The sequence below is a fragment of the Paenibacillus lentus genome, from assembly GCF_042714055.1.
Taxonomy (GTDB): domain Bacteria; phylum Bacillota; class Bacilli; order Paenibacillales; family Paenibacillaceae; genus Fontibacillus; species Fontibacillus lentus_A.
The window spans coordinates 57,672-115,342 of record NZ_JBHGVC010000011.1; the positions used below are offsets into that span (position 1 = coordinate 57,672).

Annotated in this window: 47 protein-coding genes, 2 pseudogenes and 1 riboswitch (2 of these 50 cut by a window edge); of the genes and pseudogenes, 13 read left to right on the forward strand and 36 right to left on the reverse strand. The window is 48.5% G+C overall.

Features of this window, described 5'->3' with window-relative positions:
- The 16 genes from purD to ACE3MQ_RS21230 form a co-directional block, all read right to left on the reverse strand.
- Positions 1-850 carry the 5' portion of a phosphoribosylamine--glycine ligase gene (purD, locus tag ACE3MQ_RS21155; protein WP_379396397.1) on the reverse strand. The gene continues 416 nt to the left of window position 1, outside the view, so only the first 850 of its 1,266 coding nucleotides appear in the window; it begins with the start codon at positions 848-850; the stop codon falls past the left edge of the window.
- A gap of 387 nt (positions 851-1,237) precedes the next feature.
- Positions 1,238-2,785, reverse strand: a complete 1,548-nt coding sequence (purH, locus tag ACE3MQ_RS21160; RefSeq protein ID WP_379396399.1) for a bifunctional phosphoribosylaminoimidazolecarboxamide formyltransferase/IMP cyclohydrolase — start codon at positions 2,783-2,785, stop codon at positions 1,238-1,240.
- A 288-nt stretch (positions 2,786-3,073) separates the two neighbouring features.
- On the reverse strand, positions 3,074-3,706 hold the full coding sequence (purN, locus tag ACE3MQ_RS21165) for a phosphoribosylglycinamide formyltransferase (RefSeq protein ID WP_379396401.1): 633 nt from the start codon (positions 3,704-3,706) through the stop codon (positions 3,074-3,076).
- On the reverse strand, positions 3,706-4,749 hold the full coding sequence (gene purM / locus ACE3MQ_RS21170; RefSeq protein WP_379396403.1) for a phosphoribosylformylglycinamidine cyclo-ligase: 1,044 nt from the start codon (positions 4,747-4,749) through the stop codon (positions 3,706-3,708). The genes purN and purM overlap by 1 nt, the downstream gene beginning before the upstream one ends.
- A 306-nt stretch (positions 4,750-5,055) precedes the next feature.
- Entirely contained in the window at positions 5,056-6,534 is a 1,479-nt protein-coding gene (gene purF / locus ACE3MQ_RS21175) for an amidophosphoribosyltransferase (protein ID WP_379396405.1), read from the reverse strand.
- Positions 6,519-8,762 (reverse strand): phosphoribosylformylglycinamidine synthase subunit PurL, encoded by a 2,244-nt coding sequence (gene purL, locus ACE3MQ_RS21180; protein WP_379396407.1) that lies wholly within the window; start codon positions 8,760-8,762, stop codon positions 6,519-6,521. Before purL ends, purF begins: the two co-directional genes overlap by 16 nt.
- Entirely contained in the window at positions 8,740-9,429 is a 690-nt protein-coding gene (purQ, locus tag ACE3MQ_RS21185; RefSeq protein WP_379396409.1) for a phosphoribosylformylglycinamidine synthase subunit PurQ, read from the reverse strand. The genes purL and purQ overlap by 23 nt, the downstream gene beginning before the upstream one ends.
- Positions 9,430-9,432: 3 nt before the next feature.
- A complete protein-coding gene (purS, locus tag ACE3MQ_RS21190; protein ID WP_055109705.1) occupies positions 9,433-9,678 on the reverse strand; it encodes a phosphoribosylformylglycinamidine synthase subunit PurS in 246 nt (81 codons plus the stop codon).
- 188 nt (positions 9,679-9,866) lie between these two features.
- Positions 9,867-10,766, reverse strand: coding sequence for a phosphoribosylaminoimidazolesuccinocarboxamide synthase (locus tag ACE3MQ_RS21195; protein WP_379396411.1), 900 nt, complete (start codon positions 10,764-10,766; stop codon positions 9,867-9,869).
- A 27-nt stretch (positions 10,767-10,793) separates the two neighbouring features.
- Positions 10,794-12,092: an adenylosuccinate lyase gene (purB, locus tag ACE3MQ_RS21200; protein WP_379396413.1), complete on the reverse strand. Its 1,299-nt coding sequence runs from the start codon at positions 12,090-12,092 to the stop codon at positions 10,794-10,796.
- A complete protein-coding gene (purK, locus tag ACE3MQ_RS21205; RefSeq protein WP_379396415.1) occupies positions 12,089-13,351 on the reverse strand; it encodes a 5-(carboxyamino)imidazole ribonucleotide synthase in 1,263 nt (420 codons plus the stop codon). The genes purB and purK overlap by 4 nt, the downstream gene beginning before the upstream one ends.
- Positions 13,351-13,854 carry a 5-(carboxyamino)imidazole ribonucleotide mutase gene (gene purE / locus ACE3MQ_RS21210; protein WP_379396417.1) on the reverse strand — a complete coding sequence of 168 codons (504 nt, stop codon included), beginning with the start codon at positions 13,852-13,854 and terminating at the stop codon, positions 13,351-13,353. The genes purK and purE overlap by 1 nt, the downstream gene beginning before the upstream one ends.
- A 244-nt stretch (positions 13,855-14,098) precedes the next feature.
- Positions 14,099-14,200: riboswitch (purine riboswitch) on the reverse strand.
- A 151-nt stretch (positions 14,201-14,351) separates the two neighbouring features.
- Positions 14,352-14,786, reverse strand: coding sequence for a universal stress protein (locus ACE3MQ_RS21215; protein WP_379396419.1), 435 nt, complete (start codon positions 14,784-14,786; stop codon positions 14,352-14,354).
- 80 nt (positions 14,787-14,866) lie between these two features.
- A complete protein-coding gene (locus tag ACE3MQ_RS21220; RefSeq protein ID WP_379396421.1) occupies positions 14,867-15,130 on the reverse strand; it encodes a DUF1294 domain-containing protein in 264 nt (87 codons plus the stop codon).
- Between the two features lie 111 nt (positions 15,131-15,241).
- Positions 15,242-15,373: a hypothetical protein gene (locus tag ACE3MQ_RS21225; protein WP_379396423.1), complete on the reverse strand. Its 132-nt coding sequence runs from the start codon at positions 15,371-15,373 to the stop codon at positions 15,242-15,244.
- Positions 15,374-15,448: 75 nt separating this feature from the next.
- Positions 15,449-17,581: a DNA topoisomerase III gene (locus ACE3MQ_RS21230; protein WP_379396425.1), complete on the reverse strand. Its 2,133-nt coding sequence runs from the start codon at positions 17,579-17,581 to the stop codon at positions 15,449-15,451.
- 290 nt (positions 17,582-17,871) lie between these two features.
- Between ACE3MQ_RS21230 and ACE3MQ_RS21235 the strand changes: the two genes are divergently transcribed.
- Positions 17,872-18,864: a ketoacyl-ACP synthase III gene (locus ACE3MQ_RS21235; protein WP_379396580.1), complete on the forward strand. Its 993-nt coding sequence runs from the start codon at positions 17,872-17,874 to the stop codon at positions 18,862-18,864.
- A 35-nt stretch (positions 18,865-18,899) separates the two neighbouring features.
- Entirely contained in the window at positions 18,900-19,469 is a 570-nt protein-coding gene (locus ACE3MQ_RS21240; protein WP_379396427.1) for a thymidine kinase, read from the forward strand.
- Positions 19,470-19,546: 77 nt separating this feature from the next.
- On the opposite strand, the gene ACE3MQ_RS21245 is transcribed toward ACE3MQ_RS21240, so the two are convergent.
- Complete coding sequence (locus ACE3MQ_RS21245) at positions 19,547-20,191, reverse strand: hypothetical protein (RefSeq protein WP_379396429.1); 645 nt, start codon at positions 20,189-20,191, stop codon at positions 19,547-19,549.
- A gap of 171 nt (positions 20,192-20,362) precedes the next feature.
- Here ACE3MQ_RS21245 and ACE3MQ_RS21250 point away from each other — a divergent pair, with 171 nt between their 5' ends.
- From ACE3MQ_RS21250 to ACE3MQ_RS21260, 3 genes are all read left to right on the forward strand, one after another.
- Positions 20,363-20,575 (forward strand): hypothetical protein, encoded by a 213-nt coding sequence (locus ACE3MQ_RS21250; protein ID WP_379396431.1) that lies wholly within the window; start codon positions 20,363-20,365, stop codon positions 20,573-20,575.
- 23 nt (positions 20,576-20,598) lie between these two features.
- A complete protein-coding gene (locus ACE3MQ_RS21255) occupies positions 20,599-21,450 on the forward strand; it encodes a sulfurtransferase (protein ID WP_379396433.1) in 852 nt (283 codons plus the stop codon).
- Between the two features lie 320 nt (positions 21,451-21,770).
- On the forward strand, positions 21,771-22,508 hold the full coding sequence (locus tag ACE3MQ_RS21260) for an MBL fold metallo-hydrolase (RefSeq protein WP_379396435.1): 738 nt from the start codon (positions 21,771-21,773) through the stop codon (positions 22,506-22,508).
- Positions 22,509-22,733: 225 nt separating this feature from the next.
- Here ACE3MQ_RS21260 and ACE3MQ_RS21265 read toward each other — a convergent pair whose 3' ends face one another.
- From ACE3MQ_RS21265 to ACE3MQ_RS21305, 9 genes are all read right to left on the reverse strand, one after another.
- Entirely contained in the window at positions 22,734-24,143 is a 1,410-nt protein-coding gene (locus ACE3MQ_RS21265; RefSeq protein ID WP_379396437.1) for a deoxyguanosinetriphosphate triphosphohydrolase family protein, read from the reverse strand.
- Between the two features lie 193 nt (positions 24,144-24,336).
- Positions 24,337-24,777, reverse strand: coding sequence for a GtrA family protein (locus ACE3MQ_RS21270; protein WP_379396439.1), 441 nt, complete (start codon positions 24,775-24,777; stop codon positions 24,337-24,339).
- 14 nt (positions 24,778-24,791) lie between these two features.
- Positions 24,792-25,646, reverse strand: coding sequence for a GGDEF domain-containing protein (locus ACE3MQ_RS21275; RefSeq protein ID WP_379396441.1), 855 nt, complete (start codon positions 25,644-25,646; stop codon positions 24,792-24,794).
- A complete protein-coding gene (locus ACE3MQ_RS21280; protein WP_379396444.1) occupies positions 25,646-27,733 on the reverse strand; it encodes a cellulose biosynthesis cyclic di-GMP-binding regulatory protein BcsB in 2,088 nt (695 codons plus the stop codon). Before ACE3MQ_RS21280 ends, ACE3MQ_RS21275 begins: the two co-directional genes overlap by 1 nt.
- Positions 27,734-27,749: 16 nt before the next feature.
- Positions 27,750-29,000, reverse strand: coding sequence for a glycosyltransferase family 2 protein (locus ACE3MQ_RS21285; RefSeq protein WP_379396446.1), 1,251 nt, complete (start codon positions 28,998-29,000; stop codon positions 27,750-27,752).
- A gap of 10 nt (positions 29,001-29,010) precedes the next feature.
- On the reverse strand, positions 29,011-30,549 hold the full coding sequence (locus tag ACE3MQ_RS21290; RefSeq protein WP_379396448.1) for a hypothetical protein: 1,539 nt from the start codon (positions 30,547-30,549) through the stop codon (positions 29,011-29,013).
- A gap of 38 nt (positions 30,550-30,587) precedes the next feature.
- Entirely contained in the window at positions 30,588-32,087 is a 1,500-nt protein-coding gene (gene wsfD / locus ACE3MQ_RS21295) for a glycan biosynthesis hexose transferase WsfD (protein WP_379396450.1), read from the reverse strand.
- Positions 32,066-32,251 carry a hypothetical protein gene (locus tag ACE3MQ_RS21300; RefSeq protein ID WP_379396452.1) on the reverse strand — a complete coding sequence of 62 codons (186 nt, stop codon included), beginning with the start codon at positions 32,249-32,251 and terminating at the stop codon, positions 32,066-32,068. Before ACE3MQ_RS21300 ends, wsfD begins: the two co-directional genes overlap by 22 nt.
- A complete protein-coding gene (locus ACE3MQ_RS21305) occupies positions 32,248-33,249 on the reverse strand; it encodes a glycosyltransferase (RefSeq protein ID WP_379396454.1) in 1,002 nt (333 codons plus the stop codon). Before ACE3MQ_RS21305 ends, ACE3MQ_RS21300 begins: the two co-directional genes overlap by 4 nt.
- Positions 33,250-34,087: 838 nt before the next feature.
- On the opposite strand from ACE3MQ_RS21305, the gene ACE3MQ_RS21310 reads away from it, so the two are divergent.
- The 7 genes from ACE3MQ_RS21310 to ACE3MQ_RS21340 all read left to right on the forward strand — a co-directional run bounded on the left by ACE3MQ_RS21310 (position 34,088) and on the right by ACE3MQ_RS21340 (position 40,968).
- On the forward strand, positions 34,088-35,227 hold the full coding sequence (locus ACE3MQ_RS21310) for an amidohydrolase family protein (protein WP_379396456.1): 1,140 nt from the start codon (positions 34,088-34,090) through the stop codon (positions 35,225-35,227).
- Positions 35,211-36,251: a LacI family DNA-binding transcriptional regulator gene (locus ACE3MQ_RS21315; RefSeq protein WP_379396458.1), complete on the forward strand. Its 1,041-nt coding sequence runs from the start codon at positions 35,211-35,213 to the stop codon at positions 36,249-36,251. The genes ACE3MQ_RS21310 and ACE3MQ_RS21315 overlap by 17 nt, the downstream gene beginning before the upstream one ends.
- A gap of 448 nt (positions 36,252-36,699) precedes the next feature.
- Positions 36,700-37,359 carry a type A chloramphenicol O-acetyltransferase gene (gene catA / locus ACE3MQ_RS21320; RefSeq protein ID WP_379396460.1) on the forward strand — a complete coding sequence of 220 codons (660 nt, stop codon included), beginning with the start codon at positions 36,700-36,702 and terminating at the stop codon, positions 37,357-37,359.
- Positions 37,360-37,543: 184 nt separating this feature from the next.
- Positions 37,544-38,134 carry a TetR/AcrR family transcriptional regulator gene (locus ACE3MQ_RS21325; protein WP_379396462.1) on the forward strand — a complete coding sequence of 197 codons (591 nt, stop codon included), beginning with the start codon at positions 37,544-37,546 and terminating at the stop codon, positions 38,132-38,134.
- Positions 38,134-39,231 carry an alpha/beta fold hydrolase gene (locus ACE3MQ_RS21330; protein ID WP_379396464.1) on the forward strand — a complete coding sequence of 366 codons (1,098 nt, stop codon included), beginning with the start codon at positions 38,134-38,136 and terminating at the stop codon, positions 39,229-39,231. The genes ACE3MQ_RS21325 and ACE3MQ_RS21330 overlap by 1 nt, the downstream gene beginning before the upstream one ends.
- A gap of 108 nt (positions 39,232-39,339) precedes the next feature.
- A complete protein-coding gene (locus tag ACE3MQ_RS21335; protein WP_379396466.1) occupies positions 39,340-39,789 on the forward strand; it encodes an acetyltransferase in 450 nt (149 codons plus the stop codon).
- Between the two features lie 201 nt (positions 39,790-39,990).
- Positions 39,991-40,968, forward strand: a complete 978-nt coding sequence (locus ACE3MQ_RS21340) for a phosphotransferase enzyme family protein (protein WP_379396468.1) — start codon at positions 39,991-39,993, stop codon at positions 40,966-40,968.
- Positions 40,969-41,115: 147 nt separating this feature from the next.
- On the opposite strand, the pseudogene ACE3MQ_RS21345 reads toward ACE3MQ_RS21340, so the two are convergent.
- The 5 genes and pseudogenes from ACE3MQ_RS21345 to ACE3MQ_RS21365 all read right to left on the reverse strand — a co-directional run.
- Positions 41,116-41,493, reverse strand: a pseudogene (locus ACE3MQ_RS21345) (helix-turn-helix domain-containing protein); the annotation flags it as partial.
- A gap of 210 nt (positions 41,494-41,703) precedes the next feature.
- On the reverse strand, positions 41,704-43,965 hold the full coding sequence (locus ACE3MQ_RS21350) for a beta-glucosidase family protein (protein ID WP_379396470.1): 2,262 nt from the start codon (positions 43,963-43,965) through the stop codon (positions 41,704-41,706).
- A gap of 25 nt (positions 43,966-43,990) precedes the next feature.
- Positions 43,991-45,226, reverse strand: coding sequence for a PTS sugar transporter subunit IIC (locus ACE3MQ_RS21355; protein WP_379396472.1), 1,236 nt, complete (start codon positions 45,224-45,226; stop codon positions 43,991-43,993).
- Between the two features lie 213 nt (positions 45,227-45,439).
- Positions 45,440-47,935, reverse strand: a complete 2,496-nt coding sequence (locus ACE3MQ_RS21360; protein WP_379396474.1) for a GH39 family glycosyl hydrolase — start codon at positions 47,933-47,935, stop codon at positions 45,440-45,442.
- Between the two features lie 601 nt (positions 47,936-48,536).
- Positions 48,537-49,724 (reverse strand): multidrug effflux MFS transporter, encoded by a 1,188-nt coding sequence (locus ACE3MQ_RS21365; RefSeq protein ID WP_379396476.1) that lies wholly within the window; start codon positions 49,722-49,724, stop codon positions 48,537-48,539.
- A gap of 325 nt (positions 49,725-50,049) precedes the next feature.
- Between ACE3MQ_RS21365 and ACE3MQ_RS21370 the strand changes: the two are divergent.
- A pseudogene (locus ACE3MQ_RS21370) lies at positions 50,050-50,168 on the forward strand (sulfurtransferase); the annotation flags it as partial.
- Positions 50,169-50,317: 149 nt separating this feature from the next.
- On the opposite strand, the gene ACE3MQ_RS21375 reads toward ACE3MQ_RS21370, so the two are convergent.
- From ACE3MQ_RS21375 to ACE3MQ_RS21395, 5 genes are all read right to left on the reverse strand, one after another.
- Entirely contained in the window at positions 50,318-51,952 is a 1,635-nt protein-coding gene (locus tag ACE3MQ_RS21375) for a beta-N-acetylhexosaminidase (RefSeq protein WP_379396478.1), read from the reverse strand.
- Positions 51,942-53,312 (reverse strand): FAD-dependent oxidoreductase, encoded by a 1,371-nt coding sequence (locus tag ACE3MQ_RS21380; RefSeq protein ID WP_379396480.1) that lies wholly within the window; start codon positions 53,310-53,312, stop codon positions 51,942-51,944. Before ACE3MQ_RS21380 ends, ACE3MQ_RS21375 begins: the two co-directional genes overlap by 11 nt.
- A 30-nt stretch (positions 53,313-53,342) precedes the next feature.
- Positions 53,343-54,542, reverse strand: coding sequence for a GNAT family N-acetyltransferase (locus tag ACE3MQ_RS21385; RefSeq protein WP_379396481.1), 1,200 nt, complete (start codon positions 54,540-54,542; stop codon positions 53,343-53,345).
- 20 nt (positions 54,543-54,562) lie between these two features.
- Positions 54,563-55,501: a zinc-dependent alcohol dehydrogenase gene (locus tag ACE3MQ_RS21390; protein WP_379396483.1), complete on the reverse strand. Its 939-nt coding sequence runs from the start codon at positions 55,499-55,501 to the stop codon at positions 54,563-54,565.
- A gap of 79 nt (positions 55,502-55,580) precedes the next feature.
- A protein-coding gene (locus ACE3MQ_RS21395) for a helix-turn-helix transcriptional regulator (protein WP_379396485.1) crosses the window boundary here: on the reverse strand, positions 55,581-57,671 show its 3' portion. It continues 156 nt past the right edge of the window; only the last 2,091 of its 2,247 coding nucleotides appear in the window; the start codon falls outside the window, past its right edge; it ends in the stop codon at positions 55,581-55,583.

The window sequence follows — 57,671 nt, forward strand, 5'->3', positions numbered from 1 at the left end:
CAATCGTCTTCGGCTTGCCGTCCGGCGAAATCATCAGCCCGGCAAACAGCACGCCGCGGAATGGACGTCCCTCCGCCACCATCGCTTTGGCCGTCGGCTTAATAATCGTCTCCACCGCTTCCTCAATAATGGAATCCGCGATATGAGGCAGCGGCGAATACGTCCCCATGCCACCCGTGTTTGGCCCTTTGTCGTTATCATAGACCTGCTTGTGATCCTGGGCTGCCGACATCGGACGAACGACCTCGCCGTCCACAAAAGCAAGGATCGACATCTCCTGCCCTTCCAGAAACTCCTCGATAACCACCTGGCTGCCTGCCTCGCCGAACACCTTGCCAACCATAATATCCTTCAAGGCTGCTTCGGCTTCCTCACGCGTAAATGCAACCGTTACCCCTTTGCCAGCAGCAAGCCCGTCTGCCTTAATGACAATCGGCAGCTTCTGCTGATCGAGGTACGTCTTAGCCTCTCCGTAGTTGTCGAACTTCTCATAGGCAGCCGTCGGAATGTCATATTTCTTCAGCAAATCCTTCATGAACGTCTTGCTGCCTTCAATATGAGCCGCATTCTTGCGCGGCCCAAATACCGGAATATTCTTCGCTTCAAAGGCATCTACGATGCCGTCTGCTAGCGGATCATCCGGTCCGACAACCACCAAGCCCACCTGCTTCTCCTGGGCAAAAACCGTCAGCTTATCGAATTCGTTTACCGCAATCGGAACAATCTCTGCCACTTGACCAATCCCGGCATTGCCCGGTGCGCAATATATTGTGCCTGCCTTCGGGCTCTTGGCCAGCGCCCAGCAAATCGCATGCTCCCGGCCGCCGCCGCCAATCACTAAAATGTCCATACCGCTCCCCCTTATATCCAAACAGCAAACGGCAGGCCGCCTCCGCGGTCCACCGTCCCTGTCCACCCTGAAAGATTTATTTAACCTGCTTCGTGATCAAAAGATGACTTTTTGAACTACCTCTTACAATAAAGATTTTAAAAATCAGGTTTTCAGCACCGAGAAGCTTGGATGAAGCCAGGGGTTGAGGAGCGGAGCTCCACGTTTTCAAAGAAAACGACTACGGAAGCATACGCTTGGTAAAACCTACGTCAGCACCTCAAATGTTTCCGAAGGAAACATACTTCGAAAGCATTAGCTTAGCCCCGGCTGAATTCAAGATTCGACGCCGAATCTACCCCTTTGAAATTACTTCGTGATCAAAAGTTGATTTTTAAAACTACCTCTCTAGTGCTTGAAGTGGCGTATGCCGGTGAACACCATGGCAACCCCATACTTATTCGCCATTTGGATCGATTCCTCGTCCTTGACGGAGCCGCCAGGCTGGATAATAGCCGTTACGCCAGCTTTAGCAGCCGCCTCTACCGTATCGCCCATTGGAAAAAACGCATCCGAAGACAGCACGCTGCCATTCACTTTGTCGCCGGCCTGCTCGATAGCGATCTTCGCCGAGCCGACACGGTTCATTTGTCCAGCACCTACGCCGATCGTCATATCATCCTTCGCCAGCACGATCGCGTTAGACTTCACATGCTTAACTACTTTCCAAGCGAACAGAAGCTGCTTCAATTCTTCTTCGGATGGAGCACGATCCGTGACCACCTTCAGATCCGATTCCTGCAAAGAGTGAACATCGCTGTCCTGAACGATCATGCCGCCGTCAATCGAAGTAACGACAAGCTGGCTCTTGCGATTTACACCCAGCTCCAGTCCGTTCACCTTCAACAATCGGATATTTTTCTTCTGCGTCAGAACGGCAATGGCTTCATCCGTAAATCCGGGAGCAAGGATAATTTCCAGGAAAATTTCCTTGAGCAGCAGGGCAGTTGCTTCGTCAATGATTCGGTTAGCCGCTACAATGCCGCCAAAAATCGATACCGGGTCTGCCTCATGCGCCTTGCGGAATGCCTCGTAAATGCTGGCTCCGATTCCCACGCCGCAAGGATTCATATGCTTAACGACCACGACCGCCGGCTCTTCGAATTCCTTCACGATTTGCAGAGCAGCGTTTGCGTCATTAATGTTGTTATAGGAAAGCTCTTTGCCGTGCAGCTGCTCCGCTGAGGTCAGCGTATCTGCCGCTGCCAGCGGTTTGCGGTAAAACGCCGCCTTCTGGTGCGGATTCTCGCCATAACGAAGATCCTGAATCTTCTCATACGTGACCGTAAAGCGTTCAGGAAGCGGATCACCGTTCACATTCGACAAATAATCGGAAATCAGGGCATCGTAAGCCGCCGTATGGCGGAAAACTTTGGCCGCAAGCTGTTTGCGCGTATCCAGGGTCGTATCCCCTTCGGCTGCAATTTCATCCAGTACCTTGCTGTAATCATTGGAATCCACGACTACACTGACAAAGGCATGGTTTTTTGCAGCAGAACGAAGCATGGTCGGCCCGCCGATGTCGATATTTTCAATCGCATCCTCATAAGTTACATCCGGCTTGGCAATCGTTTCTTGGAACGGATATAAATTGACGACCACCAGATCGATATAATCCAGACCAAGCTCCTTCATTTGCGCTTGATGCTCGGCGCTGTCCCGTACTGCCAGCAGACCGCTGTGCACGGCAGGATGCAGCGTCTTAACCCGGCCATCGAGTACTTCTGGGAAGCCCGTTACATCGGAAATCCCAATCACAGGTATACCTTCCTTCGACAAAAGGCTTTTCGTGCCCCCCGTTGAAATAATTTCTACTCCTAATTGCGACAGCCCGCGGCAAAAATCCACGATACCCGTTTTATCCGAAACGCTAACCAGCGCTCTTTTGATACTCACGATTGGCTTCCTCCTCTATTTATGGCAAGAATAACGCCACGGCTTTGTGCCGGACTGGCTAATAGCTGACGTTCCCTATATTTCATTCGCTAGACGAATGACCCGATATTTCTCGGGAAATATCGAAAATGCCACATTAACCGCTGCAAGCAAAACGTCAATCGACATACACTATAAGAACAAAGACGCGATTTACGCAGTTTTCGCAAAACGATAACACTGTTTCGTGACTCCATCATCATTTGAATCTATCCTAAGCTTGTTCGCACCTTTATACGATATGCAGCACTATGAGATCGTGATGCTCCGCCCCTCAATCCGGACTTTGCCATCGGCAAACCAGTTTACCACCTGCGGATATAGATCGCGCTCAGCGGAATGGATCTTCTCCTCCAAAGTCTCGATCGTATCCTCTGGATCAATTTCCACGGCCTTCTGGGCAATCACCGGGCCTGTATCCATGCCCCCGTCAACCAGATGCACCGTAACCCCGGTAAGCTTGACGCCATACTCCCAAGCTTGTCCAATGGCATCCTTTCCCGGAAAAGACGGAAGCAAGGACGGATGAATATTAATCATGCGCCCTTGATACGCCTCTACGAGCACCGGGGTGAGAAGCAGCATATACCCTGCAAGCACAATCAGGTCAACGCCTCTGCGCGCCAACTCCTCAGCGATCTCCGCTTCATAGTCCTCTCGGCGGGAATAGGATTTCCGCTCGAACACAAAGCAATCCACCCCGGCGCGACGCGCCCTTTCGACAACGGGAGCTTCCGGCTTGTTGCAGACAAGCAGTACGATCTCCGCCCCAAGTGTCCCCTCACGGGAAGAGTCTATAAGCGTTTGAAAATTGCTGCCCTGACCGGAAGCAAACACCGCGATCCGAAAAGGTCTCGCGCTTCCAAGAGATTGTTCCGTCATTATACTTCCGCTCCCGTAAACTTCACTTCCCTGTTGCCTTCGGTTACGCGTCCGATTACATAAGGCGTCTCTCCTGCAGCCCGTAAAGCCTCAAGCGTCTTATCCGTATCCTCTTGATTCACCACGATAACAAGTCCGATTCCCATATTGAAGGTCGTAAACATATCACGGCTGCTCACATCGCCTTTCTTCTGAAGCAAGTCAAAGATCGGCAAAATCGGCCATGCGCCGTAATCGATCTCCGCACTAACGTTGTCAGGCAGCACGCGCGGAATATTCTCAATGAATCCGCCGCCCGTAATATGCGCCATCCCCTTGACCTGCACCTGCTCAAGCAAAGCCAGAACCGGCTTCACATACAGCTTCGTCGGCGTCAGAAGCACATCGCCCAGCAGAGCGCCGTCAAGCTCAGGCAAAGAATCGTGCAGGCCATAGCCGCACTGCTCAAGCAAGAGCTTGCGTACAAGAGAAAAGCCGTTGCTGTGCACGCCGCTGGAGGCCAGACCGATAATCGCATCGCCTGCGTCTATCGTGCTTCCGTTGATAATCTTGCTTTTATCGACTACGCCTACCGTAAACCCGGCGATATCATACTCGCCCTCGGCATACATCCCCGGCATTTCTGCGGTTTCTCCGCCGATCAGCGCGCAGCCGGACTGACTGCAGCCATCGGCAATTCCGGATACGATCGCTTCGATCTTAGCCGGAATGACTTTGTCGCATGCGAGATAATCCAGGAAAAAGAGCGGCTCCGCGCCTTGAACGACAACGTCGTTGACGCACATCGCTACCGCATCGATCCCGATCGTATCATGCTTATCCATCGCAAAGGCGATTTTCAGCTTCGTGCCGACCCCATCCGTTCCTGACACAAGGACAGGCTCCTCATACTTATCTTTGTTCAAGCCGAACAAAGCGCCAAAGCCACCCAAATCCGTTAACACTTCAGGACGGAACGTCCGCTTGACGTGGCTCTTCATCCGCTCTACCGCTTCATTGCCCGCTGCGATATCTACACCGGCATTTTTATAGGCTTCAGACACGAAAGGACACTCTCCTTCAAATTATTTTAGATGTTGTTCAAAAAGTCATTCTTTGATCACGAAGTAACACAAGAAGTTCATTCGACATCGAATCTTGAATTCAGCCGAGACTAAGCTAATGCTTTCGAAGTATGTTTCCTTCGGAAACATTTGAGGTGCTGACGTAGGTTTTACCAAGCGTATGCTTCCGTAGTCGTTTTCTTTGAAAACGTGGAGCTCCGCTCCTCATTCTCTAGCTTCATTCAACCTTCTCGGTGCTGAAAGACCTACTTTTTGAACTTCGATTAAATCGTTAATCACATTAACTTAACAGCTGCAGCCAAACTTCTCCTCGCCCGCAAAATCCGTGCGCGTCGGATAGTCATTATCAAAGCAGGCCATGCAGAGGCCGCCTTTATAGTCCTTGGCGTTATCCCCCTTCACCGCGCTGATCAAGCCTTCGGCGCTTAAAAATTCCAAGGAGTCCGCATTGATTTCCTTACGGATTTCTTCGATGGACTTCGAGGAAGCGATCAGCTCCGCCCGGCTGGGTGTATCGATGCCGTAGAAGCATGGATTTTTAAACGGCGGCGAAGTAATCCGCACATGCACCTCCGTCGCCCCGGCCTCGCGAAGCAGATTGACGATGCGGCGCGATGTCGTTCCGCGGACGATCGAATCGTCGATCATGACGACGCGCTTGCCTTCGACGACCCGGCGGACAGCACTCAGCTTCATCTTCACACCCTGCTCGCGCAGCTCCTGGCTCGGTTGAATGAAGGTTCGCCCCGTATATTTATTTTTGATCAGGCCCAGCTCGTAAGGGATTCCCGTCTGCTCGGCATAACCGATCGCGGCGGAAATACTGGAATCGGGCACGCCGGTGACGACGTCCGCATCGACGAACGATTCCTGCGCCATGACCTGTCCCATCCGCTTGCGGGCAGCATGCATATTCGAGCCGTTCATATCGCTGTCTGGACGAGAGAAATAGATATACTCCATAGCGCATAACGCCTTGCGCTGAGGTTCAGCATATCGATCCTCATGCAAGCCCTCCGCATCCAGCACCAGCATTTCACCCGGCAAAATATCGCGGACGGTCTCCGCGCCAATCACCTCGAACGCACACGTCTCGGAAGAGAACAGATAGGCGTCACCTAGACGGCCCATCGTCAACGGACGAAGCCCGTGCGGATCGCTGGCGACGATCATTCTGTCATTCGTCAGCAGCAGGAACGCAAAGCCCCCGACCAATTGGCCAAGCGCATCCCTGGCTGCTGCGACGAAATCCTTCGAGGAGCGGGCGATCAAATGAGCAATGACCTCTGTATCGCTCGTCGTCTGAAAGATGGAGCCGCTCTGCTCTAGCTGATGACGGATTTGCGGGGCATTGACAATATTGCCGTTCGTAGCTACCGCGAGATCCCCGTCCCGATATTTAAAAATCAGCGGCTGGGCATTCATCAGACTGCTGTCGCCGTTTGTGGAATAGCGAACGTGCCCGATGGAACGATCGCCATGCAGAGAGGCCAGTCTGTCCCGATCGAACACTTCCTTCACAAGCCCCATGCCGCGGTGATAATTGAACTCGTCACCGTTCGTTACGCACAATCCTGCGCTTTCCTCCCCCCGGTGCTGCAGCGCGTGCAGCCCGTAGTAGGACAAAGAGGCGGCTTCGGGGTGACCGAACACCCCGAATACACCGCATTCCTCTTTTAACGTATCGAATATATCACTCTTGCCTGTTCCTTGATTATAGTAGTCTCCTGTCCAAAGCCCTTGCGGAATTATTGCATCAGACATGGAATTACATCCTCCCAGTCCTGCTTCAGCTCGCTTACCGGTCTGTTCAGCACGGAGCGGGCACCCACAGAAATCTCTAGCTTGTCGCCCGTTACCTGACCGATCTTCTGAACCGGAACGCCGTAGGAGGCGATCAATTGCTCCAGCTCCGCCGCCTTGTCCGGGGTGGCCGATAACAGGATGCGGGATTGCGATTCACTGAATAGAGCAAGGTCAGGACGAAGCTCTGTCGCAAAGTCCACTTTAGCGCCTAGGCTGCCGCTGATGCAGGACTCTGCCAAGGCTACGGCCAAGCCGCCCTCCGACAAATCATGCGCGGATTGCACAAGGTCCTTTTGAATCGCGGCCAGCACGCTGTCCAGCAATTTTTTCTCGACGTTCAGGTCAAGCGCCGGCGGACGGCCTTCCGTTACTCCATGAACAACGGCCTGGAACTCGCTGCCGCCAAGCTCTGCAAAGGTTTCGCCAAGCAGGAATACAACGTCTCCCTCTGCTTTGAAGCCTTGCGTCGTAATGTGGTCGGTGTCGTGTACAAGACCGACCATGCCGACAACCGGCGTCGGATAGATCGCGCCCTTGGCGTTCTCGTTATACAAGCTGACGTTACCGCCGATAACCGGAGCATCCAGCACGCGGCAGGCTTCTGCCATACCATCGACCGCTTTTTCCATTTGCCAGAAAATATCCGGCTTCTCCGGGCTTCCGAAGTTCAGGTTATCCGTAATCGCCAGCGGCTCCGCGCCGGAGCAGACAACGTTGCGTGCTGCTTCGCTCACCGCGATGCGTCCGCCAACCTCTGGATCCAGATATACGAAACGTCCGTTGCAGTCCGTGGTCATCGCTAGTCCTTTGCGCGTTCCGCGAATCGTAACGACGGCCGCATCCGAGCCCGGTTGAACCGCCGTGCTGGTACGAACCATGTAATCATATTGGTTATATACCCACGCTTTGCTCGCTACGGAAGGAGAGGACAACACTTTATTCAGCGCCCCGTTCAAATCCGTAACTTCTTCATAGCGCAGTGTATCTACATTCGCATTTTCCTCATAGTAAGCTGGTACAGCCGATGGCTTGTTATAAATCGGGCACTCGTCGACAAGCGCCGTCACCGGCATATCGCCAACGACTTGTCCTTGGTGGATCAGTCTCAGACGTCCGTCGTCCGTCACTTTACCCACCTTGGCGCAAATTACGCCCCAGCGTTCGAAAATCTCCAACGCCTGCGCTTCATCCTTCGGCTCGACGACGAACAGCATCCGCTCTTGAGACTCGGAGAGCATCATTTCATACGGCGTCATGCCTTCTTCGCGCTGTGGAACCTCATCCAAATACAGCTCCAGGCCGTTTCCGGCTTTACTTGCCATCTCTGCGCTGGAGCAGGTCAAGCCTGCTGCGCCCATATCCTGAATACCCAGGACGATACCGGAATTAATTAGCTCCAGGCATGCTTCCATAACGAGCTTCTCCATAAATGGATCGCCTACTTGTACGGCTGTCCGCTTTGATTCGGACTCTTCCGTCAGCTCTTCGGAAGCAAACGTTGCCCCGTGAATACCATCACGGCCTGTAGGAGGGCCAACATAGAATACGGGATTGCCTACGCCCTTCGCAACGCCGCGCTGGATTTTATCATGATCGATCAGACCCACGCACATGGCGTTAACCAGCGGATTGCCGTCGTACGCGTCATCGAAAACGACTTCGCCGCCAACCGTCGGAATGCCGATACAGTTGCCATAGCCGGCAATACCGGATACGACATGCTCGAACAAGTATTTCACGCGGTCGCTCTCCAGCTTGCCGAAGCGCAGGGAGTTCAGCAGGGCAACCGGTCTAGCGCCCATGGAGAAAATATCGCGGATAATCCCGCCCACGCCCGTCGCCGCCCCTTGATACGGCTCAACCGCAGAGGGATGATTATGGCTTTCTATTTTGAACACAACCGCTTGGTTGTCGCCGATATCTACGATTCCGGCACCTTCGCCCGGTCCCATCAGGACGCGCGGGCCTTCGGTCGGGAAACGACGAAGCAGCGGTTTGGAATTTTTGTATGCACAGTGCTCAGACCACATGACGCTGAATACGCCGATTTCCGTGTAGTTCGGTTTGCGCCCCAGAAATCCGCAAATCAGCTCATACTCACTGTCCGAAACGCCCATTTGTTTATAAATTTGCTGTTCTGCGATTTGCTCTGCATTCGGTTCCTTAGCGGACACTTGCTGACTCATGCCGATCCCTCCAAGCCTTTAATATCGATGTAAACATACGTTTGCCGTCCTCTGATCCAAGTAGGCTGTCCACCGCACGCTCAGGATGCGGCATCATGCCGACGACGTTGCCGCGTTCATTGGAAATTCCCGCAATATCGTCTACGGAACCATTTGGATTATTCACATAACGGAAAATAATTTGCTTGTTCGCCTTCAACTGCGCGAGCGTCTCTTCATCACAATAATAGTTCCCCTCGCCGTGAGCGATTGGAATATTGATTTCTTCGCCTGGCAGGTACTGCGTCGTGAACGGATTGTCATTGTTCTCTACCCGAAGCATCGTTTCGTGGCAGCGGAATTTTAGTGAAGTGTTGCGGCGAAGCGTGCCAGGCAGCAGTCCAGCTTCAGTCAGAATTTGAAATCCGTTGCAAATCCCCAGGATATATTTGCCTTGCTCGGCGGCTTTGGCTACCTCGGCCATTACCGGAGCGAATCTTGCAATCGCCCCGCAGCGCAAATAGTCGCCATAAGAGAATCCGCCGGGAACAAGAATACAATCATAAGCGGAAAGATCCGTGGCCGTGTGCCACACATAATCGACTGGCTCGCCTAATGTGTCTTCAACGGCTTTATAGCAGTCGATATCACAGTTGGAACCGGGAAATACGAGTACTGCGAATTTCATGGATTAGCCCTCCAATTCAAAGCGGTAATCTTCGACGACCGTGTTGGCCAACAGCTTCTCACACATCTCTTTTACGCGGGCTTCCGCCTCGTTGCGATCATTGGTATCCAGCTGCAGCTCCAAATACTTACCGATACGGACACTTTCAACCTCTGCAAATCCCATAGAATGCAGGGCACCTTGTACGGCAACTCCTTGCGGATCAAGTACGCTTTGCTTAATGGTGACATAAACGGACGCTTTAATCATTCCTCGTATTCCTCCTAATGAATGTTATAAATGAATAATGTACTGAATTATTGCTGATGGCTATTTGCTGATTTACTACTGTTAATGTTGCTGTATATAGTGAAGCCTTAGTGCCTATCCGCATGATCATAAGGATTACGATTCCTACCGCGGTGGTCACTACTGCCTTACTCCTGTGATAAAACGATTCAATATAACCGCTTGCCCGTCAGACGATAGAATATTTCCCGATATCGCCGAGCCGTCTCTTCAACAACGAACGGGGGCAGAGGGGCTGGCTGACTGTTCTTGTCCCAATCGGAGCCGGAAAGATAGGTGCGAACCGGCTCTTTGTCCATGCTGTCGATTTCAATGTCGAGGGCATAATTTTCCTTGGCCCAAAAACGCGCGGCATCCGGAGTGAAGATCTCGTCGATCAATATCAGTTCTCCGTCGACGGAGCCGAATTCCAGCTTGCAGTCCGCGAGAATAATGTCTCGTTGATCGCAATACTGACGAGCAAACTCGTACAGCTCCAGGCTGCGTGTGCGCAGTTGATCGGCAAGCTCCGCGCCGACCATTTCCGTCATTTGATCATAGGATATATCCTCATCATGGCCGACGTCATTTTTCGCCGAAGGCGTAAAGATCGGTTCAGGCAGCTTATCATTCTTCCGAAGACCTGCCGGCAGCTTCGTGCCATTGATCTCTCCGGTTTCCTCATACTGCCTCCAGCCGCCTCCCGTGACATAACCGCGAACGACACATTCGATCGGAATGCGTTCCGCTCTGCGGGTAACCATGATCCGATCCTTTAGCAGCTCTTTGCTCTCGGCTTTGATTGCAAAGCCGAGGCGCTCCACATCGGCATGGATGACATGATTGTCGATCAGATCGCCGGTCAGTGAGAACCAGTGAGCGCTTAGGCGGTTGAGCACATTGCCCTTATCGGGCACAGCCGGCTCCAGCACGTAATCGAAAGCGGAAATGCGATCCGTCACCACGATCAGGTAGTGCTCTCCCAAATCGTACAGCTCCCGGACTTTACCTTTATATAACAGCGGTGCGTTTACCAGCTCCACTGCTGTGGAAATCGCCTTTGTTACCATTAACCCTGCCCCCTGCATTTCGTAGTGTTAATCAGACAATCCGAGCTTGCGGAAAATCGTATCTACATGCTTCAAATGCCAGGACGGGTTGAACGCATCCTCAATCTCCTCCGGACTTAGAACAGCCGTAATTTCCGGCGTCTCCTCGACCAAATCTCTGAACTGGCGCTGCGTCTCCCAAGCCTGCATCGCCCGGGGCTGAACCGTATCATAAGCTTGCTCGCGGCTGAAGCCTTTGTCGATCAGCTTCGTCATGACGCGACCGGAGAAGGGAACCCCGAACGTACGGCTCATGTTGCGCTTCATGTTCTCCGGGAACACCGTCAGATTCTTCACGATGCTGCCGAAGCGGTTCAGCATGTAATTCAGCAGCATCGTCGCATCCGGCAGGATAACGCGCTCTACCGAAGAATGCGAGATATCGCGTTCATGCCACAGCGTCACGTTCTCGTAAGCGGACACCATATGCCCGCGGATGACGCGGGACAAGCCGGAGATATTCTCGCTGCCGATCGGGTTGCGCTTATGCGGCATGGCGGAGGAGCCTTTTTGACCCTTGGCGAAGGCTTCCTCCACCTCGCGGAACTCGCTCTTCTGCAGAGCGCGAATTTCGGTAGCGAACTTATCGAGCGAGGTTGCGATCAGCGCCAGCGTCGCCATATATTCGGCATGGCGGTCACGCTGCAGCGTCTGGGTCGAGATCGGAGCCGGCTTCGTGCCCAGCTTCTTGCAGACGAACTCCTCGACGAACGGATCGATATTGGCATAGGTGCCGACGGCACCGGATATTTTACCAAACTGCACCCCGTCAGCCGCCCGGCGGAACCGCTCCAGATTGCGTTTCATTTCCTCATGCCATAAAGCCATCTTGAGACCAAAGGTCGTCGGCTCCGCATGAACGCCGTGGGTACGGCCCATCATAGGTGTATCCTTGTAGGCCATAGCTTTGTCGCGCAGGATTTGAATGAAGCTCGTCATGTCTTTTTCCAGAATTTCATTCGCCTGCTTCAGCAGATAACCTAAAGCTGTATCGACGACGTCCGTGGAGGTTAGGCCGTAATGCACCCATTTGCGTTCCGCTCCCAAACTTTCTGAGACAGCACGGGTAAACGCAATGACATCGTGGCGGGTCTCCTGCTCGATTTCGTAAATGCGATCCATATCAAAGGATGCATTCTGGCGAAGCAGGGCAACATCCTCTTTCGGAATAACGCCAAGCTCAGCCCAGGCCTCGCAGGCGCAAATTTCTACTTCCAGCCATGCTTTGAACTTGTTCTCTTCCGTCCAGATCGCTCTCATCTCAGGTCTGCTGTAACGTTCAATCATATGAGCTGGTTCCTCCAAATTGTAGTTTGCTGTATAAAATCAATGCCTTCCTGCACATCGCTGCACAGGATGTTGACATGTCCCATTTTTCGTTTGGCGGCCGATCCGGCCTTACCGTATAAATGCACCTTCGGTACAACGCTAGCTGATGCTGCGCCTTCTGGCCCTAACGAGCCCCAGTTCCCCGAGGACACAGCCTCCGTTACGGCCTCGATATGCTCACCAAGCACGTTTACCATAACGACCGGCGTCAGCAGCCTGGCCTCGCCGAGCGGTAAATTGCAAATAGCCCGGACGTGCTGCTCGAATTGCGATGTTGTGCAGGCTTCCATCGTATAATGCCCTGAATTATGCGGGCGCGGTGCCAGCTCGTTCACATAAATCCGTCCGTCCTCAGTCAGGAACATTTCCACGGCGAGGAGGCCAACGGCTCCCATCGACTCCGCAATCCGCGAAGCGAGCCGTTCCGCTTCACGCTGCACTTCCTGGTCGATTCTCGCGGGAACGATTGAAGCGTGCAAAATGTTATCCACATGAATGTTCTCGGCAACCGGGAACGTTCGGATTTCACCGCGCGGGCTGCGGGCCGCAATGACGGACAATTCCTTCACGAAAGGGATAAATTGCTCCAAAACAAGCTCGGTACCCGCTTGGCTTAACTCGGCATAGGCTGGGCCGATCTCCGCTTCCGATCGAATCACCCATTGCCCTTTGCCGTCGTAGCCGCCTGTCGCGGTCTTCAGCACGCTTGGAATGCCAAGCCGTGCCACCGCTTCGCGCAACTGCTGCTCACTGCCGATTTCCGCATAAGGAGCTACCGCAGCTCCCGCCGCTTCAACGGCCCGCTTCTCGCGAAGACGATGCTGCGTCGTATAGAGAAGCTGGCTTCCTTGCGGAACATAGGACAGTTCTTCGAGCAGCGCTGCAACCTTAGCGTCCACGTTCTCAAATTCATACGTGATGACGTCCGACCGCTCAGCCAGCCCTCTCGCCGCCTCCTGATCGTCATATCCGGCGACGATTTGCTCTGCCACTTGACCGCATGGAGATGACGGCGTCGGATCGAGCGTGACAAAACGGTAACCGAGGTTGGTTCCCGCCAGCGTCATCATCCGCCCCAGCTGCCCGCCCCCAAGGACGCCAATCGTCGAGCCAGGCGGGATAACCGAACCGCCCCATTCGCTGTGCCGCTGTTCAGCGCTTGGGCTCCCAGCAACTCCGCTTTTAGCCCGGTGCACTGCATTAGAGGATTCGTTCATTATTTGATCTCCCCCAGGTCGGCCGAACTGTCCAGCACTTCGTCACGGATGCGATCACGGCGCCCTTGTACGCGAGACGCCACCTCCGGATCAAAGGCCCCGATCATTTGCGCTGCCAGCAAACCGGCGTTAATTGCGCCAGCCTTGCCGATAGCAACCGTAGCCACCGGGATTCCGCCCGGCATTTGCACGATAGACAGCAGGGAGTCAAGACCGTTCAAGGCCGCCGATTTCACCGGAACGCCGATCACGGGAAGAACCGTTTTCGATGCGACCATTCCTGGCAAATGAGCCGCTCCTCCGGCACCTGCGATAATGACCTTCAAACCGCGTTCAGCCGCTTGCTCCGCGAACTCAAACATCAAATCCGGCGTACGATGCGCAGATACAACCTGCTTCTCATAAGGAATTTGAAGCTCCTCCAAAACGGCGCAAGCATGGGACATCGTATCCCAATCCGATGTGCTGCCCATGATCACTGCAACCTGTGCCTGTGCTGACATGCCTCAACCCACTCCTTCAATAAAAGTATTTGGCTATTCTTTTTGTTTATTCCTCCTGCTCCAGCCTAGCCTAGACATTAAAAAAGTCCGGAGCATTCTGGAAAATAACAAGTATTTTCAGATTCCCGAACCAAAGAGAGAATACACTGCGGCTATTTAGCAGCAGCTTGTCTATGATGACAGAATCGTTGCATTTCGTTCCGCGATCAAGCAGAGAAAGGTCGCATCCTGAACAAATGCCTTCTCCATAGACGTATTCGCTCGTAGTCCGAAAATTTACGGTTTTCAGGTAGAGACTTCCGGGCCATATCCCCGGATTTATACGAGACAATTCATGATGGCGGTCGCCCGCCGTCCTCTATCAGTTTAACAATCCCGCCTAGCTCATGTCAACTCAAACACGAACATTATTAATTCCAATAATCAGAATGTTCGTTTTTTGGTGCCTAGCAAATAAAAAAGAGAATGTCCTGTAGGACACTCTCTCGAATCTTCACTTATTTAACGACCAGCACAGGCACCTGGGCGTGCTGAACGACGTTATGGCTGACGCTGCCAAGCACGAACTCGCGAATTCCGCCGAGACCGCGGCTGCCGATGACGATAAGATCGTTATTGTTCTTTTTCACATAGTCCAGAATCACTTCTGCCGGCGCTCCCTGATACAGCTCTGCCTTACCCTTCACACCTGCGGCCTGCAATCGGTTCTTCGCTTCCTCTACCGTCTTCTCCGCCAGGTCATAGAAATCCTGATTCACGAAAGCCGGTACGGGGGCGTATCCCTCCGCGACGTAGAAACGGGGAAAATCAAAGACATGCACTACTTCAAGGGTAGCTTCCGGCGATAATTTCACCAGTTCAATCGCTTTCTCAAGCGCTTTGGTACCCGCCTTGGAACCATCGTACGCTGCAACAATTTTGGAAAATAACATAAGTCAGCACCTCTCCTTGTCTAGTTTATGAATACAAGCGAAGCGAGATCGTGCAATTACTCTACCTATTAAATAAACCATTAGATCAAAAAATAACCCAATAACACCGCATTCAGCAAAAGAAGCAGCGGGATACCTACCCTGAAGCTGGCATGCTTCGTTTTGTGCCGCTTCACGTTCATGGCCATCAGCACACCGAGCGAACCCCCGATGGCTGCCAAGAGAAACAATGTCCGTTCAGGAATCCGATCACGCCTCTGCCGGGCCCGGCGTTTATCGTCGGCCATGACCAAATATGAAATTACATTAATAATCAGAAACCAGAGCAGCAGCCCGGTTCTCATGCTTACCGCCCCCATCTTCATCCGTCTTCGGCAACTTCGTTTCCCTTGATTCTATTATAACGCTAACTGCCCAAATACAAAAGGCTCCCTCACGGGGAGCCTGGGCCAGCATCACATCTTCGGAACTTCATTTAAATTGGGCGGTCTCTTTGCCTGCTTCTTCAGCTTAGGCTCTATCGCTTCTTCCATAATGCTGGATTTATTCTGCTGATCCTTGATCTTGGTTGATTTGTGATGGGGCATACTCATCACCTCCCAAGCATAGGGTTCCGAGCATGCCTCCGTTTTATGCGAAGACAATAGAAGCTTCGGAAGCTTCTATTTATTTTTGTTCTCCATAGCGGCCTTCAGCAATTCCCCCAAATTAGAGCCGATGGTTTCCTGTTTCTTCGTATATTGACTGACCAGCTTTTGCTGCTCGCGCTTGCTCATATGTTTGGAGTCTTTATTATTCATCATTTCCGTAATTCCGCACGGCAGACATTGAACATACCGCCCCGCCTTGCCTTCCTTCATTTCCATTTTCTTATGGCACTGCGGACAACGGCGGTTGGACAGGCGCTTCTCGCCGGAACGGCGGTAGCCGCAATCCTCGCTTGGGCAGACAAGCATCAGCCCTCGCCCTGTCTTCTTCTCCAGCAGTCTCGTTCCGCAATCCGGACAATGGCTGTTGGATACGTTATGCGGCTTATAGGTCGCATCGCTATTCTTCACGCCAGCCACGAGTCCTTGCGCCATGCCCCTTATTCCTTCCAGGAACGGGCCTGGCTTGCCTTGACCGCGAGCGATCCGCTCCAGCTCGGCCTCCCATTTCGCGGTCAGATCCGGCGAGCGCAAATCGCTCGGAGCCAGCTCGATCAGCTGCTTGCCCTTTCCTGTCGGATGGAGCACGTTCCCCTGCCGCTCAATCGTATCGGAGCTGACCAGCTTCTCAATAATATCAGCCCGAGTAGCTGGCGTACCCAACCCGTGCTTCTCCATCTGCGTCAGCAGGGCCGCTTCGCTGTACCTCTTCGGCGGCAGCGTACGACCGCTCTGAATGCGGCAGCGGTTCACGGTCACGCTATCGCCCTCATGCAGCTCTGGCAATGAAGCGCTGCCCGTTTCGGAGGCATCCTCGTCCTCTTCGTCTTCCTCCATGGCCTGTCCGTCGTACACGGCACGCCAGCCGCTGTCCTTCATCGTCGTGCCTTTGGCATGAAGGGTTTCCCCAGCCACATCTAAAGTGACGGCGACATTATCAAAGCGAGCGGCCGGATAGAACAGGCTGATGAACCTTCTTACGATCAGATCGTATAGTTTGCGTTCCTCCGTGCTAAGCGCATTCAGCAGCACCGTCTGCTCGGTCGGAATAATCGCATGATGGTCAGTGACCTTGCTGTCATCGATGATCCGCTTGCTCAAAGAGAGCGGCTTGCGCAGCAGCGGCCTTGCCAGCGGTGCGTACGGGCCGATGGCGACGCTGCTCAGTCTCTCCTTCAGCGTATCCTTCATATCGGACGTCAAATAACGCGAGTCTGTCCGCGGATAAGTCACGAGCTTATGCTGCTCGTACAGCCTTTGCAATACATTTGATGTCTGCTTGGCGGAAAACCCGAGCAGGCGGTTCGCATCACGCTGCAGCTCCGTGAGATCATAGGCCAAAGGATGCGGCACGTTCTTCTCGCTCTTCTTCAGCTTCACAATTTTACCGGAGCGGCCATCCAGCTTTCCTTGAAGCTGCTTCACCTTCTCCGGGTCGAAAATCCGGGAATCATTATTCGCGCCTCGCCAAACCGCTTCGAAAGTTCCCAGATCAACGCGCAGCGTGCTGTATTCCTCCGAGCGGAATGAGACGATTTCGTTCTCCCGCTGCATAATCATACCCAGCGTCGGCGTCTGCACTCGCCCGGCGGATAGCGGTGATCCGAACTTGCACGTAAGCGCCCGCGTCACATTCAGACCGATCATCCAGTCCGCTTCCGCCCGGCATCTTGCCGATTGGTACAGTCTATCGTACTGGTTTCCCGGCTTTAATGAAGCAAAGCCCTCCTTGATCGCTTTATCCGTCTGCGAGGAGATCCACAGCCGCTGAAAGGGCTTGTTCCATTTCGCCATATCCATAATCCATCTGGCGAGCAGCTCGCCCTCACGGGCAGCATCCGTTGCAATAATAAGGGAGTTGATATCCTGTCTTCTCATCAGCTGCTGCACGGCCTTGAACTGATGGCTGCTCTCCCGCAGCACTTTCAGCTTCATTTTTCCGGGTAGAATAGGCAGATCCTCCAACGCCCAGGAACGAAACTTCGCATCATAGTCCTCCGGCTCAGCGAGTCCAACCAAATGGCCCAGCGCCCAGGTCACGACATATTTAGGTCCTTCCATATAACACTTATGCTTATCGCGGCAGCCCATCACTCGGGCTATTTCCCGCGCTACAGAAGGCTTCTCCGCTAGTACTAATGTTTTCATGGGTTCACAGATGCACTCCTTTCAGAGTTCATTATAACATCCGAGGGAACGGGTAACTAATCTATATCCATATTCGCAAGCTGAATTCAGTATGAAGTTCTTGAAATAATTATACAATACTGTTAAAATCCAAGTATTAGAACCAGGTACTAATATCAGACGATGATATCTGATAAAATATCTGAGGATCACACCATGAGCTGATACAAAAAGTTAGCTATCTGTTTTATCGAATAAAGCATATTTTTCCCGTTATATCCAAACAAACTGAAGGAGTGATTGAGTTGACGATTGCATCCAAATCCCGGATTACCGCCATCGGCACCTATGTTCCAGAGAAAATTTTGACGAATGGGGATCTGGAAAAGCTGGTCGAGACGAATGACGAATGGATCGTCCAGCGAACAGGAATTCAAGAGCGGCACATCACGTCAGACCATGAATTCACCTCCCACTTATGCATCCGGGCCATCGAGAAGCTGCGCGATACCTACAACGTTTCACTCGAGGATGTTGATCTTATTCTCGTGGCGACGACGACTCCTGATTACTCCTTTCCCAGCGTATCCTGCGTCATTCAGGGGCATTTCGGGATGGCCAGCACCGGAGCGTTAGATCTGAATGCGACATGCGCAGGCTTCTCCTATGCCCTTCATTTGGCCAATGGAATGATCACTTCAGGGCTGCATAGGAAGGTGCTCGTGGTCGCTGGCGAAACGATGACCAAGGTTACGGATTACAGCGACCGCAGCACATGCATTTTATTTGGCGATGGGGCCGGGGCAGTTCTTGTCGAGCGGGATGATACGGAATCCGGCTGTCTTGAAGCCGTTGTCATGGGTACACAGGGAGCCGGAGGTTTGCATGTGTATCGTTCCGGGCTCTCCTCGGTTATGAATGGCATACCACTGGAAGGCAACGGAAAAATCGTGCAAAATGGACGCGAGGTGTTCAAGTGGGCGGTACGTACCGTAACTGCCGGTATCGAGCAGCTGCTGGAGCAAGCTAACGTAAGTCGGGAGCAAATCGATTGGTTCATTCCGCACAGCGCCAATTTGCGGATGATCGAATCCATCTGCGAAAAAGCGAATATCCCCTTAAGCAAAACGCTGCAAAGCGTGCAGCTTATGGGCAATACCTCCTCGGCCTCCATTCCGCTCGCTCTGCAGGCGGGACTTGATGCCGATCAGCTGAAGACTGGAGACAGACTACTGATTTACGGCTTCGGAAGCGGCCTAACTCATGCAGGGCTCATTGTGCGATGGGGCGTACCCGCTATATAATTAGCGAGATGAACAACTAGAGAAGGGGCGCAGCGATGGCACAGCTATTTTTTAAATACGGAGCGATGAACAGCGGCAAATCCATTGAAATTCTGAAGGTAGCCCATAATTACGAGGAACAGAACAAGCCGGTGATGCTCTTCACATCCGCCTTGGATACTCGGGACGAAGCAGGCTATATTTCCTCGCGCATCGGCCTGCGAAGACAAGCGATTCCAATCAAGGAGGATACTGACATATTCGGCATCGTCAGCCGGCATGAGCCTCGTCCATATTGCGTACTGGTGGACGAGTGCCAATTTTTGAATAGGGACAACATCGAGCAGCTTGTCCGCATTGTAGACGAGCTTGATGTTCCGGTGATGGGCTTCGGCCTCAAGAACGATTTCCAGAATCGACTGTTCGAGGGCAGCGAGCTTATGCTCATTTATGCGGATAAAATAGAGGAGATGAAGACGATTTGCTGGTTCTGCGAGCGCAAAGCAACGATGAACCTGCGTGTAGAGGACGGGAAACCCGTCTATACCGGAGAGCAAATCCAAATCGGCGGCAATGAATCCTACTACCCTGTATGCCGTAAATGTCATCGCAATCCGCCATTATAATTACCTTAAAACGAGAAGCGCGTGCATCTGCATGCGCTTCTCGTGTTCAAAGGACACAGTTGTCTATCCCCTGTTTCTCACTCTTCTGTCGAGCCCCGTCTTCTTCTCCGTCTTAGCCTTCTTCTGCGGCCTAAAAGTGTCTCGTGAAACAACAAATTCTGGTACTTAAATCTGCTGAACGGAAATTTGAACGTTAATGCAATTCCTCGATCCTCGATTTTTACCGATTTCAGCGCTGGAGTACGAACCGCACTTCGTACAAGCAGATTCACTAGCCGCGTATTTTTACGGCGAATCGCAATGGCCAGCTTACATGCAAAGGGCCTGTCGCTTGCAAGTCTACGGTAAAACGGCAGCACGGCCCGGGCTATCGCCTGATGAACGTCAGGCTCGAATACGAATTGCACCGTTCCTGGCGGAATCGTCGTTCCATTCGTATACACAAGTTTCGGAAAGCTGAAATCTATAAAGTAGCCGATCCCGTTTGTACCAAGTCCCTGCCTGGCTGCTCGCGGAGCTACCGAGGCAAGCAGCTTTTCAAGCTTATCTAAATTCGCCGTGACCACAGCCCTGCTCCACAGGGTGGCAAACCTCTCGTCCGTCGCGACAGCTCTATAGAACGGCAGCATGCCAGCTGCTACACTTTGCAGCACATTCGCATTCACCTTAAATTTTCCGCCCCTGCGGCTTCCGGAGCTTCCACGCCATATTGCCCTACCCATCTCCATTCCTCCCTAGAACGATTCAAGTTGCCCGTTCATCGTTGCATTAAATAAAGTTTCTATAATATATGGAATAGTCGCTTGTCACGGTTGGGCTTTTGTCTCTACAATAGAGAAGTCAGATGAAGATTATAGGCAGTTTTATTCTGCTTGAAGGAGATGGTAATCAGTATGCCGACTATTCGACGTCTCATTACGGAGCAGGATCTGCAAACGGCGATGGAGCAAGGACTCCGCATTCGCGTCTTCCGCGATAGTCATCTTATTGAAACCGGGTCGATCATTATCCGCCTCACCGAAGATACCGTTATCACGCAATCCAGCGTGAGCGATCTTACCTACCATAACCGCAACAACTGTCAGTTCTTTGAGTTAAAAAAGTAAATAGATGAAGGGAGAGCAAGTCGATGACAAATCCACTCGTTTCAAAAAAATGGCTTCTGGCACGCATGTACCAGCCCAATATAGCCATCGTCGATTGCCGTTTTCAACTCGGTTCGCCAGAGGCAGGCAGGATGGCTTACACCGAATCTCATATTCCCGGTGCAGTCTATCTCGATTTGGAGAGCGATCTCTCCGCTCCCGTTGGCGAGCATGGCGGCAGGCATCCGCTGCCTGATCCCGAAGCCTTGGCAAAGCGCCTTGGCCAGGCTGGCATCAGCAATGACAGCGTCGTAGTAGCATATGACGACCAGGGAGGCATGAACGCCTCCCGGCTTTGGCTGCTGCTGCGTTGGCTCGGCCACGACCAGGTGAGTGTCATGGATGAGGGATTTGCAGCATGGCAGAAGGACGGCTATCCCGTAACCGCAGATCAACCAGTCATCGTTCCTTCATCATTCCAGCCTGCTGTGCAGCCGAATTTGATTGCAGATGTGAACGATGTTCGCAGCGCTATTGGCAATCCCGAGGTGTTATTGGTGGACTCTCGTGAGGCGCCTCGTTATTTGGGAGACACCGAACCTATTGATGCCAAAGCAGGACATATTCCCAGCGCGATCAACGCTTTCTGGAAGAACAACCTGGATGCCGAGGGGAAATGGATAACCGAAGAGCAGCGCCGAACGGGGCTATCTGAAGCCATAGAAGCATTGGAGTCGAATCGCGAGGTTATCGTGTATTGCGGTTCCGGCGTCAGCGCCTGCCCGAACATCGTAGCGCTCCATTCGCTCGGTTATTCTAATGTTCGGCTATATGCTGGAAGCTGGAGCGATTGGATCTCATATAGCGAGAATCCAATTGCTACTGGGGAGGAATAAGAACCACGAGGCTGTGTCGGACGCGGATTTGGGGGCTGTGACAGGTTAGGAGCAAGTGACCTGTTGCGGCCCTCTTTGGCGTTCTCGTTCAACGGCCTGCAAACAAGAACCCGAAGAAAGCAGTTGCGGGTACCCCGGAGCCAGCCACAGCGGGGGAGTCGGAACAGGTTGTCGTTGAATGGCATTATAAGACGCATAATGTACTTCCTGATTGGGGACTTTCAATTTATAATAATTGAATTATTGATATCGCCCAGGGTAGCGATAACGAAAAGTGATTGCTATTACGCTAATTGTTTATTTCATGAGGAGGTAAATGGATGAGTAGATGCAATATACTAGAAATAGAGTTTGAGTATAGTGGACAAAAACAAACCATTGCTCCAGTCCTTCTTCAAAATGAGTACGATATCATCCTTATCGACTGCGGCTATCCAAATTTTATATCTCATCTAGAAGAAGCGGCTAGTAAGTACGACATCGCACTGGATTCGTTAACAAAACTAATTGTGACGCACCATGATATGGATCATATCGGTTCACTCGCTGCACTGAAGCGAGCGTACCCACATATCGATATCATCGCACACGAGCTGGAAGCACCGTACATTGAAGGGAAGAAAAAGTCGCTGCGACTTGAACAGGCAGAATCAACGCTTAACGGATTGCCAGAAGAGGCCAAACCTCATGCGGAACAGTTTATTCGCTTTTTACAATCGGTCGAGCCGGTTCCTGTTGATCGAACAGTCTCCAATAATGAGCGACTACCTTGGTGTAGCGGCATCGATATTGTCCATACGCCCGGACATATGCCGGGGCATATATCGTTGTATCTGCCCGCGAATAAAACGTTGATCGCTGGGGACGTCGTTGTCATCGAACGAGGGAAGTTGAATATTGCTAATCCCCAATTTACATTGGATATGGGTGAGGCGGTCCTCTCCGTTCAGCGATTACTTGACTATGACATTGATCAGATCATTTGCTACCATGGAGGTTTATTCCATGGCGATGTAAAGCAAGCGCTTCGACAACTCATTCATGAATATACGTTTTAAGCATACCCCTCGAGACATTAATGGAGCATTTGAGATTTGGGTGGATTTGAATGGAATTGAAGAAACGACAGGGTGTTGGGCTTGATGGAACAAAAATAGAGATGCAAACCAGCCACTGTAGTAAGATACAGCTGCATTTTCCGTTATATCCTCACGGGCAGGCCGCCTACGGAACATCATCTCACTAGGAGCTCAAGCGGCCGGCTTTTAAGCCGGCCGCTTGATTTAATCCATATCGTAAATCGTTCCTACCTTAAGCCCGTACAGCTCATTGTAGATCTTCTCCGCATAAGCGTCCGTCATGCCCGCGATGTAATCGATGATCATATGCTCCCAGGTCCATATCGGCTTCGCTTTCCGCTGATCGTGGTCAAAGCGGCGCAGCCAGTCACCCGGAATAATCGATTTGGATGTCTCCGGATCGACGAAAGCGTCCCACAGCCGCTTGATCACCCAAGCGCTGCGCTTCTGCAGCCGTTGCACCCGCAAGTCACGGATCATCGTCACCCAGGCGAAGCTTTTCAGCACGCTTACCGTACGCAGCATATCCTCGTCCTCTTGGTCTTCCTTGACGAACGTCACCTTTTGCCAGCTGCCGTCAGGGATGACGCCGAGGCTGGAGACGAATAAACTAACCCAATACGCCTTGACCTCGCGGCGCGTTCGAGAATAATCGTGATTACAAATCGGCATTTTCTCGCTCCAGATCCGCAAGAACGAGTCCAGCACCTCCTCAACCTTGACTTGGATCTTGTCCGGCGTCCAACCTTCCCAGAAGAAATCCTCCAGTGTCATGATTTTCTCGACGATCAGATGCTGAATATGCGAATCTTTGAGAAAATGCTCGTGCACCTCGATTTTGCCCGCTTTGATGCCGTCCTCAAGATCATGTGCCGAATAAGCGATATCGTCGCACAAGTCCATCAATTGGGCTTCGAATGTTTTTTTACCTTCCGGAATGCCCCAACGGTCGCGGATGTAGGAAATATATTCCCACTCATGCAGATAAAGGCCTTTTTTGTTCACAGTGCCGGGATAAGGGTATTTGTTCGTCCCGAGCAACACCGCGTCGGACAAATTGAGGCCGTCGATGTTTTCCCGTTTCTCTAGGAACATCATCAGCCGGAAATTGTGGGCGTTGCCTTCGAAATGCTCGTATTTTCGCCGGATAGCTTCCCGGATCCGTTGTTCTTCATCGGGGGGCGGATTTGTGTTCTTCAAAGCCTGCCTGATCTTCTCTTCCACCAGCTTATCCAATATATCGTCCAGCACCTCTTCGCCCTTATGGCCAAACGGAGGGTGCCCGAAATCGTGGCAAATCGCCGCGCACTCGACGACCTCCGGATCGATGATCAATCCGGGATGGCCAGCACTTTCCGCGGCAACATCCGGGTAGGAGCGTAGCAGGCTGCGCGCCGCTTCCCGGGCTATTTGCGCCACCTCCAGCGAATGCGTCAGCCGCGTCCGATAATAATCTCCGGTTCCCGCCCCGAATACCTGCGACTTGCCCTGCAGCCGCCGGAAGGTCGGTGAATGGATCAGCCGTGAATAATCGCGTTCAAAGGTCGCGCGGCTCTTTTCCTGCCCGATATTATCTGGATACTGCCGATGCTCCCTCATTTCCTGGATATTCATTTGTCTCGCACCCCTTCGTTTCTTTCATCTATTTATGTTATTGTAGCCACCTCGGTGCGAAACTTAAAGCGATAATTTAAAAACAGCTGCGGATCAACGAAAAAAACCTTACCTGCAAAATAAGGGGCGCTCCCTTGCAGACCACTCGATCTGCAGGAAACTCCCCTTTTGCATTCCCACTTATACTTCACATCTATACTCCGGTATGTGCATGGCTTGCTGTTTCCTCGCGGGGACGAGACTCCGCGCGGAACACCCAAAATCGGCTTCCGATAAAATTAAGTACTACGCCAAGAAGAGTAGCCACACCCTTGCTTATCCATAACGAGATGCCAAGCCGCTCATGTAGGAGCAGCATGCAGACAGAGGTGACTCCCAGCGTCAGCAGATTTAGCAGAACGAAGCGCAGCAGCCCCTTCATAAGCGCCCCCTGCTGTTTAAACGTCCACTTCCTGTTCATCAGGAAGCTGTTAAGCACCCCGCACCCATAGGCGATAGCCTGAGCCGCAAGCCAGGGCAGCTGCCACCAGGTTAATAGCGTAAACACAGCGATATCTACTCCAGTATTCACAATCCCTACTAGGCCAAAGATGATAAAGGAACGAAGCGACTCAGGTATCAAACTAGACTTCATTGGAACCTCGCTTTCTAGATATCGTATTCCATCTTCTGACGCGCCTTAGCGATGAAATCAAGGGGCTCCGTGATTTCTTCAGCGTTATACTGAATCGCCCCGACTGTAAGCTTCATATCAAGTTTATACTTGCTGGAGAACTCGACAGTGTTAAACGACTCTGCTTTTTCCTTCAAACGCTGTATGACCACCTTGGCACCGTCCTCATCGGTGAACAGCATTAATCCCCAGGTAGGGTGATCCGCATTCAACATATATAGAGAGTCATTCATACGGATGCTTGTCTCGCTCATCCGCGAAATGTCATAAACCATGTCCGTAATCTGGGCCTCACTGACCATCCGGCTCAGTTCATCCCAATGCTTGACCGTCATAACAAGCAGCGTTAACGGGATCTGATAGCGGTTGGACAGCGCCATGAAAATAGTTGCATCACTTTGAAAGGAGCGGGTGTTTTTCAAATTCGTGCGTTCATCCAGTGTAGCTAATGAAGCATTCTTGGCTTGAAGCTGCTCCTTCTCCTGCTGAAGGCGCCGGTTGGCAAAGGTTAGCAGCGCAACGATCACCGTTAAAACAGGTGTCATTACTAGCCAATAATAATGATAGCTTTGAAGCGGCTCCCCGACAATAACGGTTTGATAAATGGTATAGGTGCCGTAGCCGAAGATAAATACAATATTAAGGATAAGTCCTACGGTAATACTGGTAAAGTAGGTCATGACCGCAATCAGGAACGATACATTCAGCAGGATCATATTCATCAAATAATGATTAGGATCTCCTGCCGTGAACACAATATGGATGAAGCAAACCACAAACAGCAGCAAGAAAGCCGCATCCGACAACAAACTGCTCTGATAGCGTTTCATCATTCTCCCCTCGCTTTCTTTCTGTATTTACGAATCAGGAGAATAAGCGATACGGCCACCAGAATGAAGGTCAGCCCCAGCATCACAACGAAGCCCATGACATCCCCTCGTTCGGTAATCTGAGCCATTAGGCCATTATCCACCTGCTCAGCTTGTTTCTTAAAGCGGAAGGGCTTGATATTGCCATCTACATCCGTAACTACACCATCTCCATAAATCTTCCATTTTCCACTGTCTGTAGCCAGCAGATCAGATGCCATATAGTTATATTTGGAGCTTGCTCCTGTCACCGCTAGCCAGCCATAGCCCCGCGCGTAAGGAGATTCCATCAGCTGCAGCGTTCCTATCCGCTTGCCGTAGTCTTCCTCAATGCTCATTTTCTCGTTGGATTGTATCCCTTCTCCATCCGGGCCGTATTGGAAGAACAGCTTGTCGTTATTCTTTTGCAGCCAAGCATTGTCTTTGTAGGAGCCGATAGAAATGAGATTGTGCTGCTGCAGCTCTGATTCCGCCGGAAGCTTCCCGTTTTTATAGAAAGTTACCTCGCCCGTGTTGGCTTCTGCATACTTGCCAAGCAAATGAAACAGATTTCCGATCGTAAGATAGCTATAAGAATCCATCTTCTCGGGCAGCAGTACAGCGATCTTGTTGAAGCTTGCATCTCTTAGAAATGGGTTCGGATAATTATTGAACAATAATTCTATGCCATCCTTGGTATTCAGTTGAAGCAGAGAATCCTTGGTAATGTAAGCCCACGGCATCTGATCCTGAAGATCGATACAGCCTGTACTGATCAGCTCCAGGTCAAAAGCTACAGTAACCGAGAAATTGCCTGAAACCTCAAGGTTTTTCGGAATCGTCAGCGTAAGCTGATCCTGATTGGACGATTCCTTCGCAAGCTTCTTACTGCCAATCGGCGTATCGTTGATCAAGATGGTGACGAGCGAGCGGTCAAAATCGAGATTGTCCGAATATCGGAAATCAAGGCTGATTTTACTTGACTCGGCGATAAAGCGGTTTGCCGGCAGCGACACGAAATAGCTCTTCTCTTGATGCATCATTCCGGTCAGCTTATCCCCGGTTTCCGTCAGCGTTACTTCCCGGTTCACATGGATTACCGGCGTATCCACGTCTGTGCCCGCGTCCACCCATTTCTCCGATCCATCCAGTTGGTTCATTAATGTCTGATTGCCAATCAGGCGGCCTGCTTTTGTAAGCATGAGAGGATCCTCTGATGTTACAATCAGTGCGGTCTGCCCGCCTGCATTCACCACACGGATCAGGGCTTTGTCGTTGACGCTTGCCGCCCCTAGCGCCTGCTTCCATTTGTCAGGCAGATTGTTATATAAGGAAACGATAACAACGGTCTCGCGCCCCTCAAACGTAGAATCATCGAGAGGCAGCATCGGAATTGAATTTTCTCCCGAGTGGTTGCTCTTGGCGAAGCCGGAAAGGGCATATACAGCAGCTTCAAGCTCTACAGGTTCGCTATCGCTTGGAACGCCAAGCGCGCTAAGCTTTTCTTTTAACGAGTCCAGACCGACGAACTGCTGATTAAAGTTACGGATGCTTCCTCCAATATCATTCTTCGTATAAGTGATCGAAGCATAAGAGGACTTGTACAGCTCAAGCCAATTGTCACGCTTCTCGGCAGCTAAACATATGCCTTCAGGCAGATTGGTTAAAATATATCCTTCGATCGAGAGCGTATTGCCGCCTGGAACCAGCAGATCCTTTGGAACCGATACTGTTAAGGTCTGCCTCTTCTGTTCGTCCACAACAGGTCGGAATGAATAAAATTTGGTGCCGTTCATCTTGAGAGTTACACTGGAATCTTCACTTCTTGCCAATTGGGTCGCCTGATAATCCAAGTTAAGCGTCAATGTGCTAACGTTCCAGTACTCCTCCAGCTGGATATACATAGTACGTGCTGCGGTAACTCCTGATAAAGAGACATTGGACGAAGTTATAGGCGCTTCGTAGGTAAGCCGGCTGCCGCTTGAAACAGGCTCGGCATATACCTGGCCACAGGAAATTATGAATAGCAAAAAGCATAGAATACCGGAGATCATTGATCTTGTGTTCACGTTTCTCCCCCTTGTCTTAATAACGTTCGGTTTTGTACCACTTTACTTCTCTTTTGAAAATCAAATCCTTGAAATAGTTGTATAAACCATAGGCGGCTACAACCATCCATAACTGGCAGTAAGAAATGTACATCAGCATAATGATCCACAGATTGGATAGTCTCATTTCTCCCTTTTCTGTAATGATCGTTATGAAGGTGCCGGTCACAAATAAAATGATGGCCAGCAGCCATAAGAACGAGCTGAGCCCGGCAATGGTCGTATGGACAAGCCCGAGTGCATATAAAATGAGCAGCGTGTCAGACATGATGAGCGACGTCAGCAATAAGAAATAGATCGATAAAAAATAAAGAAGATCAAAGTGAATCCGTTTTGCTGACCGATCGAACAGCAGCGGCAAATTTTTAACAATGACATAAATATTGCCTTTAACCCATCTTGTCCGCTGCTTGAACCATACTTTTATGGTCTGCGGCTCCTGCTCCCAGGTTACCGACTTCGGCTGGAACTTGATACGATAGCCCATCATATAAATACGGAAGCTGATTTCCGTGTCCTCCGCGACCGCCTTGACGTCCCAGCCCCCGATCCGCTCAATAATTTCCCGGCGCATAATGAAATTGGTGCCCGGGATGGTACACAGCTTGAAGAGCCTCCACCTTCCGGCCTGAGCCATCCACTGGAAGGACAACGTCTCAATATTGATGAAGCGCGTCAAGAGGCTCGCATTGCGGTTGCGTGTGCGGAATTTGCCAATCACCGCTCCCAGCGTCGGGTCATGAGTAATTTCCCCGACAAGATAGCGCAGAGCCGTCTTCTCCGGGGTATTGTCAGCATCGTAAATAGCGATATATTCTCCCCTGCTCTGCTTAAATCCAATGTTCAGGGCATTGGATTTTCCTTTGCCCCCGGTAATGTTATCCGTGTTAATCACGATCAAATTGCGTTCCTTATGCTTGGCCTGAAGCTTCCCCAGCAGTTCGCTGCTATTATCGCTTGAATTGTCGTTAATGACGATAATCTCATAGCGATCATGCGGATAATCCAGCGCAAGCAGCGCCTCCACCGTCTGCGTAATGACTTTGCCTTCATTATGAGCGGGAACCATCACCGAGACGAAGGGGATCTCATCAGGCAGCGGCGGCACCTCGCGTTTCTCATTTTCAATGTAATACAGATAGCCGGCAATAATCAGCACCACATTGACGAGAAGCAGTGACCATATACTGACGACGGCGATCAGCATCAAGATGTCTACAGCAGTCATGACTGCCTCCTTACTTGTAAAATTTCCGTTTATACATGCGAGATCCAATAATCAGGAAGCCGGAAAATACAAACAAAGTAATGAAAATAACGATAACAAAAAATTTATTCTGAACCGTAAACCAGGCCTCAAAGCTTTTCTCTTCATGCTGCTTGTATACATAGTCGGAGCTGGTTTCTACATGGCTGGCCTGAGTGCCTAAACTGACTCCATTCAGCACAAGCGAGCCGTAATCCGATGCTAGTTCGTTGCTTTCGGTCTTTACGCTGTGGGCCCCTTTTTTATAATCATCAAAGGTAATCCAGCTATTTTTCAGCCCCTGAGCCAAGCTCTCAAGCTCCGATTCATTTTGCACAAAATCATATGTAAATGCAGTATCCATCGGAAGCGGATTGAACAAACGTCCGTCAGCAAGGTAACGCTGTATAAAGGCCGGATTTACGCTGTAAACCGAGGAAGAAAAAGCTTCGGATCGATTCCGTTTCGCTTTGTAGATCTGACGTGTATCTGGAAAAAGAATCACCGAGTCAAAAAAAGTCATTCCTTCCGTCGCAAAATGATCATCATAAGTCCAAAACATTTCCGCTCCCATTCCAAGCGGTACAACGCCCTCTTCGGCCAATACATCGATAAAATGCTCCATCTGACGGTATAAGTCACGGCCGTCATCCCGGATCGTAGCGACGAACGGCGCTTCTACCAAAACAGTGCCATTGCGGGATTGAATATACTTCAAGGTGTTGATATACCGCTTCATGGCAGGGTAATCCGTATTGCTGAATACCGGATGCACGCTTACGATAAACGGGATACCTGCTTCATACAGCTCATCCGCCATTCGTTCCAGTAGCCGCAAGTCTGAAAAAGGATAGATTTCCTTGAAAACAAGATAATAATGGCTTTCTTGTCCCTGCTGGCGCAGCCAATCCTTAAGTACATACGACAAGGCAATTTCGCTAAGCGTGTCTTTTTCCATGAAAGGTACATAAGCAAGCGGCCCCTGTCGTATCCCGTAAGGATAGCTTGCGTCCTGGAGCTTTAAAGCTCCGTACCGCTGAACCCCAGGCTCTACCGAATCAAACACGGCCCGGAGACGGATGGATTTTTCAACGAACGGTCCGATCGAAAAATCCGCCACCTTCTCCACGGCTTGAACCTGAAGCCCTAACGACTGAACCAGTTTGTCCCTCGGCATCCCTCCGATGTAGAGAATATCTCCTTGATAGGACTGCAAATCCGTTAAATATTCACTATTTTCCTCCACAAGATCGGAGCGGTTGTGCACCTCGATAAGCTTGGAATAGTTACTTAGCGCCCCTGGGGTATAGGAATCAATCGACTCGGTCGTAACCTGAACCCGAAATGCGGCAAGAAGCCGTTTTAAAGCCTCGACGTTGCCTTCTTCCTTCGTGCCTATCCCCAGGCTGTCATATACAATAAGAACCGAAGCAAAAGATGAAGGGTTAGCCGCTTGAACCGATGCCGGAAAGATTAGGCCCGAAATGAGCAGCACCAGCAGCCCGATATGCAAACGATGGTTTCGCCTCAATGAAATCGTCCCTCTTTTCTTTTGATTTTGCTTCCGCATCATAACGGTTCATCATAAGCCGCCGGCTTGTTCTGCCACAGATTCCGGCATATCGCATCGGCTATTGCCGCAAATGTCACCAAATCAAAAGCCGCCGTAAATAAAAATTCATGCTTCGACAAATCCGCGTCCCCTGCGCCGATGATCGAGACGAGGATTCCTGACAGCCCCATAAACATCATCATGAGAATCAAAGGCAGCCGAACCATGCTTCGTACATGCTTCGCCTTGATCGCAGCAACAAAATGCGGTGCATATAATCCGATAATGACCAGCATCCAAATCACAATGAAACCAAAGGTTTTGGGGGCAAGCTCTTTTTTCAGCTCGCTATATCCGGAAAAAAACGTCGTTTGCGCGCCAAAGGGCTTTCCGACTGACTTCTCATAGTTGCCCATCGCCGGCGGACGGATCGTAAATGCACTTTTCGCAGCCAGATTCATCATTTTTCCTGTTTGATCAGGATGGGCCAAATAATAGCTAAGAATCGATACAAACCCATAGTGATTATAGAAACTATCCTCCAGAATCTGGGAGTTAACATCCACGGTCGTATATGGCTCGTAATGAATGGTTCCATTTAGAACGGCGTACTGTCTGTTAATTCCAAAGGATTCCAGGGTCGTCTCAGGGTCTTCAGACTGCATCAGCACGCCGCGGGTCATGGCATGGTATTTGTTTACATTGACGAACTCCTTCGGAATTAGCACATAGGTGGCAATGCCTGCAACCATCAGTACCGCAAGCGATGAAGCCATCATCGCCCGGAAGCTTCGCTGCTTGCGTACAAAGATCAAGACGATTCCCATCACGGCAATAATGACGCCAACAGGGGCATTTTGCTGCTTGCTCGTTGTAAGCAGGAGCCCGCTTATGAAAAGAACAGCCATCATCGCATAATCGGAGTACCGATTACGGAATAAAAGCAGGCCTGAAGCAAATAAGTAGGTAAGCATAATCCAGACTATACTCTCGCCAAAAAACGAGTTAAAGAAAGCCGTATATGCGGTATCTGCAAATAAAAACACAGCCAAAACGGCTACGATGTATCCGTATTTGGGTTTCATTTTCCAGGTTAATGCCTCAACGAACAAATAGACGGCTCCCGTATACAATAACGTCAACAACACCGCTTGGACCCGAATATCAAACACCTGCTGATTAAACCATTGATTGATCCAAATCGATAAACGTATAAGAAGGGATTGGGAGGAGGAATACATAGATGCATTTTCGTTGAAGTACTGGAAGATTCCGAATTCCTTGTTAAAATAGCCGAAATATAAACTGTCATAGTCAGGGTTATTAAAATACAGTCCATTGCTGTACAAAATCCGGAAGTAGTCGCCGTTGTCAGCCATCCCAATGTACGGGGGTACAAACAGCACGAAGACTGTAATTATCAGCACCAATGACGTTGCCAACAGAGACGGGGAAACATATCGGCTAAGGACAGTCAGCCTGTAACCGAGCTTTTTTAACCAAGGAGCCTTTGCCAATTTATTGCACCTGCCTTCACGTCCGCAAACACCCGGCTCTGGTGGGTATACGCGAGCAACGCCATCAAATTATCAAAAGAGTAAGCTTGTTGCGCCGCCGGTTCCCCAAATCCGCCATATAGCGCGTTTGTCTTATCCTGTACCTGGTACTTCCCCATTATCATTTGGAAACAATCTCCGACGGGGGATAATACTGATAGGTCTGGTTCGCATGCAGCTCTTCACGGGGATAATGGACTGTTTCTCTCACAATATACTGAGGTCTGTTTTTGCTCTCATCATAGATTCGGGCAATATATTGGCCCATAACGCCTAGCGACAGCATCTGTACACCACTAAATAATGTTATGACCGTAATAATGGACGTCCAGCCTCTCTCTACTTCAGGAAGACCGAGTAACTTAGCGCACAAAGAGTATACGAGTACAAAGAAGGCCAATACTACCGTCAACATCCCCATTCGAGTAATCAGCTTAAGCGGTTTGGATGAGAACGAGAAAATTCCGTCAGAAGCAAAGGCAAGCATCTTGCGCAGCGGATATTTCGTAGTACCCGCAGCCCGCTCATGCCGTTCATATTCCACATAGCTCTGATTAAATCCGATCCAGCTTATGATTCCTCGAATAAATTTGTTCCGCTCGGTCATTCGATTGAATACATGTATAACCTTCCGGTCAATTAGGCGAAAATCACCTGTGTCCCGAGGGATCTCGGTATCTGACATGCGTTGAAGAAAGCGGTAGAACAAAGAAGCCGTAGCAAGCTTAAAAAGCGTTTCACCTTTGCGTTTTTTTCGTTTGCCGTACACGACGTCATATCCTTCTTCCCACTTCTCGAGCATCTGATGAATCACTTCGGGAGGATCCTGCAAGTCCGCATCGATAATGACAACGCAATCCCCCTTCGCCAGATTGATCCCTGCCGTTACCGCTGCCTGATGGCCAAAATTTCTTGCAAAATTTACGATCCGCACATGCTCATCCAGTCTGGCCAGCTCGTCAAGGATGCTCATCGTACGATCCTTGCTCCCATCGTTTACAAAGACAAGCTCATATTCATACCTTGTGTCGATCATGATGTCCGTTAATGCATCGTAGCACTGCCGGATGACCTCCTCTTCATTGTAAGCAGGGACTACTACCGATATGCACTTATCATCCATCTCTCCCACTCCTTAAAATTTATAAACTATGAAGTTCCATGATCACGAAATCCTCTACTAAATGAAAAGTTTATAAAATATAACAAAAGAAGCAATCATTCTCTTTTTCATTTATTTTCTAACATTTTCAAAATTTTTCACAATTTCTTTCAGTTTTCAATTGTGTCCACAAAAATATGTAACTATGGAAAAATAATAGGAGGTTAGTGTGTGAGGAAGCTTTATGATCACTTCTACGAATATTATAGGAGTTCAAACTTAACAATTTCTGAACAAATTTTGGTAACGAACATATACCTGCATTTGTACAAAAAGCCCAATATCAGCCTTTCTCATCCAAAAATGTTGAACGGGCTGAATTTAGAATAGACTTATTTTTCCAATTTGCGCAATACATTAACATTGAGATAGTTCATCCTTTTTCCCTATAGGCAGTCTGATTAAAGCTTCATGTCCCCAACCGATATATTTCCGGGTCACAGGAATAAAACTCATGAAGTACCTCAGGATAAGGCTTGGATGTAATCGTCTCAATTATGAGACCCAGGAGAAACAGCTTGCAAACAAGAAGTGGGAAAAGCACGGAGACAGCCACAGTGAGGCGGTCGGGTCAGGTTGTTGTTGAACGTCCGTCGGTTTCGCTTGTGTCACTCCACAAAAAGGTGCAGCTTCCCCTTTCGTGCGGAGCAAGAGTCGGTCGAAGACGATGATGTTAACATTTACCTGAGTCCATTAGGGAACGTTCCCTATTTATTAGTTTACAAATGATAGGATATTAGAGTATATTATATTCAATTTAGGGAACGTTCCCTAAAAATCAAGAGAGGAAGTGTTCACAATGAGGACGAGTCTGAATCTGAAGAAGGTGAGCATAGCTCTACTGGTAGTCGGCTGCATTGTCGTCATTATCATCGCTTGGCTAAACAGCAACCGCTACTTGCCGTTTCAGGGAGCAGAAACAACTTCGTCGGGTTCCCTTAAGGCGGTAGAGAAACGCCTAGCAAAGCTGAAGCAAGCCGGGGAAAAACCAACGCTGGAGCAGCTTGCCGATGCCTTCCAACCACTGGGATTAATCGACGCGCATAACCACAATGCTTCCAGCTCGCGTTATTTATCTATGCTGGATGTCTGGGAGGAATATCATATCGACAAAGTCGTTCTCTTCGGCGACATTTCCGAGCCGAGCGCGATCGGGACAGATGCAGCCGCCTGGAAGGCCTATCAGAGCTCACCCGATCAGTTTCTCCCGTTCTTCTCAGGCTTCGACCTACATGACGAAGGCAGTTTGGACGTCATCCGCGACAATCTGGAGAAAGGTTACTTCGGCCTTGGCGAGATTGCCGGAGCCTCGACCTATTCACCAATCGTATCCCTCGCTTACTGGAAGGCCTCGGATCCTATGGATGGGTTCCTGCCGGAGATCTACGACCTCATTGCGACTTATAAAGCGCCGATACTGCTTCACATCGATCCGCCGAACGGCTTGCCAATTCTCAAGCTGGAACAGGCGCTGGAGGCTCATCCGAACACAACCTTTATCTTCGCTCATATGAATGCTTACAATTCGCCGGAAGAAATCGATCGATTGCTCGGGATTTATCCAAACCTGTATGCCGACTTTTTCGCCGGGTTCTCCGTCTATAATCCCGATGGAGGGGGTCATCCCGAGATCTTTATACCCATTATGAAGAAGTACCCGGATCGCTTCATTCTTAGTTCCGACTCCGGCTATGGCATCGAGAGCGAGGAACAAGCGATCGACGCGATGTATCGGATCCTGTACCTGCTGGACGACCCGGCGCTGGCAAAGAAGATTGCGCACGACAATATGATGGCTATCATCCAGGCGCAGCCGGCAACGATGACGCAGCTGTCTGCCATTCAGGAGCTGGCTTCTAAAAACGGAAAAGCTTATAATTATGACAATCTGTCAAAGTTGGAAGCCGGCAAAATACTGGCTGATGCCGAGAAAGGGTGATGGTGCGCTGGAGGCTACCATTCAAGACATCGCGAAGAGGGTAGGATTATCGACAAGTACTGTGTCCCGGGCACTGAACGGAAGCTATGGCGTCCACCCTCGAACGATCGCCAAGGTTCAGCAGGCGGCTGCAGAGCTCGGCTATGTGCCGAATCTCGGCGCGAAGCAGCTGGTCACCCGCAAAAGCAATCTTATAGGGGTGTTCATGCCCGAGCTCGACAATGAATTCGTACGTGAGTACGATGAGCTGTTCGCGCCGCTGCGTAAGGCGCTCCGGCTGATCGGCAAGGACATGCTCATCTTCTCCGTACCGGTTTACGATTATAAGCCAAACAGCTTGTCCCAATGGGTAGGCATGCGCAACCTCGAGGGCTGCATCTTCATGCAGCCGTTCGGAAAGGAGCACCCGCTCATGAAGGAAGCGCTGCGGCTGAAGGTGCCTGCTGTCTCATTGGGGGAGAGCGTAGGCGCGAAGTGCTCTCTGGTTATGTCGGACGACTACGAGGGAGGGCGGCTCATCGGACAGCATTTGACCCAACGAGGACACCGGAAGATCGGCTATGTGAACGGTCCGGCTAATCTGCCGTTCTCACAGGAACGGTACAAGGGCTTCAGCGACGCGCTTCGAGAGGCGGGCATTGAACATGAACCGACACTCATGGAGGCCGGTGACTTTAGCGGCTCGAGCGGTGTTCATGCCGCTCGCCTGCTGCTGGATCGTGCCCCGGAGCTGACGGCCATCAGCTGCGCCAACGACCTGATGGCGATGGGAGTGCTCCAAGAGCTTCATCGCAGCGGTATTGCGGTGCCTGGCAGCATCTCGGTTACCGGCTACGACGGTGCATACTTTACCGCGTATACGAGCCCGTCGCTCACCACCATCCGCCATCGTTCGGATCGAATCGGTCTGCTGGCGGCAGAGCTGCTCATCGAGCTGCTTCATGGCGGGACGGCGCGCACGGTTCGAGTGGCACCGGAGCTTGTCGATCGTGAATCCGTCGCCGACATACGTGAAATTGGATGAGGTCAGTTGAAGCCACTGGATCGTGTACGCGAACAATCCGATTGCAACGTTGGAAGAGGGAATGCGTAAGACCGCGCCGGACGCGGGATGGAGGGCTGCGACAGATTGCCGGTGGGCAGGCTGATGCGGCTCTCTTTGAGCATTCCGTTCAACAGCTTGCAAACAAGATTCGAATGTGCAATCATACAATTTACAATTGTTGTGCTGAGAGAAAATCTGTAACTGTATGTATGATTTTTCATACCAGATTCATTGATATTGCCTTTGCGCGGTCAAATCTATATGATTATTCATACACAATCATACGAAATCAAGGGTCAAATCAAAATCTAAAAGCAAGTCGAGCAGCACATAGTCACGACCAAAAATAGACAAGGAATGTGAATGAGGATATGGTTAGAGCAGTCGATGTTCCCTCCTAAAATATAAAATTTTAGGAGGGTAAAAAATGATTTTCAATCCGATTGATATTGATAGTTGGAACAGAAAGCCTTATTTTGAACATTATTTAAACCATGTAAGATGCACCTACAGCATGACCGCCAATATCGACATCACCCTTTTGCAGGAAGAACTTAAAAGCATGGGGATGAAGTTATATCCGGCCCTGCTCTATATGATTACAACGGTGGTTAATCGCCACTGCGAATTCCGAACTTGCTTTGATTCGGAGGGACGGTTGGGCGTTTGGGATCGTATGTCTCCCAGCTTCACCATATTTCATGAGGAGGATAAAACCTTCTCAAGTATTTGGACACCGTTCAGCGAGGAGTTTAGAACGTTTTACGATCACTACCTGCAGCAGACAAAGACATACAAGAATGTAACGCAGTTATTCCCTGACACGAACGAACCGCCGAATACGTTCCCAATTTCCAGCATCCCTTGGGTCAGCTTTACAGGTTTTAACCTGAATATCTACAACGAGGGAACGTATTTGCTACCCATATTTACCATAGGGAAATTTTATAAGCAGGATGCAAATGTATTGCTGCCTTTATCGGCACAACTCCACCATGCAGTTTGTGACGGCTATCATGCCGGCGTGTTATTTAATGAGCTTCAAGGATTGGCGGATGGTTGTAAGAGCTGGCTGGTAGGTAAATGACTCGCCTTGGTTCAAAATGTAAGAGCCCGCGTCTGACGCGGGTTCTTTTTATTGGGACTATGGTTGTCTTGGAGATGCAGAAAATAAGTTAAAAACAAAGCATCTTGTAAGAAGCGGGAAAAGCGGTTAATATATTTTTAATGACTGAAAAATGAATTTATAGTCAGTGAAATGAGGGGGATGTATGCCTAAAATTGTTACTGAACATGAAAAGGAAATGGTTAGAGAAGCGATGTATACAAAAGGGATTGAACTGATTCGCAAAAAAGGCGTAAAGCGGGTCACTGTGGAGGATATCACCATTGCGGCAAATATCGGTAAAGGTTCCTTTTACTCGTACTACAATTCCAAAGAGGAACTCCTCTATACGATTATCAAAAAGAGCGAGAAAAGAATGTTTGAGAGAGTGGAGTCCGTTTTGTCCGAAAAAATAAAATTGAAAGAAAGGCTTGTAAAGGCATTGAAGGAAATCTATCTGGCAGCGGACAGCATTGTACTTTACGTTTCTCCATCGGATATAGAGTATATGCTTCGCAAGCTTCCAGATGAGGCGGTAGACTGGGAATCAGTAAAATCAAACGACTATTTCAGCAGGACACTTGCGCTTTGCGGCATTGACGAATCGAGATGCGAGATGGATGTGCTTGCCTATTTAATGAATGCGCTCCATTATATTGGTTCGACAGATATGCCTTTTGGTGACCAGGGAAGAGAGAAGGCCCTGGATATACTCGTCCATTCCATTGCCGACTACATGGCGGGGGGAGCCAAGTAATGAGCGTTTTATTGATAGTTTTAGGCGGATTGCTTATATTAATCGTTGGCTTGGTTCTGTTTGTCCAGTACAAGAAAAAGAAGAAGGCAAATCAAATTCGGATTGCTCCCATGAGCAAGGGTATTGATTGTAGAGAGTTCGTAACTATAGGCGGCATTTCGCAATATTTGCATCATCGGGGTGAGGATATTGACAATCCTGTGATGCTGTTTTTACACGGCGGCCCGGGAGAGCCTATACTGCCGTTTGCCCAAGAGTTTCAAATCCCGTGGGAGAAGCGTGTCACGGTCGTACATTGGGATCAAAGAAACAGCGGCAAAACCTATTTCAGTAATGATCCGAAACAAGTTACGCCAACAACCACAGTTGAACGCATCGTTCAGGATACTTATGAAATTGTGGAATATTTGAAAAATAAGTATAACAAAGAGAAGATTATCATTTTAGGCCATTCATGGGGCTCGGTGCTAGGCAGCTTGTTCAGTAAAAAATATCCGGAGCTTGTGCAGGCTTATATCGGTGTTGGCCAGGTTGTCAATATGATTGACAATGAACACGTCGGCTATGAAAAAGTACTGAAATCGGCGAAAGAAGCGGGAAACGACAACGATTATCAGGCTCTTCTTCGTTTGAAGCCCTATCCTCCGCTCGCATTCGATGACGAAATGATCAGGAAACTTACGAAGGTTCGAAAATTTCAAAGAAAATATAAGTTGTCGGCCGGTCCAACAACAGAGCTTATCATCAATGCTTTATGTTCACCATTTTATACTCTCAAGGAAATGAGCTATTTTTTCATCTCCGGAGCATTTGGCGACGGACAGCGTCATATTTGGAAATATTTAATGGAATCGTTCAATCTGTCGTCTATGGGTGCTACATTTGAAATACCTGTCTTTTATATACATGGCGAGCAGGACTGGCAAACCCCCTATCCGCTAGCACAGGAATTCTTTTCAACAATAAAAGCGCCGCTCAAGCTGTTTTATTCCATTCCGTATGCGGGTCATATTGCCATGCTTGACCGGAAGGAGAAATTCAACGAGGCGTTATTTGATATTTTGGAGCGAATGAATGTTATGGCGACGGCCAAGTGAGTCTCTGCACGGGTTTCGTTAATACAGGCAGATACGCTTATTGTCGCGGTTAATGTCCATACAATTCTACGAAATGCCGAAGTGTGTTGAACGAATGGAGGAACAATAATGTTGGATGAAATAACTCCCTACAAGGAAAGTGATCACGATTTATTAGTGGATATTTGGTATCGGGCTGTATGTCTTACTCATACATTTTTGGCGGATTCCGATATCCAATTTTATCGTGAAATAGTTCGAAACGGAGCATTAAGAGAAGTTGAGATCTGGGTAAGAAGAAACGAAAATAAAGAACCGATAGGGTTTATTGGACTAGTTGGTACCAAGATCGAAATGCTCTTTGTTGATCCAGAATACCACGGTATGGGGATAGGCAGCCGTTTAATAAAACACGCCCAAAAATTAAAAGGAAGCACACTCCAAGTGGATGTCAATGAGCAAAACGATGGAGCAAGCGCATTCTACAAACGGCTTGGCTTTGTACAGATTGGGCGTTCGGAATTGGACAGTTCGGGTCAGCCATTTCCCCTGCTTCATCTTGAATACAGATCATTATAGACAGTTAAACAATATGTGCCATTAGACTGCATCAGACGCGGGTTTAGAGGCTGTAGCGGGTTAGAAGCAAGTGACCTGTTGCAGCCCTTTTTGCGCTTTTTGTTCAATATTGCCGTATCACTCTTAGGAGCATACTGTTATAACCCTATTGTAAAACCTGGTACAATGAGAGTTATCATATAGCAAAACGGAGGGGAAAATTTGAATAACGCTTTGGATATCGCAACGGAAGCATTAACACATTATCCTATTCAGGCTGATTCAGTTGATCTTGTGGGACAAAGTGCAAACTTGGTTTTTAGAGTTATCGACGTAAAGCACAACAGTTACAGTCTCCGATTCCATGAATCGAAAAGCGAGAATTTGGAGAGTTTTTGGACTAATCCTGAAGTGATCAGCTCTGAAATGATATGGCTTCAAGCTTTATCAAAAGAGACTGATTTAGTCATACCTTCCCCTTTCAAGAATAGCAAGGGTGATTTTGTAACAGATGTGGGAAGTGTTAAGTGTACATTGATTCAATGGGTGGAAGGGGAACAAAAACCGTTCGTTTCTACTGTGGACGAGGCTAGTCTGGTTGGCCAAATGATTGCGAAGTTACATCAACAGGCTTCCTCATGGACTCCTCCAGAACATTTTTCAAGACCTGCCTTTGATGGGTCACGTATATTGCAATCCTTCGAAAAGATTAAAGAATTATCCCAATCCGGACAAATCAATCAAGAAGACGCAGAGTTGCTTATAGTAGCAGGACAACGTGCAATTCACATGATGAATACTATAGAAAAGACACCAAACCATTGGGGAATAATCCACGCTGACTTAATACCAAGCAATTTCTTATTTTATAACCAAGAGTGTCGGCCTATCGATTTTGGAGCATGCGGCTTTGGCTATTATTTGTTTGATCTCGGTTGGACGTTCTCTTATATACATCCGTCTTTCAGAATTAAACTACTTGAAGCGTACGCCGGTATTTTCAAGCTGCCGGAAAACCATGTCGAACTTTTGGAAGGCTTTTTTGTTGCCGCACAGCTTGAAACTATGAACTTCTGGCTCGGCCTGCCAGATGCTTTTGAATGGCTGCCGAGCCATATAGAGAAGTTAGCCAGCAGAGAGTTTAAACATTATGTAAACCAAGAGGCATTTCTCTTCACGGGTATTCCGTACTGGGAGTAACTGCATACAACCGCTAACATCTGCAAAACAACAGCATCGCAGCCCCATCCACCATTTAGGGAGCCTCCTTGCTTCGCTTGACCATTTGTCTAATGCGGTAAGTTTTAGCTCCTTCTTTCTCCGTCTGTTCAGGCTACCTCTAATGGACTACCACGCGCCGTTTGAGTTTTTGAAGTGTCTAGGGGTCACGCCTGTGAACTTCTTAAACACCTTGGTAAAATAGCTCTGATCATAAAAATTAAGCATGGTGTAAATTTCGGATAAAGAGTGGTTGGTGTAGATCATCAGTTTCTTGGCTTCCTCAATTTTTTCGCGCTGGATAAATTCACTTATGGAGATACCGGTTTCTTTCTTGAATAGATCCGACAAATAGCAGGGATTCATGCCAGTGGCTTCAGCAAGCTGGGAAAGGCTGATCTCCTCGTACAAATGCTTGAAAATATAGTCCTGGCATAATGTCACCGACTTCGAATACTTTTGACTCTTGACGTTTTGCACACGCTCGGCGAAATCATATAGAGCGTCCCCCCTTCTATAGCGGCCCTGGCACTTGGTAGTCGACGTTCTCGCATCCTGATCTTTAATTCGAATAATTCGCTGCAGCAGCCATTAAAAAACACCTCCAGAGCTGTTCTTATATCTAAGAAGATATAGAACAAACTCTTGGAGGTGCTCCAAACAAGGCTTGCATTATAAGAACTTCGCCTACATCAAGACCAATGAATAACTTCTTGCTTATTGCCGTTCGAATTCCGTAATCATCTCTTGGACCACATCATCCGGCGAGCGGTCAACAAGCCAGGTTTGACCGAACATTTGAATGACTTTAATGACCGGGAAATCGCCCCAGAAGCCGATAAACACATCATCCAATACCACTTGCTCAGTAACATGCTTGTTCATTTCCGCGAGGCAGTTCTCGAAGATTGCTCTAGCCTTCGGTTCGCTAATCCAATCGCTGACCAAACTGAACTTGTGGAAGGAGACAGGCTCCTGACCGAAGTCGCAATAGACGCGTTCACGCAGACGAATGTCCCGGGAAGAGCTGCCGACAGCGATTTGGAAGTATCCGGTCTCGGCAACCCATTTGTTGTATTTCGTGTTGTAGTATGCAAAATCGCGTTCCTCCAGCACAAAAGTAACCTGCTGCTTCTCGCCAGGTGCGAGTGCTATTTTCGCAAATGCTTTAAGCTCCTTCTCCGGACGAATCCATTTGCATTCCTCATCATGAACATAAAGCTGTACAACCTCTTTGCCGAACAGCGTTCCCGTGTTTTCCACGGTCAAGGTCACATTCATTTTTCTGTCTTGATAAACAGTTTTGAGGTCGGAATAAGCAAATGTCGTATACGACAATCCATGTCCAAACGCGAATTGAGGCGCCAGCTCTTTGCGGTCATAGTAACGGTAACCGATAAAGAGCCCCTCGCGATAATAAAGCTTGCCGTTCTCCCCGCGTATCCGCATATGCGCTGGGTTGTCCGACAATTTGACAGGGAAGGTTTCCGATAATTTGCCGGAAGGGTTCACACGCCCAAGCAGAATATCGGCAATCGCCCGTCCGCTGCCTTGTCCTGTAAGCCAGGAATGAAGGACACCTGGTACATATTGAACCCAAGGATGCATGGCAAGCGCCGATCCGCTGCTGGTCACGACAATGCAATGCGGTTGAACCTCTGTCACCGCCTTGATCAGCTTCTGTTGATGCAGAGGCAGCTCGATGGTCTCTAAATCATGCATTTCCGATTCAACGTACTCCGGTTGACCGACGAACAGCACAACCACATCGGCAGAGGCCGCAAGCGTAACGCTCTCCTGAATCATTTGTTCATCGATGCGATCATCCTGGGGATAACCTTCAGCATAGACCATGTCCACCTTATCGCCTACAATGCTCTTCATTTCATCCCACGGAATATCTACGCGGGTCGGCGTTACCCTCGCACTGCCCGCTCCCTGAATTCGCGGCTGTTTAGCGAATTTCCCGATCACGGCCATTTTAGAAATCTTCTCGGAATCAAGTGGCAGAATGCCATTATCGTTCTTCAACAAGACGATACTCTCAGTCGCAGCCCTACGTGCCAGCTCATGATAGTCGATGCCCGAAGCTGCAGCTTCCACCTGCGGCTCCGCCGTCTTGCGAACGAGCTCGAGAATGCGGGCAGCGGATTTATTAACGACAGCTTCATCCAATTTCCCCTCTTGAACAGCCTGAACAATCGCTTTGGTGTTGTAGTAAGCAGGGCCGGGCATCTCAAGGTCAAGCCCCGCAGCCAAGCCGCGAATCCGGTCATTGACGGCTGTCCAGTCTGAGATCACTACGCCATCGTATCCCCATTCTTCACGCAAAATATCGTTTAACAAATGCTCGTTCTCACTGGTATAGGAGCCGTTCAACAGGTTATAGGAACACATGATGGTCCATGGATCGGCTTTTTTCACGATACGCTCAAAGGCACTCAGGTAAATCTCACGCAATGTCCGTTCATCGACCTCGGAGCTTGTTACGATCTTCTCGAATTCCTGATTATTACAAGCAAAATGCTTGACGGAAGCGCCGACGCCTTGACTTTGCATACCGTTCACAAATGCGGCTCCCAGCTCGCCCGACAGGCACGGATCCTCGGAGTAATATTCAAAGTTCCGTCCGCCAAGCGGAGTACGCTTCATGTTGATTCCTGGCCCCAAGAGGAGTTCAACCCCCATCTCTCGTCCTTCAATTCCAAGCGCAACGCCGAGTTCATGCAGCAGATCCGTATTCCAGGACGAGCCAATCGCCGAGCCCGTAGGGTAGCAGGTTGCGGGAATATTCTCCCCTGTTACCCCCATTTCTTCGTCGCTGTTCGTCTTACGGATCCCGTTCGTTCCATCATACATATGAATGGCTGGAATCCCGTGTTGTTCGAAGCCCTTGGTCATCCACATATTAAGTCCGGCGCATATTGCCGCCTTTTCTTCTAAAGTCATAGCTGCGAGCAATTCATTTGTTGATTTCATCGTTTTTCTCTCTCCTATCCTTTAACTATTCAGCAGCAAGCTGTTCCTTCTTAAGCTCTTGCTTGTCGTATACTTTGAAGAACGGGAACCAGACGAAGAACATCTGAAGCAATACAACCGCCAGAAGCACGACGCCCTTGAACCCCGTTAAGATGTACGTTGAGATGCCGATCGGCGTGTACCAAAGCTGGAATACTTTACTTGGGATATCTACAAGCCCGAGATCAAGTACGATGTAGACAATAATCGGCGTAATGATGCCGTTGATCCACATCGGGATCATTAGAATCGGGTTAAAAGCGACCGGAGCCCCGTAAATGACCGGTTCATTAATATTGAACAGGGATGGTACAATCGTTGCTTTCCCGATCGATTTCAGTTTTTTCGATTTAGCGAACAGGAACCAGACGATTAGCGGCAGAGTCGCCCCTAGTCCGCCGACGCCGACCCAGCCGGAGAAGAAGGTCTCGAACGTATTGATATTGACAGGATCCAACCCTTGAGCAACGAGTGAAGCATTCTGTTCAATCGCCGGAATCCAGATCGAGTAGAAGATCGGAGTCATCACCCACGGGCTGACACCAAAGGAATAGAGCAGAACTCCGATGAAGTTGAACAAGACGAAGCCCGCAAGGGTCTGGCTAATCGTTTGCAACGGGTTGAAGATGGTAACGATTAGAGCGAACATATCAAAATGCAATTGATAGGTCAGAACCCAGCCGATGACCAGAATCAGAGCAATCGGGACAAGGAAGTCAAACCAGTCTTTAATAAATTCAGGCAATGTCGTATCTTTCTTAAAAAATGAGAATCGATTGAAGGCATTGATAATAACAGCTACGAATACACCTACCAAAAGAGCGGTAACCATTCCGGATGGGCCGAATCGTTCAAGGACGAATTGTACCGTTCCGTCGTCATGGAAGGTTGGTTTGAGCAGCATCAGGAACAAAGATAAGCCGGTTGCGCCCGCAATGAGCTTGATCTTGTCGTGTCCCTTCTTCTGCATGACGATATATGGCGTTAGAAAAGCAATAAAAATCCCAAGTAATCCGAAGCTGAATGTCGTGATAGGTGACAGATCGGGCATACCTGGGATGAAATCATTCAGAATGGACACTAATGTAATTAGTGATCCAATGAAGATCATCGGCAGTGTAACCATGATTGCTTCCTGAATGGAATCCACCCAGACATTCTTCGTAAATGCTTCTAATCGTGGGGCGAAATTCTCTTCCATCCACTTCATTAGACGTTGCATTATGATTCCTCCTATATCGTTAGGCTTTGTATTGATTAATTACATGCTCATTATAATCAAACTTTGATAGCGCTTTCTCGTCCTTCCTTGTCCTGTGTAGGTTTGTTTTTTGTCGTTTTCGTTACCTCCAAACTAACATGCTACATGCATCGCCCAGCTATACAGCAAAAAACACCTCTTCATTCGAAGAGGCGTTCCTAAACTCATTGTATGTCAATATTGGATCTGCAGGGTCAACAGCAGTATGCCATGCGGGGGTACGATATAGGTGTGCTCAAAGTGCTCTGCTGCGGGTATCCATTCGATTTGCATTTCTGGAACACTCCTATGCTGCAAAAATTGCAGCTCTTCCTCCGTCGGACTAACCGGTGCGCCTAGGCGCAGCCACTCGTCGAAGACAGATCCGTGTTCACGATCCAGCCGGTAGCTTGTCAATTTATAGCGGTGATCCAGTTCGTCCAGCTTGAGATGGTATGAGCGATTGCCTTTTTCCTCAAAAATGGTATACCGGCTTGTCTCCGTCAATCCCGACCAGTCGCCGCTGGCGAAGAGTTGATCCACATGGGTGTAATTATACATCAATATTTGCAGGCTTTCGTTTCGGCCGCTCGTTACGACATACCCATCGCCTTGGGATAAAATACGATCCCCCAGCTTGGCCAGCAACTCGAAGGCGTAATAACTGGGTTTCTTCAACCCGTTACGGTTCATGAGACCGAAACCACCATAAAAAATCGAGGAAGGTACTTGGCTCTCCTCAAATACGTCCGTAAATGACCAGAAGGCAATAGATTCTAATGTACCTATTGTCTGCAGCGCATGATGAACGACAAAAGCCCCCATGAACATCGTATCGTGAATCAAATTGCGGTCATAGAGAGAGAAGTTCCACTCCGTCATATGAAGCTCCAGTTCCGGCAAAACCATCCCCGCAAGCTTCGACTTCAGACGCTTCACGCTGTCCAAATAGTAAGCAGGCGGCATGAGCGTCGTGAGCTTAGCTTGCTCCTCTTTCTGATTCGGATATTCAGAATAGACATGGAATGAGAAGAAGTCGATCGGTGCTTGCCTGCTGCTGCAGAAATCAATGAATTCCTCAGCCCAGTTGTCGTTCCAGAGGGAGCCGTAGCCCATAGCAGGCCCGCCTACGCGGAGCCTAGGAGAAATCGACTTGATGGCTGCTGCCGTCTCGGCATAGAACTTAAAATATTCCTGCTTGGTGCCCGCCCAGCATACACCGGATAGATCAGGCTCATTCCATACTTCAAAGTACCACGTTGATACCTCCTCCATGCCGTAGCGGTTCAAGCAGTGGCGCACGAATTCCCGGACAAGCGCATTCCACTTATTCTGGTCTTTCGGCGGAGCAATATGCCCTCTCCACCAGAAGATCGTCTCCTTCGAGCGGGCAAGTGCCGAAGGCATGAAGCTTAGGGCGACGAACGGCCGACTGCCTGCCTGAAGCAGGAAATCGTACAGCTTGTCGACATAAGCCCAGTTGTAGACGGGCTCCCCATCCTCCGACTCCGAATACACCATCATCTCATCATTAAAAATGCCGTGGAAGCGGATATGCGTGAACCCGAGTCTGCGCTGAAGCTCAAGGAATTGCACCTGCCAATCGGCACGCAATCCTTCAACCGCTCTTCCAGCCGTGGTAAGCCAATTCCAATGCTTCGCATAAGGAGTACCTGCGGCCTTTTTATGGATAAGGATTTCCACTTGATCGTAAATGACGCTTGATGCTGAGGATATGGCAGTCGATTCTTGAGACGGCTCCAAATACCGGTAAAGCGACTCCATTGCTTGAATCGTATCCACCTCATAATAATCGGCACTTGGCGATTCCTCGTAAGTAAGCGGTTTGCGGGTAGGATCCACAGACTTTGCCTCTATAAAGGCCTCGCGAAAAGCGCCGGGAGTAGAGTCGTATTTTTCTTTAAAATATTTATTAAACAGCTTGACGTTCGCAAAGCCGCAATCGAGAGCGATCTGGGTTACGCTGTGATTAGTGTTCATCAATGCATTGACCGCTTTCTCCAATCGGACAGAAGTCAAATACTTCTGAAATGGGATACCGATTTTATCGCTGAAAAAACGGGAGAAATAATGCAGGCTTAAATGCTCCTGATCGGCAATCGATTGCAGCGTAATCTTCTGGCTGTAATTGCGGTCGATAAATTCCAAAACACGATTCAGGCGCTGATAATCATAATCTTTGACATTGCTCCGCTTCTCTTCCGTCATATGCATGGAGAAATAGCGCATGAGATGTCCCGCCAGCATGTACAGAAGACCCATTGAATAATTCCGGCTGCCCTGTGTCTTCTTGCTCGCTTCCCAGGCCATCTGTGCCAAATAGCGGCGAATGCTATCATATATGTCCCGGTTCTCTGGCATCTGATACAAAGAATTGCAGGCCACAGCCCTATGCTCATCCAGCAGCTCCGGGCTAAATTGGAGCGTAAGCAGGACATTGTCCGGATTCGAGCGCTCGATCTGATGAACAGACATGCTGTTCACGACGATAATATCGTCCTGGCTCAGTTCATAATTCCGCTGATCCAGATGAATCGTAATCGCGCCCTGCAGAACATAGATAATCTCAACTTCCTTATGCCAATGAAAAGGTACATACGCGACGCTGTTCACGAACAGCCTGATCGGCAGATCCTCTTGATAGTCAATAAATTCGTAGAGATAACTCATCGGCAAGGCCTCCTTTTTACGCAATATATAGTTCCTTCGACTTCTGCAAAATAATGAAGAAGAATCATCTTTATTCTTGAGGTTCAAAGCTATTTTATTCGTAAAAGGACAGCTTCTTGGAACTATTGAAGCATATTTCAACTCTCAGTGGAATAAAAAAGAGAACCCCCGAAGAATTCAGGGGCCATCTCTTCTATATAAGTTGAACTACAGATTTTACGGTAAAAACAGCCGTTTGTACGACTTTCCAACTTGTACGACTTTTCGTACAAAACTGCCGCAACCGAGCGCCTCGAGATTTCTTTGTACGATTTCTCATACAAGTTCTTGCTGAGGACGATTTCGGGAGCGCATTTGTACGATTTTTCGTACAAAACTGCCGCGACCGAACGCCTCGAGAACGCAGTTGTACGATATTTCGTACAAACTACTGCAGCCGACAAGGTCGGATGCCGCTTGTTTTTACCTCCGTATAACCATCCGTTGAATAACATGGAGAACGATGGCAGTGGCCATAAGGCGGATATGAGAAATAAGGTTAGAAGAAGCCATACTGCAAATGAATACCTTTAACGTTCACCCAAATTCATTACAATGCCAGCTACCTCGCCTCGTATCCCACAAGCCGCCTGCTTACAAGGACCATGACGATAGCCAGACCAAGAAAATACAACGGCATCGTTACTAACGAGCCATTGTGAAGAAGGCTCATGCCGCTGGTGATCAGGCTAACGACAACGTAATAGCCCAATCCGAAGATCGCTCCTGCCGTACCGAGAACATCCCCATAATGGATCAGCGCCAGACTGAGGCAGTTCGGAATAGCCATCCCGATGCCGAGCAGAAGAATAAATATACAGGCTACCATAAGCGCTAGATCGGTCATCGTGGCGTTGATCCCGCTGACAGCAAAGCATGTGAGACTAGCAGCTCCCACCGTTGAAATGATTGAGCCGAACATGATAATTTTCTCTGCCTGGAGCCGGGTAAGCAGTTTTTTCGACAGCATCGCACCCAAAATGGATGACAACGCAACAAAAATACCGAAGAAACCAAACCTGCCGGGACTCATCTGAAAATAGCCAATAAATATAAACGGGGCTTCAGCATAGTAACTAAATAATATACCGTTGGTTGCTCCGATGAGAAAACCGAACCCCCATACCCTGCGATCAGTGATCAGACGCTTGGCTACAGAGAAGGTGTTGATTCTCGTTGTCGCCGTCACTCTGGTCTCAGGCAGAGAGATCCAGGTATACGTTAGAATAGCTGCACTCATCAAAACCAGCGTGAAGAACACCGCTCTAAAGCCAAGCGATTGATCCACCCATCCGCCAATGAGCGGCCCTATGGCAGGAGTAAACGCAAGCGCTGCTGAAATCTGGGCAAACACCGCATGGCGCTTCGCACCATCAATGCTCTCGCGCAAAATCGTCTGTGTAACTACAGAGCCGGTGCTGGCACCAAAAGCCTGAATGAATCGGCATAACAATAAACATTCGGCTGAGCCGGACAGATAACAACCCAAGCTGCCGATCCCATATACCAGGATACCCCAAAGCATGGCTGGTCGCCGTCCAATGGAGTCCGAAAGCCTTCCCCAGCAAAAAACACCGAAGGCAAAACCTAAAAAGTAAATACTGAGCGTAAGCTGAATTGCATTATTGCTTGCTCCTAATTGATGGGCAATGTCCGGCAATGAAGGTGTATATATCGTTTCGCTAATCTGCGGAAAACCTACAAGAATAATTAACAACAATAATGATGGATTTGAGATTTTTCTTTGCACAGCTAATTTCCCCCTTATCATTCAAAAATCTCAAAGAGCTGGCAAAGAAATTACGGGATTGGGGGTTTGCATTTGATCAATCTAGAGAATGAAAGCATGAATGTTCACCTTTTTTCTTAATTTCACCTTTTTTCTTAATAAGGGGGTATATCTAACGAGTATTATAACAGAATATCAAAAAATACTGCGAGTATCTAGGAGCGATTATTACAAACGGAAAGCAGCCGAGCCTTCACAAAGGGAGAAGCACAGACAGAAGCATATCATTATTCCTTCCCTAAATTAAACATTTTTTGATATATTTTCATCGACACAACATCACTGTGCCTGCCCGGACGTGATCGCATTGGAGGAAGGCGGATTACGAACGTTAAGCTGTATGCCGGAAGCTGGAACGATTGGATCAGTTATGAGGAGAATTCCATTGCTACTGGAAAAGAGTAAAAACAAAGAACCCGCGTCGGACGCGGGTTCTTTGCAGGTTGGGGCTATGGTGATGTATTAAGCCAACCTAGAGCTTGATCAGATCGATTGGGTCGTAGCTCATGGCGTTGATTCTATGGCGTAATCATCCTAACTCGCTTTGATCCAGTTTATTGCTCAAGCCATCGTTGCTTTAGGATATCCGTATAATTAAGGATATGTTGTGCATATCGATAAGGCTCTAAATCTGGATTAAGCCCGGATCGCTGCAGGATGCTCTGTATACTGCTCCCTATATCCTCAAGAGTTGCAAGAATCATCTCTCTTTGCTCCTTGCTAGCATCGGCCTCTTCAGGATCTACAACTCTTGCAGGAAATAAGAGAGCATTCCATGATGTTATGCAAGGTAGCTTGGCTTCAATCACTTCGAATAAAGCTTGAACTGCGGCTCTTTCACTCTCAGGATAACAGGAGTAATAGTCGCTAAGAATTTCCTCCATTTGATCACTCCACAACGCTTTACAAAATACATAGCTGTTAAATCCATGTACCCATTTCCACGGATAAGGATCAGCACCTCGATACGGAACGACTAAGTTCACCATACCGAGCAGGTTCTGCTTCTCGTAATATGCTATGTCCTTCAGAATGCGCTGTGGTAGAAAAGGGAACAAGTTCGTCAGCATGAAATGATCGCTATAGTATTCAAAGATAGTTAGCTTACGCTCCGTGCTTTTAAGCCTATGTGCCCAATCCTCTAACGCTTCTTTCGCCCTTCGATCACTTTCATGCGGACTGTTATCGTATCCGTACCGATAATCCCGACCCCAAAAAGCATAAAGTGTGTCGACTTCAGTAGATGGCTTTACTTCACTTCGCTCTAGCATATTCCAAGCTAGGCCTGCGTTATAGGCAATATGTTCTACTTCTACATCTAGTCCAGATTGACATAAGCTAGCCTTCAATTTTTCCGTAAATTGTACGTAATATTCGAGGAAGCCTTCTGTTTGCCGATCCGCGATGTCTTCCGGCCACAGCGATATTCGAGTTAAATTGGGCACGGTATGACAGTATGCTGTAATATCCTGTAGAAACAGGGTTTGCCATGTACTATCTTTGAAGTTCAGCTGTGACTTGGCTGTATACGGATGATCTGCTTCGGCATTCAGATCCTCGTATTCTTTTTTATTCAAAAAAAACTTCATACTATGACCGCCGAGCGTGACCTGGATTCCGCGTTTGATCAATTCGGGAGCAATTTCTTCACCCACTTGGTTCCATAATGAAAAAGTAAAGAACATTTCATTGATTTTATTGTGACCAAACCAATCGATCATTTCTTTTAAGTAGTGTGGCTCATTGATTGTTTCGAATACAAACCCTCTGCGTTCCATTCTTGGAGCATACCATCGAATTTTCTCTCGAGCAGGTTTTGAATCTACCGGATAGTGCTGCTTCATGTTAGAAGTGCTAGATGTCGAACTAGGATATACGGTGTGAAGGCCCCAAGCCTCCTGCGCGTATTGATATACAGCGTATAATGCTGCTCGCTCTGATTTGCCTGAAAGAACAATCTTGTTCTCCGTCTCATAGATGACGAATTCATCACTAAAGCCAGAGTCTCTCCATTCATCCACGCCTAGCAGTTCTGGTTGCCCATTCTTCAGCTCTTCCCATGTCCCGACCCACACCTCATCAGTAGGCATAGTTGCAGCCCTACCGGAGAGCTTCAACAATCTGTTCCATTCTTCGCAAGCAAAAGCAAGTACAGGATGATTACTTTGTATGATTAGCTTACTCATCATGAACAACCCTCTCCACCAATCCTAGTTCAGCATTCCCTTCTATTAACCGTTCCTGCAATTCAAGAATAGGAACCTCCGCCGCAGCACAGTTATACAGTGCAGCCATCGCAGCTGCGGTGCCTGCGGCCTGACCAATCGCCATACAGCTAGGAGTCAAACGGGTCGTAGCCTGAGCCTCATGTGTCGTGGAGATACATCTACCAGCTAATAATAAATTTGAGTTATTTAGCGGAACAATGCTGCGATACGGAATATCGTATGCGCCGCCTTCCCGAATAAAATTAGCAGTGACACCTTTACCCTCTGGATTATGAATGTCAATTGGATAACCACTTCGAGCAATAACGTCATCAAATCTTTTACCATCTAATACATCGGTGCCATTCAACATATATTTTCCGATAATTCGTCTTGACTCTCTAACCCCGATCTGAGTTCCAACCGCTGTAACACTAGCATTTTGAAATCCCGGAATGGATTTTTGAAAGAACGCCTCTAACAGCAGTACTTGTTTGCGTCCCTCGATCTCTGCCTCGGTCAAATCCTCAACATTCGTTGGATCCAAGCCGGACACCCGGGATACGTTTACAAGCACCTCATCCTCACCCGGTCCGCTAAAAAACAAGATACCATCACGTTGGATATGAAGAGCTGCATCCCTCCACTTTGAATAGAACCCCATAACTCCTGTAAGAGGCAAGATATTCAACTCCGAAATCAATGATTTTTCGTAGAATTCTGTAGGATTCTCTTGCATATATTGCTTGACCTGATTCAGATCAACGCCCTTCATACGAAACTTCATTGTCATCGGCTGTACTTTTTGTTCGAGATTTCCCTGCTCCCAGGGAGCGCCTGCCATGTAAGCAATATCTCCCTCTCCTGTTGCATCAACAAACACCTTTGCTCGGAGCGTCGATATTCCACTTTTATTGTAAAGAGAAATACCACGTATACGATCTCCCTCGGTTTGGACATCAATAGCCGCTGTATGCAGTAATATATCTACTCCCGCTTCCTGAAGCATGTCGCAAGACAAAACCTTGTATACCTCAGGATTGTAGGGCGTCAATGTATGAACAAATCCAACAGTATCCCTTAAGTGACCAGGGGATGCGCCAAGAGCTATCAACCGATCTACAATTTCTTGAGCGATCCCTTTAATAACTTGCTCACCCGTTGCCGTATGAAAGGTCATCCATGGGTATACCATCGCAGCGGTAGACATACCGCCAAGGAAGCCATAACGCTCTACGAGAATCGTCTTCGCTCCATTTCTCGCCGCGCTAATGGCAGCCGTAATTCCCGCCGGACCTCCTCCAAGAACTGCTACATCGTATTCTTTTTGCAATATAGACAATAGATTTCATTCCCTTCATGATTAAAAACTTTAAAACCTATCTAAATTGTAAAAGACAGGGTTTTGCTTCGGAAAGAGAGCCCCAAGCACAGGGTCATGAAGTGCTTCTGGGTTAGAGTTATCACAGCCTTGAAACAGTAAGATCGTAAGTTCCTCTTGGGTTAATGTTATTTTTGAGTATTCAATCCCTTGCCGTGGATCAGCCTCGATCGATATCTGTCCGTCCAAATAATGAATATATGCTTCTTGTCCTGCGCAGTCCAATCGGATCTGCAGGGATTTCCCGGCATATGCTTTGTTATTTTGCAGCCTCTTTTGTAAAAGGGCAGCCAGCTTGGCCAGTAAAGGCTGGAGCCTGATTATCTTCCACATCATATAGCGTTTCGTCTTCTTCTCTGCTCCCCATGAGGTTAATTTTTCGGTTAAATGATGATCTTCGGGAAGGTATGCTAGTATTCGGTTGACCTCAGGACGCTGTTCAACCAAAGCGTGAAACAAGGGAATAACTGCACTTTCCTCGCCCTTGAGATAACCTAATTCCTCCAGATAGGCAGCCCCGTCCTCTGTCTGCTCAGAAATATGCCCATAAGCTACGGTAACCCCATTACGTATAGCCAAAAAACAGGTAGACGCTTTCCATTTAGGCCATTGGAGCCGATCATTCCAGTGGGCCGCCGGCCTAATCACCGTGCAGGTTCTGGTCTCGTTAAATTGCTTATATATATTAGAAATATCATCCATATGGGTCGGATCAAACGGACGGATATCATAATTTGAGCTACTGTTCACCGTGATGTTTGCCTTATTTAATTCATATAAAGTTTGAGGAAAGGTACTCCAACCCGATTTTTCGTAAAAAGGGGTAATGATAGCAAAAAGCAATGAAAGGTCATATTCCTGCTGCTCCATCCATTCAGTTAAGCGATGCAGCATTTGTTTGCAATATCCCTTCCCTTGATACTCGGGAACTGTGGCTACACTCCCTATTCCTCCGACTTTCACTTCTGCGTCCTCAACACGGATGTCGAAAGGAAAAACTTGTATAGTAGAAGCGATAGCCTCTTGCTGCAGCGTAATCCAGGTAGTAGAGCTATCATAAGCTGAATCATGATCTAGACGCATTTGAAAAAAATCTCTTCCAACGGAGAAAGCGTTTCCGAGAATGTCATAGACGGATTCCAACTCAGCACGATTTGCAATGCTGCGAATCTCAAGTTGATCGTTTATCACTGAAAATACAAGCCTCCATCCTAGTATTTGATGACTGTAGCGATCGTTTCCGTTGGCGTCCTATAATTCATATAGGCTTCTTCAGCGTCATCTATTGAATAGAGATTAGTTATGAGGTTCTTAATCGAGATTCGCCCGTCTGCTAACAAACGAATGTATTCCTCAACATTTCTACCTTCCGTCCAACGAACATGACCGATCGGATAATCTTTATTCTCTCTTTCATACTGAGGATCATACCGACCTGGACCACCAGCGCGCGAGATGAGCACTTGAGCTTCTTTTCCGAACATTAGCTCTCTAGAGAACTCAGCTGTTAGATCACCGACAATAACGATTTTCCCACGATCGCGAATCCATTTGAGCGAGCTATTAATCAATTGTTCTCCCGATCCGCTTGCACAATGCAAGACAGCATCTACCCCGTAACGTCCCGCCGCATCGGCTAATCCTTCTTCCATCTCCGCTTGACTGTGATACATATGAGAGAATCCACGCTCTTGAAGCATAGCTACCCGATCCTCTCTCAGATCCAAGCCTATGGTTCTATAAGCCACAGTTTGAGCAATCTGTGTGATAATGTTACCTAGAATACCAAGCCCGACGATGACAACGGACTCTCCAAATTGCAACTGAGCTACACGAAGTGCATGAATTGCAATCGCACCAAGACCAGCAAAGGCCGCCTCTTGTGGATCGACATGGTCAGGCACAACAGTTACCAAATTAGCTGGAACAGCCAACCATTCCGCATGATGCACATAGGGGGCGCCATAGCAGGCTACGCGTTGACCCACTTGAATATGCTGAATACCTTCGCCTACTTGTTCGACAATTCCCACTGCATTGTAGCCTAACGTGACGAGTCGATCAGATGCCTGTCTAACCAATATCATCTCCGTGCCAGGACTAATAGCCGAATATTCAGTCCGTATAAGCACATGACCGTGCAATAACATCGGTTTCTCCCTCACTGTTATGATAATTTTTCCGTTTTGAGTAGTAATCGTCTTCATCTCGTATTTCACTCCAGACCTATCATTTCATATTTTGTTTTCGATATTCACTCGGAGAAATGCCAAAATACTTTTTGAATGTCGTCGTAAAGGTCGAAGAATTTAAATAACCCGTCTTCTCTCCAATTTCACCAATGGATAATAAGCTGTCCTTCAGCAACTCCCTGGCGTGTGATAATCTCACTTTATTAAGATATTCGACATAGTTGATGCCAAACGTCTTCTTAAAGTAACTCGAGAAATATTTTGGCGAGGTTTCCACAACCTCCGCAATATGATCTAAATATAAGTTCTCCATATAGTGCAGCTCGATGTACCGAGAAATAAAGCTAGGATTCAGTTTATTAGTTTGTTCAGACTTACTATGTTCGGAAATGTGCTTCGCTACATCTATAAGCGCTTTCTCGACATCCAAATAATGATGTGCGTAATCTATCTTTCGTAAAAACTGTTGTTCAAAATTATACATTTCATTGTCAGCGTTAGCAGTATCCTCTGCATGTCTCAGCATATACATGAACATCGTCTTAGCAATATGAGCCATTTGATGATGATGCACATTTCGAGCTGCGTTCTCCCTGAACGTCTCAGAAATAATCTCTTTGCCTTCTTGCAGCTTTCCATTTGAAACGTAATTAGATAGCTTCTCGATTTTATCGAAAGGGAAATACAGACTCCATTTGTACTGAATCTTCTCAACATCCAGTACATTAGACTTTTCGTTAACTATTCTATATAGCATGCCATTTACCACGTTACGATACGCTAACTTATAATTCTCAAATTCTGTAGCGTATAGCTTGCTTACACTAACATAGATTGAATAGCCTACCAACTCTCCTTGTTCCAGGTTAGTAAACAATAGTTTCAAACGCTTTAACAACACTGCACGTTCATCTGGTTTAATGCCCACAAGCGAGACGAATTTCAGGTTGTTATCGTAGAATACCTGAACATCACTTTGTTCTTTCAACAAAGCTGCATTGATAACGGCTATGATCTTCTCTATTGATAATGTTGCTTGCTGTTCCGTACTCTTCACATTTAAATGAATCATGAGCAACACAAAGTACTCGCTGCGTAAAATATCTCTGCAATATTTTTGCATCTCTAGATCATGCTCCGAAGTGGAGTAAGCATGTTCATCCACTGCTTGAAAAAACACATCTCTTCGCACTGCCAATTCCATATACTCCATTTGTTTCTTGGTAGAGTCGATTTCCATTTGCATTTTTACAATACCGCTTAATATTTTTCGGAAATCATTCCCTCTACTGTTGCCGCCGCCTAACTGACGAATAATTTTCTTGACAGGCTTATTTAAATAGACACTTAGAAGTACAGATATCAAGACCGCACAGATGATAGCCGATAACATAATCATTTTGTTTGCTTTTGTTACTGAATCAATATTGTGGAATTGATATGGCGCTTTATCGATATACACAAATCCGTTAAAATCGGATTTATATATGTTATATTGATAATCTTTTTTTGTTAAAGTGGCTTCATGAAATGAATTGAAATATACATCATCAAACACGCCAGATAAATCGGAATTAGCATCTGTACTAAGAATGACTCTGCGCTCTTGATCAAGTACGATAAGTGAAGCACCTGGAATCATCAATTCCTGGTTCACATACTTCAATAAAGCGGCCTCATCTATTAAAATAATTATATTTTTATTCGAAATACGAACCTTATTACCACCAACTGCGACCATAAGCTTTTTTCTATGCTGAGACGTATCCGTTGCGACTTTAAAATATTGTCCTGCCAATACTTTGAATGAATTTTTCCCCTTTGCATAAGTCCGCCAATAGCTCTCATTGTACAAATCATGCTTGTATTTGTTCTGGAACAAATGGCTAAGACTACTTGAGCCGGTTGAGGTGATGGCTAGATCCATGTCATCATAGAAAACAATCACTTCTTCAATGAAGTCAACTGAAGAGACAAGCGTAGCAATACTCTCTTGCATCGTGTAAACCTTTAGCATGTCAATACGTCCGTCTTCTTCCGACTCTAGACTGTTATAAGGAAGTCCATGAATAGAGTGAATAATGTTGTTAATCGATCGAAAGCTATTGTCGAACGATTGAATCATTGT

Bases quoted from the DNA above. Each gene is read 5' to 3' on its own strand.
- ACE3MQ_RS21305 (WP_379396454.1), bottom strand. From the start codon at position 33,249: ATGGATGATAAGTGCATATCGGTAGTAGTCCCTGCTTACAATGAAGAG.
- ACE3MQ_RS21270 (WP_379396439.1), bottom strand. From the start codon at position 24,777: ATGAAGTCTAGTTTGATACCTGAGTCGCTTCGTTCCTTTATCATCTTT.
- ACE3MQ_RS21285 (WP_379396446.1), bottom strand. From the start codon at position 29,000: ATGACTGCTGTAGACATCTTGATGCTGATCGCCGTCGTCAGTATATGG.
- purB (WP_379396413.1), bottom strand. From the start codon at position 12,092: ATGATTGAACGTTACAGCAGACCTGAGATGAGAGCGATCTGGACGGAA.
- ACE3MQ_RS21375 (WP_379396478.1), bottom strand. From the start codon at position 51,952: ATGATGAGTAAGCTAATCATACAAAGTAATCATCCTGTACTTGCTTTT.
- ACE3MQ_RS21265 (WP_379396437.1), bottom strand. From the start codon at position 24,143: ATGAATATCCAGGAAATGAGGGAGCATCGGCAGTATCCAGATAATATC.
- ACE3MQ_RS21260 (WP_379396435.1), top strand. From the start codon at position 21,771: ATGAGTAGATGCAATATACTAGAAATAGAGTTTGAGTATAGTGGACAA.
- ACE3MQ_RS21225 (WP_379396423.1), bottom strand. From the start codon at position 15,373: ATGCCCCATCACAAATCAACCAAGATCAAGGATCAGCAGAATAAATCC.
- catA (WP_379396460.1), top strand. From the start codon at position 36,700: ATGATTTTCAATCCGATTGATATTGATAGTTGGAACAGAAAGCCTTAT.
- ACE3MQ_RS21215 (WP_379396419.1), bottom strand. From the start codon at position 14,786: ATGTTATTTTCCAAAATTGTTGCAGCGTACGATGGTTCCAAGGCGGGT.
- ACE3MQ_RS21250 (WP_379396431.1), top strand. From the start codon at position 20,363: ATGCCGACTATTCGACGTCTCATTACGGAGCAGGATCTGCAAACGGCG.
- purL (WP_379396407.1), bottom strand. From the start codon at position 8,762: ATGAGTCAGCAAGTGTCCGCTAAGGAACCGAATGCAGAGCAAATCGCA.
- ACE3MQ_RS21390 (WP_379396483.1), bottom strand. From the start codon at position 55,501: ATGTTATTGCACGGTCATGTGCTTATACGGACTGAATATTCGGCTATT.
- ACE3MQ_RS21310 (WP_379396456.1), top strand. From the start codon at position 34,088: ATGAGGACGAGTCTGAATCTGAAGAAGGTGAGCATAGCTCTACTGGTA.
- purN (WP_379396401.1), bottom strand. From the start codon at position 3,706: ATGACGGAACAATCTCTTGGAAGCGCGAGACCTTTTCGGATCGCGGTG.
- purK (WP_379396415.1), bottom strand. From the start codon at position 13,351: ATGAACGAATCCTCTAATGCAGTGCACCGGGCTAAAAGCGGAGTTGCT.
- ACE3MQ_RS21355 (WP_379396472.1), bottom strand. From the start codon at position 45,226: ATGCAACGTCTAATGAAGTGGATGGAAGAGAATTTCGCCCCACGATTA.
- ACE3MQ_RS21245 (WP_379396429.1), bottom strand. From the start codon at position 20,191: ATGGGTAGGGCAATATGGCGTGGAAGCTCCGGAAGCCGCAGGGGCGGA.
- ACE3MQ_RS21275 (WP_379396441.1), bottom strand. From the start codon at position 25,646: ATGAAACGCTATCAGAGCAGTTTGTTGTCGGATGCGGCTTTCTTGCTG.
- ACE3MQ_RS21195 (WP_379396411.1), bottom strand. From the start codon at position 10,766: ATGGTAACAAAGGCGATTTCCACAGCAGTGGAGCTGGTAAACGCACCG.
- ACE3MQ_RS21335 (WP_379396466.1), top strand. From the start codon at position 39,340: ATGTTGGATGAAATAACTCCCTACAAGGAAAGTGATCACGATTTATTA.
- ACE3MQ_RS21255 (WP_379396433.1), top strand. From the start codon at position 20,599: ATGACAAATCCACTCGTTTCAAAAAAATGGCTTCTGGCACGCATGTAC.
- ACE3MQ_RS21240 (WP_379396427.1), top strand. From the start codon at position 18,900: ATGGCACAGCTATTTTTTAAATACGGAGCGATGAACAGCGGCAAATCC.
- ACE3MQ_RS21330 (WP_379396464.1), top strand. From the start codon at position 38,134: ATGAGCGTTTTATTGATAGTTTTAGGCGGATTGCTTATATTAATCGTT.
- purQ (WP_379396409.1), bottom strand. From the start codon at position 9,429: ATGAAATTCGCAGTACTCGTATTTCCCGGTTCCAACTGTGATATCGAC.
- ACE3MQ_RS21230 (WP_379396425.1), bottom strand. From the start codon at position 17,581: ATGAAAACATTAGTACTAGCGGAGAAGCCTTCTGTAGCGCGGGAAATA.
- purF (WP_379396405.1), bottom strand. From the start codon at position 6,534: ATGTCTGATGCAATAATTCCGCAAGGGCTTTGGACAGGAGACTACTAT.
- ACE3MQ_RS21325 (WP_379396462.1), top strand. From the start codon at position 37,544: ATGCCTAAAATTGTTACTGAACATGAAAAGGAAATGGTTAGAGAAGCG.
- purS (WP_055109705.1), bottom strand. From the start codon at position 9,678: ATGATTAAAGCGTCCGTTTATGTCACCATTAAGCAAAGCGTACTTGAT.
- ACE3MQ_RS21350 (WP_379396470.1), bottom strand. From the start codon at position 43,965: ATGAAATCAACAAATGAATTGCTCGCAGCTATGACTTTAGAAGAAAAG.
- ACE3MQ_RS21360 (WP_379396474.1), bottom strand. From the start codon at position 47,935: ATGAGTTATCTCTACGAATTTATTGACTATCAAGAGGATCTGCCGATC.
- ACE3MQ_RS21220 (WP_379396421.1), bottom strand. From the start codon at position 15,130: ATGAGAACCGGGCTGCTGCTCTGGTTTCTGATTATTAATGTAATTTCA.
- ACE3MQ_RS21300 (WP_379396452.1), bottom strand. From the start codon at position 32,251: ATGATAATGGGGAAGTACCAGGTACAGGATAAGACAAACGCGCTATAT.
- purE (WP_379396417.1), bottom strand. From the start codon at position 13,854: ATGTCAGCACAGGCACAGGTTGCAGTGATCATGGGCAGCACATCGGAT.
- ACE3MQ_RS21315 (WP_379396458.1), top strand. From the start codon at position 35,211: ATGCCGAGAAAGGGTGATGGTGCGCTGGAGGCTACCATTCAAGACATC.